This window comes from Shinella sp. H4-D48 (genome assembly GCF_022637395.1).
GTDB lineage: Bacteria > Pseudomonadota > Alphaproteobacteria > Rhizobiales > Rhizobiaceae > Shinella > Shinella sedimenti.
This window is the reverse complement of record NZ_CP093337.1, coordinates 480001-535719: the sequence shown is the minus strand read 5'-3', so window position 1 is coordinate 535719 and position 55719 is coordinate 480001. Positions and strand designations below refer to the sequence as shown.

Sequence of the window (55719 nt, the reverse complement as noted above, 5' to 3'; positions counted from 1 at the left end):
CATGACCCGAACAAGGAGCCGCCCTTCTTCTTCCAGAAGAACCCGGATACGCTGGTCGCGCCGGAACAGGGCTTTCCCTATCCCTCCGCCAGCAATGACGTTCATCATGAAATCGAACTTGTGATAGCGCTGAAAAGCGGCGGTAGCGACATTTCACCCGAGCACGCGCTGGATTGCGTCTACGGCTATGCCGTCGGCCTCGACATGACCCGCCGCGATCTGCAGGCGGAGGCCAAGAAGCACGGCCGGCCGTGGGAGGTCGCAAAGGCCTTCGAGCATTCGGCACCCTGCGGGCCCGTTCATCCCGTCAGCGTTATCGGCCATCCGGCCGACGGCTCCATTCGGCTCACGGTAAACGGTGCGCCGCGCCAGAACGGCAACCTCAACCAGATGATCTGGAAGACGCCTGACATGATTGCCTATCTCTCCCGTCTTTTCACCCTCCAGCCTGGTGACCTGATTTTTGCCGGCACGCCCGCCGGCGTGGGCGCCATCAGCAGGGGCGACATCATGGCCGCTCACATCGATGGACTGGACGACATCGTCGTTACGGTCATCTGACAAACGGCATCTCCTGCGACAGCACGCCACGCCCGAGACCTCCCGCCCGTTTGATCAACGTCAAAGAAGACGATCACGCGCGGCAGTACCTCTTGCGCATGAACGAGAGACGTTCGTCATCAAGGAGAATTCCAGTGCGTATCATGGCAAAGAGCATCGTCGGCACGGCAGCGGTCATCCTGGCCTTGGCGCTTCCGGCAGCGGCGGCGGATTTCGAAGTGCACATGCTCAACAAGGGGACCGCGGGCGCCATGGTGTTCGAGCCGGCCTTCGTGAAGGTCGCGCCGGGGGACACGGTCACTTTCATCCCGACCGACAAGGGGCACAATGTCGAAACGATCAAGGACATGATCCCTGAGGGGGCCCAAGCCTTCAAGAGCAAGATGAACGAGACCTACAAGGTCACCTTCGACAAGGCCGGCGCCTATGGCGTCAAGTGCACGCCGCATGTCGGCATGGGCATGGTGGGCCTCGTGGTCGTCGGCGACGCGCCAGCCAATCTCGACGCGATCAAGAACGGTAAGCTTCCGAAGAAGGCACGCGAGCGGCTTGATGCGGAGATCGCTGCGGCGGGTCTCTGAAAAAATCCTTTGCGGCGGGGGCTGGACCCGGTGCGGAGCAATCCGTGCCGGGTTTTCTATATAAGGACACAGCGTGTGGGTGAGAGAACTTTCACAATTCGAATGATGGGGATTTATATATTTAATTTTCTAATGCCCCGTGTGCCTGCTAACTTTCCGGCCGACACGTCAACAGGATAGCGCATGCTGAAATCCGTCCTGCTCTTCGCCTGGCTTTTTCTTGCAGCGCTTTGCCATCCCCTTTTCGCCGCCGGAAACGCCATGACCTCTGACCTTCACAAAGCTGCCGCTGCCAACGACGCCGCGGCAATCGCAGCGCTTCTGAAAGAGGGAGCGGAGATCGATGCACGCGATGAGAGCGGCGCAACCCCACTGCTCGTGGCGACGCACGGCAACAAGGTGGATGCCGCAAGAGCCCTCATCGAGGCTGGTGCCGATGTGAACGCCAAGGACGAGATCAGCGACAGCCCCTATCTGTATTCAGGCGCGCGCGGCCATCTTGATATTCTGAAGTTGACGCTCACCCATGGCGCCGACCTCAAGAGCATCAATCGCTATGGCGGCACCGCCCTCATCCCGGCCGCCGAACGCGGCCATATCGAGACGGTCGACACGCTTATCAAGGCCGGCGTTGATGTAGACCACGTCAACCGCCTCGGCTGGACGGCGCTTCTGGAGGCGATCATCCTCAGCGACGGCGGCCAGCGCCATGTCGATATCGTCGACCTGCTGATCAAGGCCGGGGCGAATGTTGATCTTGCCGACAATGACGGCGTGACGCCGCTCGCCCATGCCCGCAGCCGCGGCTATGGCGCCATCGTGGCGCTGCTGGAAAGAGCCGGCGCGACTTGACGGCTGCGTGAGACCGCTAAAGCGATATTCGCTGCAAGACTGAACACACTTGAAGCCAGGGGCCTGAAACGACAATGCAACGCAACTACTATTCCTCTCTCGGCGGCCATCCGCCGCAAAGCGACCTGCTGACCGGGCGCGCCGTGTTCACCGAAGCCTATGCGGTGATCCCGAAGGGCGTGATGCAGGACATCGTCACGAGCTACCTGCCCTTCTGGAACGACACGCGTCTCTGGGTCATTGCCCGCCCGCTTTCCGGCTTCGCCGAGACCTTCTCGCAATACATCATGGAAGTGGCACCGGGCGGCGGCAGCGACCGGCCGGAGCAGGATCCGGACGCCGAAGGCGTGCTCTTCGTCGTCGACGGCGCGGTGGAACTGACGCTGCCCTCCGGCAAGCATGTTCTCCAGCCGGGTGGCTACGCCTTTCTGCCGCCGGGCCTCAAATGGTCGCTGCACAACCGCTCGGGCGCACATGCCCGCTTCCACTGGATCCGCAAGGCCTATGAGGCCGTCGAAGGCCTGCCCCATCCCGAACCGCTTATCCTCAACGACAAGGACGTCACGCCCAACGCGATGCCCGGCACGAACGGCGGCTGGGCGACGACCCGCTTCGTCGACCCCGCCGACCTGCGCCACGACATGCATGTGACGATCGTCACGCTTCAGCCGGGTGCCGTCATCCCCTTTGCCGAAACGCATGTCATGGAGCATGGCCTCTATGTGCTGGAGGGCAAGGCTGTCTATCGCCTCAATCAGGACTGGGTGGAGGTCGAGGCCGGCGATTTCATGTGGCTGCGCGCCTTCTGCCCGCAGGCCTGCTATGCGGGCGGCCCCGGCCCGTTTCGTTATCTCCTCTACAAGGACGTCAACCGCCACATGGCGCTCCATCCCGGCGGCCTGCGCCGCTAACGTAGGCATCCGATCCCACCCGCGCCTCCCGGCGCGGGCTTTCATGACGTTGACGGCATGGCCTGCGGGTAGGATCGCGGATCGAGGCGCAGGTAAAGCAGGGCGGTTACAAGCACGCAGCCGAAATGCAGCGCCCAGCCGGCGGCAAACCCGCCCGTCCAGTCGTGCAGAACCGCCATCGCGTAAGGCCCGAGCGCTGCGATGAGAAAGCCGCCGCCCTGCATCAGTGCCGCCAGTGCACCGGCCTGTTCCGGCCGCGGCAGATGATCGAGTGCTGCAACGATGGCCAGCGCGAAACCGCCACCAAGGCCCGCACCGCACAGGCCAGCCCAGACCGCCGGCGCGGCGGCGGGAATGGCGGAAAGACCGGCAAACCCTGCGGCCTGCAAAGCGATGGTGAGAAAGAGCCACCGGCGGCGATCGACATTGCTTCGCGCCAGCACCGGGAGCCCCAGCGCGACAACGGCCTGACACAAAGCCATGACCGCGACGAGGCTGCTGCTGTCGCCACTCGTCCAGCCCTGCGCCTGATAATAGGGCGAGAGCCAGGCGATCATCGAGGTATAGCCCGCATTGATGAGGCCGAAAGCCGCCATCAGCAGCCAGGTGCGAGGCCGTCTCAACAAATGCTGCGTGAGCGCGGCGTCCGGCTTGCGCGAGCGCACGTCCGGCAGGATGCGCCAGGCTGCGGCAAGTGCGATCGCGACCGGCACTGCGAGCCAGGCGAGCGCCGTCTGCCAGCTGTAGCCTGCCTGCAGGAAGACCGGCATCAGCCGCGCCCCGAAGGCGCCGCCCGCCATGATCATCGCCGAGTAGAGACCCGTGACGACCGGCACGCTCGCCGGGAAGGACGCCTTGATGATGCCCGGAAAGGCCGCCTGTATGAAGGCGACGCCGATACCGCACAGCGCCGCCGTCAGGATAAGCGAGACGCCGTCCAGGGCGCCGAGACGCAACGCAGAGCCGGCAAGCAGAACGAAGAGCGCAACCAGCAGGCCACGGCGCGTCCCGATCTGCGCCTGAAGGCCCGGCGCGGCGAAAGCGCCAAGCCCCATGAGCAGCATCGGCAGCAGCGTGAGCATGGCAATGCCACCGTAGGCGAGACCGGTATCGGCAACGATATCGGCGAGCAGCGGCGCCGGCGCAGCGAGAAAGGGTCGCAGATTGAGGCCAATCAGAACCACCAGAACCAGCATGGGTATATCAAGCCCGGGGCGTGGCGGCGTCATGTCTGGTTTCTCGTACGGAAGGATACATCAGGGGAATGTTCCCGGCATATCGGACAGCGCTATCATTCGCTTGAATCATGCGCAAATTAGATGTTCAGATAGATATCATTCTTGATTGCGATGGAGATGCCATGCTTGATCCGCGCCTTCTCCGGGCCTTCGTGGCCATCGCCGATTCCGGCAGCTTCACGGCCGCAGCCGACCGGCTGCACATGACCCAGTCGACCATGAGTCAGCAGATCGCGCGTCTCGAGGAAGCCGTCGGCCGCCCGCTGGTTGATCGCGGCGCGCGGCCGGTGCGCCTCACCGTCACCGGCGAGCGCCTGCTGGGCCATGCCCGGCGCATCCTGACGCTGCAAACGGAAGCGCTGACGCTGGTGGCGGAGACATCTGGCACGACCTCCGTGCGCATCGGCATGCCTGATGATATCGCGACGCCCGAAATGGCGCGCGCTTTCGCCGCCTTTACAAGGCGTCACAAGGAGGCCCGCCTCGATGTCACGACGGGCTTGCGCTCGGATTTGACGCGGCGCTACCGCTCGGGTGAACTGGATATCGTTGTTTTGAAGGAGGACACGCCCAGTCCAGACAGCTGGGCAAGCTTCGTCGAACCCATCGCCTGGTTCACCGCAAGCGACGCGCCGTCCGAGCGATCCGATCCGGTGGCGCTTGTCACCTTCCCGCCGGGCGGGCTCTATCGTGATGCGATGTTCGAACGGTTGGAGCGCGAGCACCGGCGCTGGTACGTCGCCTTCACCTCCGCAAGCCTGCGCAACGTGCTGATGGCGGTTGAAGCCGGGCTTGGCCTCTCGCTTCTGCCGATTGATGCGACGAAGGGATGGCGCGTGGAACAGATCGCCGATATCGGACCGGAGCCGCCTGTCGTCGCCTCGCTCTATGCCTGGGAACGCACCGGAATCGTGGGCGAACTCGCTCACGAGGTCCTGGATATCCTTGAGCGGCATTTTCAACGCCCGTGATCCCGTAAAAGGCTAACGCAGCAGGCCCTGCCCGCCGTCGATCCACAAGGGCGTGCCGGTAATGTGGCGCGCCTTGGAAGAGGCAAGAAACAGGATGGAGTCCGCGACGTCATCCGCCGTCCCCGGTTTGCCGCGCGAAACGGGAATATCGCCTTCGGGCCAGACCACCGGAATGCCCGACGTTCCTGCCGCACGCTGATCCGTGTTGTCATCGATGCTCGTTTCGATGGCCCCGGGGCAGACGGCATTAACGCGGATACCGTCCTTGCCGAGCTCCAGCGCCAGCTGCTGTACCATGGCCAGCTGTGCCGCCTTGGTCGCGGAATAGGCAAGTGCTCCGGGCGTCGTGAAGGTGCGGGTGCCATTGATCGAGGAAACGACGATGATGGCACCCTCAGCTGCCTTCCTCAAATGCGGCACCGTCAGATGCAGCGTCAGGAAGGTGCCGCGCAGATTGATGGCAATGGTTTCGTCCCACTCGGCGGGTTTCAGATCGTCAATCGGCGCCCACACACCGTTCACGCCAGCATTGGCGACGACGATATCAAGGCCGCCGAAAGCATCGACAAGCGCCTCGACAGCACCGCGCATAGAGGCCTCGTCCCTCACGTCGGCAACGAGCGGCAGCACAGATCCGCCAAGCGAACGAATCTCGGCCGCGACGCTCTCGAGCTCTTCGGGCGTGCGCCCAAGCACGCCCACGCTGGCGCCATGGCGCGCGAACGCACGGGCAGATGCCCTGCCGATGCCGGATCCACCGCCGGTAACCAGGGCGACCTTGTCGGCAAAAAGCATCGGCTATTCCTTTCCGTAAAAACGTAACATGAGGCACAATGCCTCGCGGGCTGGTGGGTTCCCGGAATTATCGCGGAACCAAGCCGAACGGATCGCGTTAAGATCCGTCACCAACCATTTGGCAGGAGTGCACCGTGCGCCAGAAGAAAAAGCCGCTCGCCCGTAGACCCGAGGTTGATCGTGAGACGGACCCGCGCAAGGCGTATGCAAGGCGCAACGCGCTCGAACCACAAGTCATGATGCCGCATCGCTCCGACATACCGCTCGCTCGGCCGGAAAGGGACGAAGTCATCGTGCCCGCCATGGTGACCGGCAAGAGCCTCATCAGCGGGCGTCACTGAGAGGGCGTGCAGATGAAGGTGAAGGACGTCATGTCGGCGCAGATCGTCACCGTTTCGCCCAGCGACACGGCGCAGTCGGCTGCTCGGCTGATGCTTGAAACCGACGTGGGCGCTCTGCCCGTCGAAGTCCCGGGTGTTGGCGCCATCGTCGGCATCATCACGGATCGCGATATCGTCCTTTCGGTTCTCGCCCGCGGACTGTCCACCTCAACCACAATTGCAGAATTCATGACCGTCTCGCCCGAGGTTTGCGACGAACAGGACGATACGGCCGCCGTTGCCGATCGCATGCGCGAACGGGGCGTGCGCCGCCTCGTGGTGGTGAACGCAGACCACCGCGTGGTCGGCATCGTGAGCCTTGTCGATCTTTCATCGGACGAACCCAAGAAGGAGAAATGGCAATGACGATCTTCCCCATCGACCGACTGTGGGATGAAGCCGTCGTGCTCGAAGGCGACAGGCAGATGTTGCGCATTCAGAGCACACGCGACGCGTTGCTGTGCCTTAAGAACCATTGGCCCATCGACCGCACAGATGCCGTGTCGGCGGCCATGAGTGCGTGTGAACAGGGGTTGCAGAGCGATGAGGATCCGACACGCGCGCGGCAAGCCCTGATAGACGCGGCAAAAGAAGCCGGCTTCCGCGTCAATTCCTGGACGACATAAAGACGCAGCAAGGCGGAGGCATAATCCGCAGCAGACTGACGAGCATACATCATCCAAATCATTGCCATCCGAAGGGAAAAGTTCGTGAACGAAGAACGGCAGGAATGGATCAACAAACGCGCCTACAGCCTTTGGGAACAGCACGGTCGAGAGCATGGTCACGACCAGGAACATTGGGAACAGGCAACACGGGAACGTGACGAGCTAGAGCGGATCGCCCTCCCCCATCATCTCAAGAGGAGCGGATCGGGCGAAGTGGACGACGCGACCCGAAAAGCCATCAACGGCACCCGCAACACGACCGCTGCTCCGACAAGAAAATCCAGGCCCACCGCTGACCGCGGCAACACCGTCTAATTCATCCGTTATCGATGATAAAAAACACCGACTGCGGCAGGCTGCAGTCGGTGTTTTTATGTCCGGTCTAAATGTGAAATAAGGTCTCTCTTGCCTTCGAACGCTTAGGCGGGTTCGAAGGCGGCAACGCTGGCGCCATAGACCATAGCGGGGCATTCAGCGGGATGTTCCGCAAAGCCTTCCTCTGTCGCGCCAGTGTCCAGCACCCGCTTCCATTGCTGGATGCCGTTCACATCAGGCAGTTTGACCTCGCAGTCCCCGCCGGCGTTGAACACCAGGAAGAGCTGATCAGCGCGATCGCCATCCACGGACTTGCAAAGAAAGAGCCCGAGCGTCCGAAGTTCGGCATCCTGCCAAGTGGCATCGTCCATCTCCTCCCCGTCCGGCCGATACCAGCCAATCTCCACTGTTCCGTCTTCTGCGGGTTCGCCGGTCAGGAACCGCTCCTGCCGAAGGGCGGGATGAGCCTTGCGGAAGGCGATTGCACCCTTGCAGAATGCCAGGAATGGATCGTCCAAGCCGCTCCAGTCGGTCCAGCCGATCTCGTTGTCCTGGCAATAGGCATTGTTGTTGCCGCCCTGGCTGTTGCCGAGTTCATCGCCGCCAAGCAGCATCGGCACGCCCTGGCTGAGCATCAGCGTCGCAACCATGTTGCGCCGGCGACGGTCGCGGGCGGCTCGGATATCCTGATCGTCCGTCGGGCCTTCCGCGCCCATATTGTGCGAGTGGTTGTCGGAATGACCGTCGCGGTTGTCCTCGCCATTCGCATCATTGTGTTTTTGGTCGTAGGAAACCGTGTCCATAAGGGTGAAACCGTCATGGGCGCTGAGGAGATTGACCGACGACGTTGCGCCACGGTCGGAATGGTGGAACTGCTGGGCTGAACCGGTAAGGCGTGCAGCGACACCGGGCACGAGCCCGCCGTCCCCCTTCCAGAAACGACGGATGTCGTCGCGATACTTATCGTTCCATTCGCGGAACGGATGGGGAAAGCCGCCGACCTGATAGCCGCCGTCCCCGACGTCCCACGGTTCAGCGATCAGTTTCACGCCCGACAGGATAGGGTCCTGCCGGATCGCATCGAAGAACGTGCCTTCACGGTCGAATTCGATATGCCGCGTGCGGCCGAGCGTGCTGGCGAGGTCGAAGCGAAATCCGTCGACATGCATCACGCCAACCCAGTAGCGCAGGCTGTCCAGCACCATGCGCAACACCATCGGATGCGAGACGTTGACCGTATTGCCTGTCCCCGTCGTATCGTAGGAGTGACGCGGATCATCAGGCGAAAGGCGATAGTAGCTGAGATTGTCGAGGCCGCGGAAACTCAAGGTCGGCCCCCGCTCGGAACCCTCGGCCGTGTGATTGTAGACCACATCCATGATCACCTCGATGCCGGCGGCGTGGAAGCGTTTCACCATTGTCTTGAATTCGGTGACGGCGCCCGCCGAAAGGAAGCGCGGCTGAGGGGCAAAGAATCCGAGCGTCTGGTAGCCCCAATAATTGCGCAGGCCTTTTTCCAGGAGGAAACGGTCATCAGGGAAGTACTGGATCGGCAGCAGTTCGATGGCGGAGATGCCGAGATCGACAAGATGCTCAATGACAGGATCGCTTGCCATGCCGAGGAATGTGCCGCGCAGCTCGTCCGGTACGCCGGGATGGGTCATCGTCAGGCCGCGCACATGGGTTTCGTAAATGATGGTGTCGGTCCAGGGCCGACGAATGGCAGCGTCCCCTGCCCAGTCGAACTCAAGGTTCTGCACCACCCCCTTCACCATGAAGGGCGCGCTGTCGCGATCATCGAAGGACAAGTCCTCTTGCGGATCACCGACCTTGTAGCCGTAGAGCGCATCGTCCCACTGAAGTTCACCCGTCACCTGCTGGGCATAGGGATCGAGCAGCAGCTTGTTGGGGTTGAAGCGGTGCCCGGCCTTCGGCTCGTACGGCCCATGGGCCCGATATCCGTATAGCGTGCCGGGCTTAAGCCCTGCTATGTAACCGGACCATATATCGCCCTCGCGCTTCGGCAGCGCCAGACGCGCGGTCTCCTCTTTTCCGTCATCGCTGAAAAGGCAGAGTTCGATCTGTTCAGCATGGGCGGAAAAGACCGCGAAATGCGTGCCCTCGCCGGTAAAAGCGGCACCAAGCTCGGGCTTCATGAAATCGAGCTCGGAAAACGAATAACTCATGTCGTGTGTCCCCTTCATTCGGCCGGCGGCATCGCGGGGGGAGTCAGTTGCCGCCCAGCGCGAAGTCCCGAGGAAATTCAAAATGTGCTCGTGTGCGGCGCTGGAGGCAGTCGGAAGAGCGATGGTGCAACGCGAAAAGAGCCGGATTGTTCCGGAACATTTGACGCCGGCCCCGGTTGCATCCGTGCTCTGAACCGAAGAGGAAGGCAGCGATGACACCATCACCGACGCGACGAACATGGGGGCCGAGCATAACGGAGGATGGCAGCGTACGGTTTAGACTATGGGCCCCGGCGGAGGATACGGTCACATTGATTGCGGGCGAGCAGGAAATAGCCATGCATGCGCAAGCGGATGGGTGGCACGAGGTCGAAACCGACCTCGTTCGACCGGGATCAGCCTACCTCTACCGTCTCCAAGACAACACCGAAATAGCCGACCCGGCATCCCATGCACAGCTGGCGGAGATCGAAGGCCCTTCCCTCGTCGTGGACCACGAAAGCTACGTCTGGCGTACCTCTGGGTGGAAAGGACGGCCCTGGGAGGATGCTGTCATCTACGAACTTCATATCGGCACGTTCACGCCGCAGGGCACCTTTCGTTCAGCGATCGAACGCCTGCCGCATCTGCACGATATCGGCATCACGGCCATCGAGATCATGCCGGTCGCGCACTTCGCAGGCACACGCGGCTGGGGCTACGACGGTGTGCTCCATTACGCACCACACCCTGCATATGGCACACCCGACGACCTGAAGGCCCTGGTGGATGCGGCGCACGGCCACGGCATCATGGTTCTGCTGGATGTGGTCTATAATCACTTCGGTCCGGTCGGAAACATGTTGCACCGCATCGCTCCTCCCTTCTTCCACCCTGAACGACACACGCCCTGGGGCGCGGCGCTCGCTTTCGAAAGGGAAGCAGTACGCCGTTACTTCATCGACAACGCGTTGCACTGGCTGATCGACTATCGCTTCGACGGCCTGCGTTTCGACGCCACCGAAGAGATTATCGACGACAGTGAAAACCATGTCCTTCTCGAAATGGCGACCACCATCCGGCAGACCGTCACCGATCGACAGGTCCATCTGGTCGTCGAGGACCAGACGAAACGCAAGAGCCTGCTGAACCGCGACAGCGGCGATGCCGGTTACTATACGGCGGGCTGGAATGACGTGTTCCACCACACGCTGCACATCATCGCTACACGGGAAGAAAGCGGCCACTATGCCAGGTATAGTGAGGACACGGATGACGTGCTTCGTCGTGCGACGGCCCGGGGTTTCGTCGCGGAGGATCGGGAAGGCGACGGGACCGGTCCGCTGCCGCAAAAACCGCTGCCCCAACAGGTCAATATCAACTTCCTGCAAAACCACGACCAGATCGGCAACCGCGCTTTCGGCGAGCGCCTGCCCACGCTGACCGATCCCGTACTGCACCGGGTCATGAGTGCCCTTCTGTTTCTCGCGCCACCTGTTCCGATGCTCTTCATGGGTGAGGAATTCGGCGAAAGCCGCCCCTTCCTGTTCTTCGCGGATTTCGATGGCGAGCTTGCCGAAGCCACACGGGCGGGTCGCATCGACGAGGCCAAGAAATTCGGCGGCCTGCCGGAAGGCAAGACAGCAGACGACCTGCCGGACCCGAACGACGAGACGACATTCCTCGCCTCCAAGCTCGACTGGGAACATGCCGCGTCGCCAGAAGGGCGGCGACATTCCGAGTTCGTGCGCTCCCTCGTTCGGCTTCGACAGGACAAGATCAGACCACTGCTCATGGTGGGCGAGGCGCCTGAGCCGCGGATTCTCGCTGCAGAGGCGGGAATTCTTGCCATTGACTGGCGCTTTGCCGAACAGACCCTTTCCATTCGCGCAAACCTCACACACGGCACCGGGACCTGGCCACCGTTGTCCGGCGAGACGATTTTCGAGATTCCGGCGGTAAACGGTGCCGGTCCCTCCATTGCCATCTCGATCCGTCAGACATGAAAGGTCGTGGAACAAAATCAGCCGTTTATCTGTTTGTTTATGTCGGGAGTTCGATCGCGAGGCCGCAATGCACATCCACGAGATCATGAGTCGTCACATCCACCTTGTACGGCCGGAGGAAACCTTGCAGTCGGCAGCGGCCATCATGGCGGAGCGTGACGTCGCCTTTCTGCCCGTCGTCGATGCGAGCGGCCTCGTGGGCACGTTGACGGACCGCGACGTGATCCTGCGCGCTGTCGCCCCCGGTTTGAATGCGGAAACCACACTCGTCTCGGACATCATGACCACGGATATCACCTACTGTTTCGATGACGAGTCGGCGAGCACGGTGCTGGCCAACATGCTGGCGCTACACCTGCGCCGGATCGCCGTCCTCGACCGTCAGAACCGGTTGACCGGCGTCGTTTCGCGGTCGGATTTTGCTCGACACAACCTTTAAAAAGCGAACGGAACAAAGCGGTCCTGCACGCGTTTAACGCCGCCAATCTGGCGTTCACATCGGCGATCAAGGACAGAATGACCGGCCTTCTCTCGACCTATCGCCTCCAGTTTCGCAATGGCATGACCTTCGGCAAAGCCGCTCGGCTCGTGCCCTATCTCCATGCACTCGGCATCAGCCATCTTTACGCATCCCCCTTGATGACGGCTGTCAGCGGCTCGACACATGGCTATGACGCCACGCGGGTTGACGAAATCGATCCGACGCTCGGCAGTATCGAGGGCCTGCGGCAGCTGGCAGCCGAACTTCGTGCATACGGCATGGGTCTCATCCTCGACATCGTGCCGAACCACATGGCCGCAAGCCTGGAAAATCCATGGTGGCGAAGCGTCGTCGTCTGGGGATCAGAAAGCCCTTTTGCGCATCATTTCGACATCGACTGGTCTGAGAAGCTCACCCTCCCCTTCCTCGGCAACGACTTTTCAGAGGAACTGGCGAATGGAACGATATCGCTCGCGCTGGAGCCTGGCTTCGACGCCTTGGCAATTCGCTACCACGACAGTTATTACCCGCTTCATCCCGGCACCTACCGCGACGTGCTCGAAGCAACCGACGTATTCTTTACGGCCGCCACGCCTTCAACAGACCCGCAGGGTCGCGCGATCCTTTCTGCCGCCCTCGCATCTCATACGGCGCGTGCCGGTCTTGAGACGCAGTTGGCAGACATCACATCCGACCCTGCCCGCATCGCCGCAATTCACGATGCGCAGCCATGGCGGCTGGTGAACTGGAAGACGGCGAGCGAGAACCTCAGCTACAGGCGCTTCTTCGAGATCGCAGGCCTCGCTGGCCTGCGCGTCGAGGATGAGCGCGTCTTCACGGACAGCCACCGCCTGATCCTCGAACTCGTGCAAGACGGCACCATCGACGGGCTACGGATCGACCATATTGACGGCCTTGCGGATCCGCAGGGCTATCTTGAGCGCCTGCGCGCGGCAGTCGGGCCGGAGACCATCATCCTTGTCGAGAAAATCCTGGAAAGACAGGAGCAGCTGCCGTCCGACTGGCCGATCGCAGGCACGACGGGATACGAATTCATCGCAGCACTCGCCGACGCCTTTGCCGATGAAAAGGAAGAGGGCAGACTGACGGCAGCCTTCAACGCGTTAAAGGGCGACGACGATCGTCATGCCTATTCGGATGAGATGTACGCCTGCAAGCGGCAGATGCTGGCGGACAATTTCCGTGGGGAAGTGCGCCGCCTTGGCGGGTTTGCCAAGCGCGTGGCCGACTGCCTGAGCGCCGATTTCTCTCGCAGCGCGCTGACCGAGGCCATCTGCGCCGTTATCATCGCCCTCCCGGTTTATCGCACCTATCTCGCATCCGGGCAAAGTATCGACCGGCGCGATCATGAAATCCTGGCAACGGCGCGTTGCGAAGCGCAGGCGCGGGTGCGGCCGGAGGTGCGCGAGGCGATCGACCTCATCTGGGAACTGCTGACCGACGACAAGACCTGCGAGAAGATACCTGAATGCACCGAGTTCCGCACGCGTTTCCAGCAGTTGACCGGCCCCATCATGGCCAAGGCACTTGAGGACACCCTGTTCTACCGCGAAAATGCCTTCATCGCCCTCAACGAGGTTGGCGGCGATCCGGGGCATCCTCCGGGCGGACCGGCTGCCTTCCACACCGCGATGCAGGATCGCGCGCAAAACTGGCCTTTCGGCCTTTCAGCGACCTCCACGCATGATACGAAACGCGGCGAAGATGCGCGCGCCCGCCTCTACACTTTGAACGAGGCACCCGAAGCGTGGATTTCGGCGACGCAGCGCTGGCACGCTCTGTCAGGCCGGGCAAGACGAGAAGCACCGGCTGCCGATACGCAATGGCTGATCTACCAGGCTCTTGCCGGCGCGTGGCCGATCGGTGGATGCGGTGACCGTGCTGCAATGGACGCGCTGCCGGAACGCATGCAGGCCTATGTCGAGAAGGCGCTTCGTGAAGCGAAGAGACAGACGAACTGGAGCGAGCCGGATCTCGAGTACGAGGCCAGCGTCACCGGTTTTGTGGAGGATCTGCTATCGGATAAGGCATTTATCGACGATTTCACCCGGACGCTTTCGCCATTCATCGATGCCGGCCTGTCCAACGCCCTCGCCCAGACCCTGGTGAAGCTGACGGCGCCGGGCGTTCCCGACATATACCAGGGAAGCGAGCGCAGCGATTTCTCGCTGGTCGATCCAGACAACAGGGCAACCCTCGCGATAGAATCCCTGCGGATACCCGCTAAGCCCGCTCCGTCGCGAGCGCATTTTTCCAACTACAAGCAATGGCTGACGGCAAAGGTGATTGCCTGCCGGCGCCAGTCCGCAGAGGTCTTTAACGGCCCCTACCAAGCCCTCGCGCTCTCTAATGGCCGACATCAAGCCTTGGCATTCCTGCGGGGAGACACGGAGGCCTTTGCCATCACCGTGGTCCCGCGCCTTGTTTTCGGAAAGATCGGTGCGGAAACGCTGTGCCTTTCAGAGGCTGCGACCCACGACCTGTCGCTTACGATCCCGCACGCAATCGAAGGCCGCACGGTGCGCTCGGCCCTCGATGACAGGACTTTCACGCTGGGCAGTTCGTTACCGCTTTCGGAGATCTTCCGGACGGATCCGGTGGCGCTTCTGCTTTCGGCATAGCGCAACCGCTACCGGCCTTGTGACCGGCTCAGCCCTTTGCAAAAAGCTGGACGAGATCCACCGCACCGGTCTCTGGGGAACCAAGCCGGAGATGGCTTTCGATATGGCGCAGGTGAAGCGTCATCATCCACGCCGCCTTTTCGGCGTCCCTTGTGTGGAAAGATCCGACAATGGCCGCGTGGTCGTCGTCGCGACAGTTGCTGACACCGGGCGCCCCGAAGATCCCAATGATCAGCGACGTCCGCGTCACCAGCTCCTTCATCGTGCGCAGGAGAACGGCATTGCCGGCGATCTGCGCCATCAGGGTATGAAACTGACCGGACAGGCGGATGGCATCGTGCCGGTGCCGCTCCTTATGGGCGACATATTCCATTTCGAGATGCCGGTTGAGCTGGGCTATGTCTTCATCCGTCGCTCGCTGGACGGCGAGGCGGGCGATGTTGGGCTCTAGAGCCAGGCGCGCCTCGAAGACTTCGCGCGCCTGCTCGGCGGTCGGAGAGGCAACGAAGGCGCCGCGATTGGCGTGCAGTTCCACGACTTCGCGGCTTGCCAGCAGAAGCAGGCTGCGGCGAATGCGCATGCGTCCGACGCCGAACGCCTCGCACAGTGCGGACTCGGAAAGCTTCGTGCCCGGGGGCAATCTCTGCTCGATCACCGCTTCGAAAATGCGATCGACAATATCGCTCTCGTCCGCCTCGACCAGGTCGTCCCTGTCTACATTCACCACCGAATTCACCTCATGCGCCTCGGGATCGCATATCACTAAATAGGTCCGATTTGGTTCACCAACAAGCGCCCATTTCGTCGACACGGGCTCGTTGATTTGTTTACACCCACTTGACAAGATTGTTAACAATACGCTCAATGACTGGGCCAAGGCTGAGCATGACCGCCATTAGCGGCCCGCTTGCCGATAGAAAATAATCAATGGCCCAGAGGAAGAACATCATGCACAAGCGTACATTCCTGAAATTCTCCGCCCTCGCCGCAGCGACCGTCCTGTCGATGCCGCTGATGGCCCACGCCGAAGACGCCACCCTGAAGATCGGTTTCGTCGGCGTCACCTCCGGCCCGGCCGCGGCCTGGGGCATTTCCAACCAGCGCTCCATGGAAACGCGCGCAGCCTGGCTAAACGAACTTGGCGGCGTGAAGATCGGCGACAAGACCTACAATATCCAGATCGTGCCCTTCGATGACCAGAAGGACCCCAAGCGCGCCATCGCCGGCATGGAAAAGATGGCCCAGGACGGTGTGCACTATGTCGTCGGCCCGAACGTCGATGACGGCGCGGCCGCCGTTCGCCCGGTCGCCGAGCAGAACGGCATCATGTATTTCCCCTACGCCTTCCCCAAGGAGCTCTTCACCGCGCCGGCATCCAACGCGATCCTCGGCATGGTGGCAAACTACCAGTCTGGCCCGGCCATCTACAAATATCTCAAGGAAAACAAGGGTGTGAAGAAGGTGGCCTTCGTCGCGGCCAACGAGTCCGACCCGCTCAGCCAGCGTGAATCCGGCATCGCGGCCGCACAGGCGCTGGACCTCGAAGTGGTGTCCGGCAACGTGACGTATCAGGTGGACACCACAGACTTCACGCCGGTGCTGCTGCCCGTCATCCAGGCTTCGCCTGACCTGCTCGTTCTCTCGGGCGTTTCGCCCGCCAACGCGCCGCAGCTCATCCGCTCGGCCCGCGAGCTTGGCTATACCGGTTTCATTTCCACGGAAACTGGGCAGGATGCGACGGTTCTGCAGGAAGGTGCCGGCGAACTTGCCGAGGGCTTCATCTCGGTCGGCGGCGCATCCACACCGGAACTCGCCAGCGATACGATGAAGGAGTTCGTCGAACGCTACACCAAGATGTTCGGCGAATACAACGACGAGTCCAACACCAAGGTCTATGCGCTCGAATACATCATCGAAACGCTGAAGGCGAACCCTGCGGCAATCGACAATGTCGAGGAATACAAGAAGACCATTGACACGTTCGAAGCCGCCAACCCCTTCATGAAGGGGGATGCCAAGCTGAAATATGTCGGCATGACCTCTTTCGGCCAGAAGCGTCAGGTCTCCGTTCCGCTCGTCGTCAACGAGTATAAGGGCGGCAAGTTCGAAACGCTGTTCGTCGGCCAGGTCGACTGACCAGAGCCCAGGCATTTGCTGAACGGGGCCCGGAACGCACGCGCAGTCCGGCCGGGTCCCACCTTGCCTGAACCTTCCATTGGAGGCTCACGATGGAACAGATAATCGCCAACGGTCTCTATCTCGGGGCGCAATATGCGTTGATCGCCCTCGGACTGACCCTGATCTTCTCGCTGATGAACGTTCTGAACTTCGCCCACGGGCAGATGTACGTCTTCGGCGGCTTCGTTACGTATACGGTCGTGGTCCAGCTCGGTCTGCCCTTCGTCGTCGGCCTCTTCGCTTCAGCCCTCGTGCTGGCGATCATGGGTGCCGCCATCGAGAAGTTCCTTTTCGCGCCGGTCATACGACGCTCCAAGCGCGATGAGTCGACCATGCTGCTCGCGGCCGGCATCGCCTTTTTCCTTGATGCCGTCATCCTGCTCGCCTTTGGTGAAAAACAGCGCGGCGTGCCGAAGATCGTGAACGGCGTCTTCAACTGGGACATGCGCATCATCATGCCCTACGACCGCATCCTGATCGGCGTCCTCGCCATCCTGCTCATCGTCGTCTTCATCGGCTTCATGAACTATTCGCGAACCGGCCGCGCCATGCGCGCCCTGGCGCAGGACAAGATGGCTGCCCAGCTCATGGGCGTGAATGTCGCGCGCTATTCCATGATCGGCTTTGCGCTCGGCGCCATGCTCGCCGGTCTCGTCGGCGGCCTGCTCGTCACCATCACTGGCGTCAATCTCGGCATGGGCGGCCCCACTTCGGTCAAGGCCTTCCTGATGATCATGATCGGCGGCGCCGGCGTGATCTCGGGCGCGATCGCCGGCGGCTTCATCCTCGGCATGATGGAAAGCGTGGGCCTGACCGTGCTCTCGGCCTACGGCGACATCACCTATCTCGTCATCTTCGCCACGCTGATGGTGTTCCTGGCCGTCCGCCCGCAAGGGCTGATGGGCAAGCCGTGGGGTTAAGTTCATGAACGCGAAAAAACTCCTCGGCTTCGCCGCTTTCCTTCTCGCCGTCTTCGTGCTGGTGCCGCTCATCATCAAGGCGACCGGACGGTCGGATTTCTACTACACACTGACATCCGTGGCCCTTCTCTCCGTCGGCGCGGCCGGTGTCTGGCTGACCTTCTATATCGGCCGCATCAACATCGGCCAGGGTGCCTATGCGCTGGTGGGCGGTTACGTCTCGACCATCCTCGTCACGCAGGCCGGCGTCCCGTTCTGGCTGACCTTGCCGCTCGCGGGCCTGTTCTGCGCGGTGATATCGGTCCTGATCGGCCTGCCGATCCTGCGTCTGCGCGGCGTCTACTTCGCCATGGTGACGCTCGTGCTCACCGAAGTCGCGCGCCTCACTGCCCTGGCGCTGCCGATCACCAATGGCGCAAAGGGCATCACCTCCATCCCGTTACCGGGTGAGCTCTCGCTCTTCGGCATCACCCTCATCCCGGCCTTCGGCTCGCTCGCCAATCCGCGTTTCGGCTTCTACGTCATGGCCGTCGTGCTGATGGCCATCACCTATCTGGTCCTCTGGCGCATCGTGAACTCCAGGCTCGGCCACCTCTGCCGCAGCCTCCAGCAGAACGAGGAGCTCTCGGCGTCGATCGGGGTCAACACAGCCTATCTGCGGGTGCTCGCCTATGCGATCTCGTCGTTCTTCGGCGGCATCGCGGGCGCCATGTTCGCCTCCATCGCCCAGTCGATCTACCCGTCCTCCTTCGTGGTCGCAGACAGCGTGAACTTCATGCTCTACTGCTTCCTCGGCGGCCTCGGTTACGTCTTCGGCCCGATGCTCGGCACGCTGCTGCTCTATTTCGGCTGGGACCTGTTGTCGATTGCCCGTGAGTACCAGCTTCTCATCTACTCCGGCATCATGATCCTGCTCATGCTGGTCCTGCCGAACGGTGTCCTCAGCCTTCTCGACAAGAAGGAGGGCCGCGCATGAGCCCGATCCTGCAAATTCGCAACATCACCAAACGCTACGGCGGCCTGACGGCGGTCAACGACGTTTCCTTCGACGTCAGCAAGGGCGAAATCCTCTCGGTGATCGGTCCGAACGGCGCCGGCAAGTCGACGCTCTTCAAGCTGATTTCCTCCTTCGTGCCGGCAACATCCGGCGAGGTAATCTTCAACGGCGAGCGCATATCGAGCCTTGCCCCGCACAAAGTGGCCCGCATGGGCGTCGTGCGAACCTTCCAGGAAACGACGATCTTTCGCTCCATGACGGTGCGCGAAAACATCATCGTCTCCCATCACCTGCGCTCGAAAGCGAGCCTCCTCGGCTTCTTCCTCGGCACGAAGCAGGCGAAGGAAGACGAGCAAGCCTTCGCTGCCTCGGCCGACGATATCGTTGATTTCCTCGGCCTTCAGGCCATCCGCAACGAACTCGCCTCCAACCTGCCGCAGGGGCATCTGCGCGCACTCGGCATGGCCATCGGCCTTGCCACCGATCCAAAGGTCATTCTGCTGGATGAGCCCTTTGCTGGCATGAACCACGACGAGACCATGAAGATGGTCGCGCTCGTGCGGCGTCTGCGCGACGAGCGCGGCGTCACCGTGCTCCTGGTCGAGCATGACATGCCTGCGGTCATGAAGATCAGCGACCGGATCGTGTGCATCAACTTCGGCCAGAAGATCGCCGAAGGCACGCCCCAGGAAATCCGTGAGAACGAGCAGGTCATCGAGGCCTATCTCGGCTCCGAAGATGCGGCGATCGGGATGTAAGCCATGACGAACATATTGAGCATTGAGAACATCGAACTCTATTACGACCACATCTATGCGCTGAAAGGCGTGTCCATCGATGTGGCGGAAGGCGAGACCGTCGCGCTGATCGGCGCGAACGGTGCGGGCAAGTCCTCGATCCTTCGGGCGATCACGGGGCTTCGGCCACTCAAGTCCGGGCGGATCCTCTATCAGGGCGAGCGGCTCGACGGCACATCGGCATCGGATATCGTCCGCAGGGGCATTTCCATGGTGCCGGAAGGGCGCCGCGCCTTTCCGTTGATGTCGGTGAAGGACAATCTCCTGATGGGGGCGTTTACACGCACCGATAAAGCCGAAATCGAACAGACGCTGGAAAGCGTGCTGACGCGGTTTCCGCGGCTGCGCGAGCGTTATCACCAGCAGGCCAGCACCATGTCCGGCGGCGAACAGCAGATGATGGTGATCGGCCGCGCTCTGATGGCACGCCCGAAGCTGCTGCTTCTGGACGAACCGTCGCTCGGCATTGCCCCGAAGCTCGTGCAGGACATCGCACGCGCCATTGTCGCGATCAGCCGCGACGAGAAGGTCTCCATCCTTCTCGTTGAGCAGAACAGCCGCATGGCTTTGTCCATCTCCAACCGCGCCTATGCGCTTTCCACCGGGTCTATCGCGCTGTCGGGTAATTCCAAGGAACTGATGAACGACGACCGCATCAAGGCTGCCTACCTCGGAGGCGAACTCTGACATGAAAATCCTCGTCATCAATCCTAACACAACCGCCTCGATGACGGCGCATATCGGGAAGGCGGCGCGTGCCGCCGCCTCTCCCGGCACGCAGGTGACCGCAATCAATCCCGTCCATGGCCCTGTTTCGATCGAGGGCTATTTCGATGAGGCGATGAGCCTGGTTGGCCTGCTCGACGCGATCCGCCGCAATCCGGATTGCGACGCCGTCGTTATCGCCTGTTTCGACGATACGGGCCTCGATGCCGCCCGCTGCCTGACCGACAAGCCGGTGATCGGCATCGGCGAGGCCGCCTATCACTTCGCTTCGATGATCTCGAACAAGTTCACCGTCGTGACCACGCTGGCCCGCTCGGTGCCGGCGCTGGAACACAATCTCGCCCGCTACGGGCTCGATGCGCGCTGCGCCCGCGTGCGCTCCTCGGAAGTCGCCGTGCTGGAACTGGAACAGCCTGGCTCCAACGCCCGCCAGAAGATCAGTGCCGAGATCGGTCTTGCCATCGGCGAGGACCGCGCCGAAGCCATCGTGCTCGGCTGCGCGGGCATGGCGAGCCTTGCTGCGGATCTCGCCGCCGAACACGGGCTACCCGTTCTCGACGGCGTGTCCTGCGCAGTGAAGCTGGCCGAAGCGATGGCCGGCCTCAACATCCGCACCTCCCGCCTCGGCGGTTATGCCCCGCCGCCGCCTGCCAAACTTGTCGGTGCCTTCCCTGCCGTGGCCGGCTAAGGCATCAATCTGCCGACGCATCCCCGAAATCACCGAAGGCGGTCCATCCGCCATCGACCGGCAGAACGGCACCGGTAATGCCGGACGCTGCGGGCGACGCGAGAAAGGCCACGGCGGACGCCACTTCCTGCGCGGCTATCAATCGGCCGATTGGCGTGCGACGGCGCAACGTCGGCAGGTCGATGCGCCCCGCATCGGCGAGTTTGCGGACAAGCGCCGTTTCCACGAAGGCCGGTGCAACCGCATTGACCCGCACGCCCCTGCCCGCCCATTCGCAGGCCATGGCGCGCGTCATGGCAACGATGCCGGCCTTGGCGGCGCCGTAGGCGTTGCGTTTCGGCAATCCCGTCAGTCCCGCAATCGAGGACAGGTTGACGATGGCGCCCGATTGGCGCGCAACCATGCCTCGGCCAACCTCGCGCGACATCAGGAAGGTGCCAGCAAGATGCACGTCGAGCACTTTGCGGAAGGGATCGATCCCCTGTTCCAGCGTAGGCAGGTGGCTGTCGCCGATGCCGGCATTGTTGACCAGAACGTCGAAGGGCGCCGCGGACGCCGCCGCGATCGCCTGCGCCTCATCGGTGATGTCGCAGGCGAGACCGCGATGGCCTTCGCCAAGCTCCAAAGCCCGCGCTGAAGCCTTCTCGCCATCGAGATCGGCGATGGTGACGCGATAGCCGGCATTCGCCAGGGCCTGCACGATGGCAAGCCCGATCCCGTCGGCACCGCCGGTGACGAGTGCGTGTTTTACGTCACGCATAGCCAGGTCTCGGCACCAGACCCATGAGGGTTTGCGACAGACCGCCATCGACCACGATGTCCTGCCCGGACACATAGGACGCGCGAGGCGAGGCGAGGAACAGCGCAACGTCCGCCATGTCCTTCGGCTCGGCGATCCGCCCAAGCGGTACCATAGCCTCCCGCTTCGCCTTTACCTCTGCATCGCGATAGAACGGCTCGGAAAGGGGCGTGCGCACGAGGCCGGGGCTGACCGTGTTGGAGCGGATCCCCTTCGGACCCCATTCATAGGCAAGCTGGCGCGACAGCATCAGGATCGCCGCCTTGGAGGCCGAATAGGCGCCGCTTGACGGCTGGGGATGCGTGCCGGCGATGCTCGCCACATGGACGAGAGTACCGCTGCCGCGCTCAATCATACCCCTGCCGAAAGCTTGCGCGGCCGCGAGATAGCCATTGAGATTGACCGAGAGCATGGCCGACCAGTCGGCCTCGCTCACGCTTTCGAGCGGTCCTGGCCGCAGGATGCCGGCATTGTTGACGAGAATGTCGGCCCCGCCTTGCGCCTCCACCGCCGTTGCAGCGGCGGTGATCTCATCGCTCTTGGAGAGGTCGCAGGACAGCACGAAGGCACCGTTGCCGAGTTCGTCCGCCAGCGCCCGGGTACGCTCTTCCGTGCGATCGAGCAGGACGACACGCACACCCTCTGCGGCAAAGGCCCGCGCCAAGGCCTGGCCGATCCCGCCTCCCGCGCCCGTGATGACGACAGTCTTTCCATCCAGTCCAAGCCAGCTCATGCGGCTTCCTCCCTGTTCGTCGCATCGGGCCCGATGCCCGCAAGATAGCGGCCGGTGATCCAGCCAAAGGTCATGGCCGGACCGAGCGTGATGCCCGCGCCAGGATAGTTGCCGCCCATGATCGACGCCCGATCGTTGCCGACGGCGAAAAGGCCGGGGATGACGCCGCCCGAACGATCCAGCACTTCGCCGGGCACGGTGGTCTTCAGGCCGTCAAAGGTGCCGAGATCGCCCATCTCCAGCTTCACCGCATAGAACGGTCCCTGTTCGACGGGCGCCACGCAGGGGTTCGGCTTGTTTTCGGGATCTGCAAGATAGCGGTTGAACGACGTCTCGCCGCGATGGAACGCCTCATCGCGCCCCACTCTTGCACCGCGATTGAATTCCGCCACCGTTGCTTGGAGTGCGGCGGGCTCGATGCCGCAGGCCCGCGCGAGCTCAGCAAGCGTTCCGCCTTTCTTGAGATAGCCGCTACGCAGCCACAGAGAGAGCGGCATCGGCGCGGGCTTGGCATGGCCGAGGCCGTATTTGCGGATGGTGCGGTGATCGCAGATCAGCCAGGCGGCGGCTTCTCCGGCGGCGATCATCGCGGCACCCACGTCGTGGTAGCTCGCGCTCTCGTTAGTGAAGCGCTTGCCGTGGGAAAGCACGGCGATCATGCCCGGCTTGTAGCGGTCGAGCAGATGCGGAAAAACACCCTGTCCGGGTACCCGGCTTATCGGCATCCAGGCCGCCGGCTGCGGAAATTCCGCATCGAAGGCACCACCCGCCGCCTCGCCAAGGCGAATACCGTCACCGGTATTGCCCTCCGGCACCGGAGAATAATGCCCCGCCCTGCCGGACTTGAGATGGGCATAGACATCAGCCCGCCGGGCGAGATCCTGCGCGTAGCCGCCGCAGGCCAGCACCACACCCTGCCGGGCGGTGATGGTGCCAGGCTCTGCGCCACCGACCTCAGCCCCCGTCACGCGGGCGCCGTCCATGACGAGACGCAGCGCCGGCGTTTCCGTCAGGATCGGAATGCCGAGATCAAAGCAGCTCTTCGCCAGCCGGGCGGCGAGCGCGTTTCCGCTTGTTACCTGCACACCCCGCCCATAGCGCGCCACCTCGCCCGCATGGGCCGCAAGTCGCTTCAGAACATAGGCGAACGACGTCAGCGATTTCGTGGCATTGAAGAAGTGCTTGATATCCGCATTGGACGAATTGAACATCATGCCCATGAAGGTGATGGTCGAGAGCGGTGGACGCAGGCGTTTCAGGTTGTCACCGAGCGAACTCGTGTCGAAGGGTTCGGCAAGCACCGAGCGGCCGACATCGGCGCCGCCATCCACCGTCGGGTGGTAATCGGGATAGAGCGTCGGCACGAACTTGACGTCCGTCTGCGTCTCGAACCAGTCGAGCATCTTGGGGCCGGCATCGAGGAAGGCATCGACGGCCCTTTCATCGAACCAGTTTCCCGTCTCCGCCTTCATGTAGCGGCGTGCCGCCTCGCGCGTATCGGCAGGATTGTTGGCCTTGCCATGGCGATTGCCGGGTATCCAGAGAACGCCGCCGGAGAAAGCAGTGGTTCCGCCGAACACCGGTTCCTTCTCGATGACGATGACGGAAAGACCGTGTTTCTTCGCGACGATGGCCGTGGCGAGACCGCCAGCACCCGACCCTATGACCAGCACGTCGCAGACGCGCTCTTTCTCCTCAAGCCGCTCCATCGGATCCTCCCTGTCATGAATGGCAGGACATCTTGCTAAGCCGCGGGCCAAGCCGAACCAATGGACGCACCCGTGGAATTATTGCACAATTCGATTGTGAGAAACCGGGGAGAAGAAATGGCGAACGGGGCCGGGCGCAGCATTCCGCATTACTATCTCTATGGCGATCAAGGCGCAGACGTCGAACTCGACTTCCTGCATGTCGAGCCGATCCGCGACCGCAGCGGCCCGAACGATTGGAGAATTCGTCCGCATTCCCATCCCGATCACATGCAGGTTCTGCTGGTGAAAAGCGGGGGCGGCTCCATCCGCATGGAAGAACAGGTCCTGGAGATCCCCGCCCCGGGCATCCTCGTCGTGCCCGCCGGGATCGTGCACCAGATCGACTTCAACCCCGGCACCGACGGCTTTGTCGTTACCGCCGCGCTCGGCTGCCTCAAGGCCGCCTCGGCCTCCGATGCACGCCTGGCGCAGGCATCGGAACGACCGGCGGTCTATCCGCTGGAAGGGACCGGCGTCTCCATCCCAGCCGTCATGGAGACCTTCGAGTGGATGCACCGTGAGTTCATCTGGTCGGCGCCCGGGCGGCGCACGGCGATCATGGCGCAGTTCATGCGCGTCCTCGTCGTCGTGCTCAGGCTGAATGTGTCGCATGACGATCCTGGCATTGCCGCGCCTGACCGCGACTACGATCTTCTCGTTCGTTACCGTGCCCTGCTTGAGGATCATTTCCGCAATGAACGTTCGCTGGCCTTCTATGCCGGCGATCTCGCCGTCACCCAGGCGCGCCTGAACGCAGCCTGCAAGGCCAGGGCCGGCAAGACGGCCTCAGACCTCCTCTATGAGCGCATTGTCATCGAGGCGAAACGCTACCTCGTCTATACGGAAAGCAGCGTGGCGCAGGTGGCCCATCTCACGGGCTTCGACGATCCCGCCTATTTCAACCGCTTCTTCACCCAGCGCGTCGGCGTCTCGCCCGGGGCCTTCCGAAAACAGGCGCTGCATCACGATAGCTGACGACCCACCGGGTATCGTCCAATCTTTCCGACGCTCCGTCCATTTCCCAAATCGGTCCCTATGGTCAGTTTGCGCACCATGGGAGACCGACATGATCCATGAGTGGCGAAGCTACCGCCTGAAGCCGGGCGCGGCGGGCAATTACCTTGCACTGCTGGCCGACGAGGGACTGCCGCTGGTCACGCGGCACCTGCCGCTTGCCGGCTACTGGCTGGGCGAGACCGGTCCGCTCAACACCATTCACCATCTCTGGTCCTATGCCGACTGGGCCGAGCGCGAGGCCTGCCGCGCTTCGCTCGCCACCGAGGCGGCCTGGGTTGAAGGCTTCATTCCCAAGGCCTTCGCGCTGGTGGAGGAGCAGGAAAACCGCTTCCTTCAAACGGTCGCATCCTCCGCTGCCTTCGAGGCAATCGTTGCGGACAGGCGAAAGCCGCATCCGGGACGGGCGGCGGGCAAGCCGCTCTTTGCGCCGGACTGCGCCGCGCTCGTGTCCGGCGAGCCGATCGACGGCGCGGTTGCGACATGGACGGTGCTTTCCGGCCGGGCGGCGGGCACCTTCTCGCTTCTGCCTCGCAGCCCCGATCCCGTTCCGTCCATCCCTCTGGCGGGGGGCAGCAGCCATATCGTGCTGCGCCCGCTTGCCTTTTCACCGCTGTAATCTCGGGAGCGAACGCACCATGCGTCATCAGGTCGTCATCATCGGCGGCGGGCCTTCGGGCTTGCTGCTGTCACTTCTTCTGCGCCGCAAGGGTGTGGATGCCGTCGTATTGGAACAGCGCGCGCGCGCCTATGTGCTCGCGCGCATCCGGGCCGGTGTGCTGGAACAGGGGCTTTGCGACATGCTGCGCGAGGCGGGTGTCGGCAAGCGGCTTGATGCCGAGGGCTTCGTGCATGACGGCACGCTGCTTGCCGCACATGGCAAGCAGGTCCATATCGATTTCAAGGCCCTGACCGGCAGCTCGGTGACGATCTATGGCCAGACGGAAGTGACGCGCGACCTCTATGAGGAACTGGAGCGCACCGAAGCGCCGATCTACCACGAGGCCGAAGGCGTCGAGATTCACGGGGCCGATGGTGGCGCGCCCTATGTGACCTTCACCCATGGTGGAACGAGCCATCGCATCGACTGCGATTACATCGCCGGCTGCGACGGCTTCCACGGCGTCAGCCGCAGGACCATCCCCGAAACGACACGCCGCGAATATGAGCACGTCTACCCGTTCGGCTGGCTTGGCATTCTCTCGGAAACGAAACCGCTTCAACACGAGCTGGTCTATGCCGGCTCGGATCGTGGCTTCGCGCTGTGCTCCATGCGCAATGCCCGTCTCAGCCGCCACTATCTGCAGGTACCCTTGACCGACAAGACGGAGGACTGGGGCGACGAGGCCTTCTGGACGGAACTGCGCCGTCGACTGCCTGCAGAACTGGCGGACACCTTGGAAACCGGACCCTCGATCGAGAAATCCATCGCGCCGCTCAGAAGCTTCATTTCCGAGCCCATGAGCTGGGGACGGCTGTATCTGGCAGGCGATGCGGCTCATATCGTGCCACCGACGGGCGCAAAAGGCCTGAACCTTGCCGCCTCCGATGTCTATTACCTTTCGCGGGCGCTGATCGCCCACTATGCCGGCGACGATGGCCACCTGACGTCCTACTCCGCCACGGCACTCGCCCGCGTCTGGAAGGCCTCGCGGTTCTCCTGGTCCATGACGCGCATGCTGCACACCTTCCCGGACGAAGGGGAATTCCTTCGCCGCATGCAGGGGGCGGAAATCGAATATCTCGCGGGTTCGACGGCCGCGCAGACGGCGCTCGCCGAAAACTATGTCGGCCTGACCTACTGATCAGGCCAGCATCGATGCAAGCTCGACCTGCCTCTTCAACAGCGCCGGCAGATAGCGTTCGACAATGGCCGCCATCGGTTCCGCGGTGGCGGCAAGGCCTACATTGAGCGCAGCGATGGTTTTGCCGCGCGACGTGCGCAACGGCACGGCGATGGAGCGCAGCCCCGTCTCCACCTCCTGATCGATGGTCGCGAAGCCGAGACGGCGTACATCCGCCAAGGCCGCCATAAGCGCGGGCAACTCCGTCACCGTGCGCTCGGTTCGGGCCACGCGCGGGGAAGCCTCCAGCAGCGCCAGCGCCTCTTCTTCCGCACGCGCGGCCAGCAACACGCGGCCCATCGACGTGCAATAGGCCGGCAGTCTGGAACCGGGCATCAGCGCGATGGACATCACGCGCTGCTGGGCGGCGCGGGCCACATAGACGATTTCCCACTCGTCGAGGATCGATACCGACGTGCTCTGCCCGATTTCTTCCGACAGAAGGTCGAGCGTCGGCTGGACGATGCGCGGCAGCGGCATGGTGGCAAGACAGCCGGTGCCCAGCCGGAGGATGCGCGGGGTGACGGTGAAGAACTTGCCGTCATAGGCGGCATAGCCGAGTTCGGAAAGCGTCAGCAGACAGCGGCGCGTCGTCGCGCGGTCGAGCCCGGCGATATCGGCCGCCTCGGCAATGGAAAGCCGCGGACGCTCGGCGCTGAAGGCCTCGATCACCTTCAGACCCTTCGCGAGGCCTCCCATGATGTCCCGTTCCTTCACCGTCATCAACCATCACCATTTGTGCGATATTCGAACAAAAGTCACATAACGCACAAACTGATTGCCGTCGAATGCTTTTGCGCCTTAAGTCCAAACCCGGAAACGGCGGGCCCTGCGGGCTTGCGCTGTCGCATGGAGGTTTGGAACATGGACAAGACAATCGCGAGTGCGGCCGAGGCCGTCGCCGGGATCGGCGATGGCGCGACGGTCATGATCGGCGGCTTTGGCGGCTCGGGCGCGCCCATCGAGCTGATCCACGCCCTGATCAACAAGGGCCCCAAGGGGCTCACCGTCATCAACAACAATGCCGGCAATGGCCGCATCGGCATCGCCGCGATGATTGATGCCGGGCTGGTAAAGAAGATGATCTGCTCCTTCCCGCGCTCGTCTGACCCCCGCGCCTTCACGGAAGCCTACCTCGCCGGCAAGGTGGAACTGGAACTCGTGCCGCAAGGCACGCTCGCCGAGCGAATTCGCGCTGGCGGCGCGGGCATTCCCGCCTTCTACACACCGACGGGCTACGGCACGGAACTTGCTGAGGGCAAGGTCATCGCCGAATTCGATGGCCGCGCCTATGTGCAGGAGCGCTGGCTCAAGGCCGATTTCGCCATCGTGAAGGCGCATGTCGGCGATATCCACGGCAACCTCACCTACAACAAGGCTGCGCGCAACTTCAATCCGCTCATGTGCATGGCCGCGGCCAAGACCATTGCGCAGGTCTCTAAGATCGTTCCGCTCGGCGGCATCGACGCCGAGCATGTCGTGACACCGGGTATTTTCGTCGATGGCGTCCTCGAGATCGCCAATCCGCAACAGGAAGAAGTCCTCATCCGGTCGGGAGCCGTTTACGCATGACCGTCGAAACCACAGAAGACCTCAAGCTTTCCAACGCCCAGATCGCCTGGCGCGCCGCGCAGGACATCCAGGACGGTGCCTATGTCAATCTCGGCATCGGCTTCCCGGAAATGGTCGCGCGCTACCAGCCGCCCGGTCGGCAGGCCATCTTCCATACGGAAAACGGCATTCTTGATTTCGGCGAACCGCCGGCCGAGGGCGAAGAGGACTGGGACCTGATCAACGCCGGCAAGAAGGCCGTGACGCTGAAGCCCGGCGCCTCCTTTTTCCACCACGCCGACAGCTTCGCCATGGTGCGCGGCGGCCATCTGGATGTCGCCATTCTCGGCGCCTATCAGGTGGCCCAGAACGGTGATCTCGCAAACTGGCGCGTCGGTTCCAAGGGCGTTCCTGCCGTCGGCGGCGCGATGGACCTTGTGCATGGCGCAAAGCAGGTCTTCGTCATCACCGAACACGTCACCAAGGACGGCAAACCCAAGCTGGTGGAAGCCTGCACCTTCCCGTTGACCGGCGTCGGCTGCATCACGCGCGTCTACACCAGCCTTGCCGTGATCGACATCGTGGACGGCCGCTTTGTGCTGCGGGAAAAGTTGTCGGGCCTCTCCTTCGAGGATCTCCAGGCAAAGACCGGCGCAAAGCTGCACACCGATGGCCCCGTCGCCGATCTCGTCGCCCCGGAACTGTGAGGACACCAAAACCATGACCGAAGTCTTCATCTGCGATTATATCCGCACGCCCATCGGCCGTTTCGGCGGTGCCCTGTCCTCCGTGCGCGCCGACGATCTTGGCGCCCTCCCGCTCAAGGCCCTGCAGGAGCGCAACACGTCCGTCGACTGGGAGGCTGTCGACGACGTGGTGTTCGGCTGCGCCAACCAGGCGGGCGAAGACAACCGCAACGTCGCCCGCATGTCGCTGCTTCTGGCGGGACTGCCGGGCTCCATTACCGGCACGACCGTCAACCGCCTGTGCGGCTCGGGCATGGATGCCGTCATCATCGCCGCGCGCGCCATCAAGGCCGGCGAAGCCGAGCTTATGATTGCCGGCGGCGTGGAAAGCATGAGCCGCGCACCCTTCGTTATGCCCAAGGCCGACACGGCCTTTTCGCGCAAGGCGGAGATACACGACACCACCATCGGCTGGCGCTTCGTCAACCCTGTCATGAAGGCGCTCTATGGCGTCGATTCCATGCCGGAGACCGGCGACAACGTCGCCATCGACTATAAAGTCTCGCGCAAAGATCAGGACGCTTTTGCCGTCCGCAGCCAGGAGAAGGCCGCCGCTGCACAGGCCAATGGCCGTCTCGACAGCGAAATCGTGCCCGTCAGCATCCCCCAGAAGAAGGGCGATCCGCTGACCGTGGCACAGGACGAGCATCCGCGTGCCACCAGCCTGGAAGCGCTCGCCAAGCTGAAACCGGTAAACCGCATGGATGGCGCGACCGTCACCGCGGGCAATGCCTCCGGCGTCAATGACGGCGCAGCGGCGCTCATCATCGCCTCTGCAACGGCTGCGAAGAAATACGGTCTCACCCCGATTGCCCGCATCGTCGGGGGCGCGACGGCGGGTGTTCCGCCACGCATCATGGGTATCGGCCCGGCACCGGCCTCGCAGAAGCTGCTGAACCGCATCAACTGGACGACCGGCGATCTCGACGTCATTGAACTCAACGAAGCCTTTGCCTCCCAAGGCCTTGCAACGCTCCGCCAGCTCGGGATCGCCGATGACGATCCGCGCGCGAACCCGAACGGCGGAGCGATTGCGCTGGGGCATCCGCTCGGCATGTCCGGCGCACGCATCGCCGGTACCGCAGCCCTCGAACTCTCGATCACCGGCAAGTCGAAGGCGTTGGCAACGATGTGCATCGGTGTCGGCCAGGGTATCGCAATCGCTCTCGAGAGAGTCTGAGCCGTCGTTTCCAACAGCGTTTTATCGATAGCCGCACGCGGTTTCCGCGTGCGGCCTTTCCGTGTTGGCGTTCCCTCGCTGAAAGGCCTTGACTGCAAGCCGCGCAGGGTCAAAATGGAATAACAATCCATATTGGAACGAGTATGAGCACGCTTGAAAAATCCTTGAATATCATCGAGCTGCTGGCTGCCAAGCCGGGCGGCCTATCCGTTTCCTCCATCGCGGGTCAGGTCAACCAGCCTGCAAGCGGCGTGCACCGCACGCTCAATGAGCTGATACGGCTTGGCTATGTTCGCCAGGTGCAGGACCAGGGCGATTATGCGCTCACCATGAAGCTTGCGGCCCTCGGCGTGGGCTTCCTGGGCCGGACCGGTGTCGGCGACGTCGCACAGCCTATTCTCGACCGGCTTGCCCAGACCAGCGGCGAACTCATTCGTCTTTCCGTGATCGACGGCGACGACCTCATCTGGGTGGCCGTGGCGCAGGGTGCGACGGGCGGCCTGCGTTATGACCCGGGCCAGGAACAGGGCGTGGTGGTACACCTCGCCTCCAGCGCCGGCGGGCAGGCATGGCTATCGGCGATGAGCGACGAGGAAGCGCTGGAGCGGGTCTCGCGGCAGGGGCTGATCGATTCCTCCAAACCCACCGGACCGGGCGCGCCGAAAACGATCGCCGAGCTGCTGACCGTGCTGGCCGAAACCCGCAAGCGCGGCTACGCCGTGTCGATCGACAGCTATATTGTCGGCATGGCGGCCATGGCAGTGCCGGTCTTCGGCGGCGACCGGGTGATCAGCTGCCTGTCGATTGCCGGCCCTGCCGTGCGTATGACGCCGGATCGCATGAAGGAGCTTGCGCCGGATCTGGAACAGGCAGCGCGGGAAATCGGCATGTCCGCCACCGGCTCGCGCTATTTCCCCGGGCTGCACAAGCAAGCCTGACGCCTGCAAAGAGGAACGCCCCTCTCCTGCCGAAAGGGGCGCTTTTCGCTGGAATCAAATCCTCATTTCAGCGGCGAGTTTGCCGTCGGGAAGGCGATGGTGGACTGCATGTCCCTCGTCAGCCAGTCCGGTCCACCCTTTGGCGGCCACACACCCTGCGTAACGGAATCCGCACGCACCTGCCCGCGCTCGTTGACAGAGCTGAAGGGCCAGATATGCGTCATGCGCGGCTTACCATCGATGCCGTACATGCAGATCGTCAGTTTCGACAGTTCGGTGCGTGCCGGAACGGCCGCTTCCCACGCCCGGATCGTCGGCTCCAGGCCGCCGGTTTTCAGGACATAGGTGCGGAACTCGTAGGCCGGCCCGAAGCTGCCAGTCTCCACCGGCGGCAGGAATGGAAACGGGGCATAACCTTCCAACTCGAGCCCCGTCAGCCACTCGGCGGAACCGAAGGGATTGGACGCCCTGAGCGTGCGCTCGCGCTCCGCGTCGTAATCCGCCACCGTGTCGAAGCCGCGCAGGACGAGCACACGATTGAGCACGCCGATATCGGCATAGAAGATGCCAAGCAGCCTGCCGTTGCCTTCACCGGCAAAGGCTTCGATGGCGGGTGCAGCCTTCGCCGCAGCGCCCATCGTGGTCGAGAGTGTCGCGATTTCATAGCGTTGCATGTTGTTTCCTTTCATCCGTCATTGCGCCGGCGCTCTCGGCCAGCTTGCCGGCGGCGTGCTTGGCCACACGCCAGCCGAAAACCAGAGCCGGGCCGAGCGTCGTGCCCGGGCCGGGATAGGTGCCGCGGAAGATCGAAGCGAGATCGTTGCCGCAGGCATAGAGGCCGCTGATCGGCTCGCAATCTTCATCGAGCACCCGGCCGAATTCGTCGCCCGAAAGGCCCGCACTTGAGGCAAGGTCGGCGGGACGTACCGCCATGGCGTAATAGGGGCCCGCGCCAACCGGACCGAGGCAGGGGTTCTTGCTGCCCGACGCCGCATCGCCATTGAAGCGGTTCACGACGCTTGATCCGCGCCCGAATTCATCATCGACGCCTGATGCGGCAGCGCGGTTGTAGCTTTCAACCGTGGCGGCCAGCGCTGCAGGATCACACTGGATCTTGCTGGCCAGTTCCGTGAGCGTGCTCGCCTCGATGACGTAACCGGCCTTCACCATCGCCCTGAGGTTCCTGGCGCCGGGCAGGATCATGCCCATGCCATAGCGGCGCATGAATGCGGCGTCGCAGACGAGATGCGCCGGAATGGCGCCCGTGGCGATCTGGCCCATGGCGAAGTCATGGTAGGAATTGGCCTCGTTGACGAACCGCCGGCCCCGCACATCAACGGCGAACAATCCGGGCTTGGCGCGATCGAGAATGATGTGCGGCCAGACAGCAAGCGTTCCATCAGGCCGACGGTAGGACGAGCAGGGCATCCACAAGGCGGGGCTGTCGCCGCCATCTTCGAAGCGTGCGCCAATGGCCATCGCGACATCGGCACCGTCGCCGGTATTCGTGACCGGCCCAAGCGCATAGTCGCGCGTTCCCTGCGGAAACAGCCTCTCGCGGATCGCCTTGTTCCAGCACACGCCGCCCGTGGCCAGCACCACCCCCTTGCGCGCGCGAATGCGGCGAAGGCCTGCAGGTCCCTCCAAAACGGCGCCGACGACGCGCCCGTTCTCGACGACCAGTTCCTTCAGGCCACTTTCGAACAGGATCGGAACCTTCGCCTTGCGCAGGCTGTAGAGCAACCGGGCAACCAGCGCGTTACCCATGAGGAGCCGCGTGCCGCGCCTGTAGCGTAGCCGGTCGAGCATGTAGCCGCCAACGATGGCGATGGCGCTGCGGAGATTGGCGATCGATGCGAAGGGCGCGAGCAGGGCGCCAACCTCGGCGCGTCCTACCATCATGCCCCCCAGCCCCATGAATTCGCCGCGCGGCGGACGCACCCGCTCGAAATCCTCCCGGCTGAGTAGACGCCCGTCAAAATTGATCGGGCCAAGCGCCCGGCCGCCATAGGCGGCACCGGGACCGTCGAGATAATCGGGGTGAGCCGCAGCGGCGGCAAACTTCACATCGGTCTTGCGGTCGAGCTCCTCGATGGCAGCGCGGCCGGACGTGAGGAAGGCTTCGCGCAGCCGCGCACCGCCACGATTTGCGACGACGGACTCCAGAAAGGCCCGGGCGTCCTCCACCCTGTCGGGCACCCCGGCCAGCTCCGAAAGATGCGTGCCGGGCACCCATGTCGTGCCGCCGGATGTCGAGGTGGTGCCACCCACCTGCGCGGTCTTCTCCGCAAGGACCACATCAAGCCCTTCCAGCTGCGCGACGAGAGCCGCCGTCATCCCACCTGCCCCGGCGCCGCAGACGAGGAGATCGACCTCCTCAAGATCATCAGGATTGCGATCGGACGGCATCTTGCTCTCCTTCATGTCTTTCGCCCTGCACCGCATCGCCCGCGGCGATGGTCTCGGCAGCCAGGAATCCGAATGTCATGGCCGGCCCAAGGGTGATGCCACCGCTCGGATAATAACCGCCCATGACGCTGTTCATGTCGTTGCCGACCGCATAGAGCCCGGGCACCGGGCGCTGTGCTCCATCCAGCACGCGCGCCTTCGCATCGGTCTCGATGCCGGCGAAGGTGCCGAGGCTGCCGGGCACGACCTTCACGGCGTAGAACGGTGTCTTGACGATGGGCGCGAGGCAGGGGTTCGGCCGATGATCGGGATCGCCCTGGGCCCGCTGGTATGGCGTCGTGCCGCGATGAAATTCCGGATCTTCGCCGCGCGCCGCGTTGCGGTTGAACGCATCGACCGTTGCGGCAAGCCCGGCAGGGTCGATCCCGCAACGTTTCGCGAGATCCACGATGGTTGGCGCCTCTATGAGATAGCCGTTGCGCAGCCAGCGGCCGAAGGGGATCGGAGCAGGCTTGACGGCGCCCAGGCCGTAGCGGCGAAGAAAATGGCGGTCGCAGATCAGCCAAGAGACGGCCGGCGTTTGCGGCGCCGTGGCGGCGATCATCTCGCGCACATAGTCGTGATAGGGCCCGCCCTCATCGACGAACCGCCGGCCCGACGCCATAACGGCGATGATGCCGGGTTTGCCGCGCTCGACAAGATGCGGAAAGCGCCCCAGGCTGCCATCGAGCCGCGGCACCAGCGAGACCGGCGCGTAGGCTGCGGCATCGACCATGCTAGGCGATACGCGGCCACCCGCACTTTCCGCGAGCCGCAAACCATCACCGCTATTGGTGACAGGTGCCGCCGAGTAATGCGGCGTACCGGCCTGCACATGCGGCAGAAGGGCCTGGAGGCGATCAGCATCGTTCGGAAAGCCGCCCGTTGCCAGAATGACCCCGCGCCGGGCAACGACATGGACGGGGCCGTCAGCCGTTTTCAAAACGGCACCGGTTACACTGGGACCGTCACGAAGCAGGTCATGGGCCGCAGCATTGGGCCACAGCCGAACGCGCCGGTCGGCGGCGGAACGCAGGAGACGGCCGACGAGTGCATTGCCGTTGACGAGCTGCATGGCGCGGCGATGAAAGACGAGATCGCGCGCGTGCTTGAGCATGCGGCCGGTAACATAGGCGAAGGCCCGCAGAGAACGGGTCGCCGTCAGGAACATGCGCATGTCCACGCCCGAGCCAATGCCCATGCCGAGCAGCGTGGTCTCGGGAATGGGCTGACGCAGACGTCCGATGAGCCCGCCAAGTGCTCTTCCATCATAGGGCGCGGCGACGACGGAACGCCACCCCTTGGCGGCACCTGGCAGATTGCCGTGGAAATCCGGCATGCCGCTGCCCGGCAGGAAGTGGACGGCCGTGTTCTTCTCGAAGAAATCCAGCATGCGCGGCGCCTCCTCAAGATAGGCGTCGATTATGCCAGCATCGTATCGGTTGCCGAGAATATGGCGCAGGTAGGTCCGTGGTCCTTCCGGGTCCTCTCCTTTGCCCGCCGCAACGGCATGCGGCGCATTGGGCACCCAAAGCCAGCCGCCGGAGAAGGCAGAGGTTCCCCCGAAGGCCGCGGCCTTCTCGGCTACGATCACATCAAGGCCGTGATGCGCGGCAGCCACGGCAGCCGCGAGGCCTCCCGCACCGGAGCCGATCACCAGCACATCGCATTGCGCATGGCGTGGTGTCTCGGCACGAGGCCCGGCCTCATCGGCACGCCGGTGATCATCGGACCGCGCGTCCATTGCCTGCATTCTTGCCTCCTCAAAGGCGCAACGACCCGCCCGCCCTTTCGGGGCGGCGGCATCCTGACGTGTCTGGAAGGTGTCGCTGGCCGTCGTTCACGCGCCTCGGCGCTTCCGACGACCAGCTATACACAAAATGGAATTATATTCAAAATAATAATTTCATTCCAAATTAAAGTCCGGCAATAACTGCCTTCGCGGCGGCGAGCGCTTGCACAGCCCGCGCACGCGGTGAAAGGCTGGCATTGAAACCGGCATTCGCAATCTCAATGCTGACCGGCACCGTCTCAGGCAGCGCCCGGACGAATGCCCGAAGATCGATGCCGCCTTGCCCCGGCAGCAGGCGACCGCCCCGCGCGATCTCTATGAGCCCGGCGTCGCTCGGATTGTATTCGGCCGGTGCGTCACAGAGCTGGAAATAGTGAATCGTTTCCGGCTGGATGAGCGCGAGGTCTTCGATACGTCCGCCCGTGCGATCCCAATGCAAGGCGTCGGCTAGCACGCCGCCATTCGCCTGACCGGCCGCCTTGACGATCGCCACGGCCTCCGCGGCATTGCGCACGCCGGTCCAGGGCATGAATTCAAGGTCGGCGGTCAGGTCGTAGCCCGCCGCAAGCTCGGCAAAGGCTGCGAAGGTCTGCGCAAGGCGCGCATGATCCGTATCGTCGCCCGCCACCAGAATGTTGGCAGCCCCTAGCGCGGCCGCGCAATCCAGGAAAGCCCTGAAGTCCGTGGCCTTCGTTTCCGGCTTCAGCCGTGCGATCTCGACATCACCGACCCGCATGCCGGTTTCGGCCAGCGCGGCGCGGGCCTCGGCAAGCACCGCCTTGTCCGTCATGATGGGGTAGGGCCCTTCCCCGCTCGCTGCGGCCGGCAAAAGGCGCAATCCGACGCTGGAATATCCCGTTTCGGCAGCGATGCGGATCGCCTCGGCAGGCGCCACATCCGGCAGGGTCAGAAAGGCAAGTGCATATTGTCTGTCCATGACGGCCTCACCTCGCGCTCAGGTAGTCGACCATCAGGTCGCGGACTTCGACGAACATGTCGACGCCGGTAATCGCGCGGCAGCCGATCGACCGCGCGCGCTCGACCAGTGGCGAGACCGCCGGCTTGGTAATGACTTCGCCGATGAACATGTCCGGCGTCAGCTTGTCGCCGTCGAAGGGCAACGGATCGCCCTCCTTCATGCCGGATGGCGTGGCGTTCACGACCACGTCGAAGCCGGTCGGATCGGCACTTCCGGCAAACACCGTCGCCATGCCGAGCGAGGAGAGACGCGCGATGAGCGCCTCACGTCTGACTTCGTCCGTTTCATGGATGGCAAGCTCGGAAACGCCTGCCAGCACCAGCGCATGCGCAATGGCGCTGCCCGCGCCGCCTGCGCCGGCCAGAACGGCGCGCTTGCCTTCCAGCACGCAACCGGCCTTCTGCAGCGCCGAGACATGGCCGATACCGTCGAACATGTCGCCTTCCCAGCCCGTTTGCGTGCGCCGGAGCGTATTTACGACGCCGAGGAACGCGGCACGTTCCGACAGCCGGTCGGCCATGTGCACGGCGGCTATCTTGTGCGGCACGGTGACGATCACACCGTCGAGATTCTTCAGAGTTTTCAGCCCTGCCCAGAGCACGTCGAGATCCTGCGGGGCGACATGGCCCGGAATGCACAGCGCGTTATGACCGCGTGCCTGCAGCATCTCGCTGACGCCCGCCGGCGACTTCACCTGCGCGATCGGATCGCCGATCACGAAATGGAGGCGCGATGCGCCGTCGAGTTCCAGATTCATGATCCCTCCCATAAAACTGAATGATATTCTATTATGGAATATACATCCATTATTATCAGGTCCAGAGGAAATCGCAGGATTCGCAGCGCGGGGCGGGCTACACGCCTGCCGCCGCAATCTCCGCCGCGGCGGTTCGGATGGCCTGCATCAACAGGGAGAGCGGAAGCGACGGCGGCGTCTCGGCACGCATCGTCAAACCCACGGGACCGCGCGTTTCCACGGTCTCCAGCGGCAGGGCGGCGAGCACGCCATCGGCGATATCGCCCGCCACCACGCCTTCCGAAATGATCCAGACCGCGTCGCTCATGCGCAGATAGGCGCGGCCGAAGGCATCGGAAACCGTCTCGATCTGCACGGGCGGCGCGGGCATGCCGTGCGCGATCATGAACTGCTCGACGATAGGACGGATAACGGAATTACGCGTCGGCATCAGCACCGGATAGGAACCGAGCCGATCGAAGGCGTTGGCACGCGCATCGAGGAGCGGATGGCCGGCCCGAACAACGAACAGGACCCGCTCCGAATAGAGATGCTCGAAGGAGAAGCCGGTCATCTTCTCCGGAGCAGCAAGACGACCGACAACAAGATCGAGATCGCCGACCCGCAATTGCTCGAGAAGAACGGCGTTCTCACCCGTCACGATCTTGACCGGACCAACGGTTCCCCCGGCAAGAAAGCGGTTCATCGCCTGCGGCATGATGCGCGCAGAGACCGTCGGCAGCGCGCCGATGCGCACGGGAGGGCCGGACAGGGCAGCTTCCTGCGAAACGGAATCCACGGCCTGCCGCAACGCCGTCAAGGTCGCGCCGGCATGACGCATGAAGATTTCGCCGTAGCGGGTGGTGCGGATGCCGCGCCCGTCGCGCTCGAAGAGCGCAACGCCCAGAATGCCTTCCAACTCGCGGATCGTCTTCGTCACCGCCGGCTGGCTGACATGCAGAAGCTCCGCCGCGCGGTTGACGCTTTTCTGACGGGCCACCTCCAGAAAGGCCTGCAGATGGCGAAACTTGATCCGGGCGTCGATTGGTGAAACCATAACTCTCAGGTTATATTTATAGCCGAAAATCTCATTTTACTTAACCGTTTTATAATTGCTAGACCTCAGATCAAGAGGAGCGCCACCATGAAGTTTCTGCACGTCGGCGATGCCGCGATCCACTACCGCACCGCGGGCATCGCGCAGGGCAAGCCCGTCATTGCCTTTATCAACTCGCTTGGCACCGATTTCCGCATCTGGGATGCGGTCATGGATGCGTTGGGCGACGCCTATGGCTATGTGCTGCACGACAAGCGCGGCCATGGGCTTTCCGGCACCGGCACCCCACCCTATTCGATCGACCGCCATGCCGACGATCTCATTGCGCTTCTCGACCATTTGAAGATCGAAAAGACGATCGTCTGGGGCCTTTCCGTCGGCGGCCTCGTCGCGCAGGCGGTGCACGACAAGCGCCCCGGCCTTGTTGCAGCGCTGGTCCTGTCCAACACCGCCCACAAGATCGGCACGCCCGACATGTGGAACACGCGCATCGATACCATCCTGGCCAACGGCCTTGAGGGCATGATCGACCCGATCATGGAACGCTGGTTCACGCCGCCATTCCGCACAGCCGACAAAGCGCTATATGCCGGCTGCCGCACCATGCTGGCACGTCAGCCGGTGGACGGCTATTGCGGAACCTGCGCGGCCATTCGGGATGCCGACTATACCGAGGCCGCAGGACGGATCGCCGTTCCCACTCTCTGCGTCGTGGGCGATCAGGACGGCTCCACGCCGCCCGAACTGGTCAGATCGCTTTCCGGCCTGATTGCCCACAGCGCCTTTGTCGAAATTCCCGGCTGCGGCCACATTCCTTGTGTCGAGCAGCCGGTCGCTTACAGCGCCGCCGTCCGCGCTTTCCTGACATCCCTGCCGGAGCATCGAGCATGACCGACACTACCCAGCTGTCCGAACGCTACACCAAGGGCATGGTCACCCGGCGTGCCGTGCTGGGGGATGCGCATGTGGACCGCGCGGGCGCCAATGCAACGCCCTTCGACCAGCCGTTCCAGACGCTGATAACCGAAGCCGCCTGGGGCACCGTCTGGTCAGGTAGCCAGTGGACCAAGCGTGAGCGCTCGATGGTGACTATCGCGCTTCTGGCTGCACTCGGGCAGGATGAGGAAGTTGCCATGCATGTGCGCGCCACGGCCAATACCGGCGCCACGGAGGAAGACATTCGCGAGGCGCTGATGCATGTCGCGATCTATGCCGGCGTGCCGGCGGCCAACCATGCTTTCAAGATCGCCAAGCAGGCGCTCGCCGGCATGCGCGCCGAAAACACCGAGAAGGAGGGAGTGAAATGAGCAATCAACCGCCCGAGACAGGGCCTTTCTTCGCACGGGACCGCGACATTCATCCGCCGGCCTACACGCCCTGGTACAAGACCTCCATCCTGCGTTCACCGCAGCGCGCGCTCATCTCTCTTGAGGGTACGAAGAGCGAAATCACCGGGCCGGTCTTCGGCCACGGCATGCTCAACCCGCTCGATAACGACCTTATCCTGAACTATGCGAAGCCGGGCGAAATGCCGATCGGCCCACGCATCCTCGTGCACGGCCGCGTGCTCGACGAGCGTGGCGCCGGTGTGCCGGGTGCCCTGGTCGAATTCTGGCAGGCCAATGCCGGCGGTCGCTACCGCCACAAGAAGGAAACCTATCTGGCGGCGGTCGACCCGAACTTCGGCGGCGTCGGGCGCACCATCACGGATGACAGCGGTTACTACTGGTTCAAGACGATCCAACCCGGCCCCTATCCCTGGCCGAACGGCGTCAACGACTGGCGCCCGGCGCACATCCACTTCTCGATCTTCGGCCACGGCTTCCAGCAGCGCCTGATCACCCAGATGTATTTCGAGGGCGACCCGCTGATCTGGCGTTGTCCCATCGTCAAGACGGTACCGGACGAGGATGCGATCCGCCGTCTCGTCGCCCCGCTCGACATGAACGCGACCATTCCCATGGACATGCGCGCCTACAAGTTCGACATCGTGCTGCGAGGCCGCCGCTCCACCTTCTTCGAGAACCGTCCGGAGGGCAACTGACATGGTTCAACCGCTTGGCTATCTCAAGGAAAGCGCCTCGCAGACCGCAGGTCCTTACGTCCATATCGGATGCACGCCGAACTTTGTCGGCATTCACGGCGTCTTCGAAAAGGATCTCGGTTCCGGCGCGCTCTATAATAATGAGACACGCGGAACCCGTGTCACCATTCGCGGCACCGTCTATGATGGCGGCGGTTACGCGCTGAAGGACGCGCTGGTGGAGATCTGGCAGGCAGACGATGCCGGCTTCTACAACAGCCCGAGCGAAACGCGCGGTGAGGCGGATCCGAACTTCCTTGGCTGGGGCCGTTCGCCCGGCGACATGGACACCGGCGAATTCGTGTTCGAGACCATCAAGCCCGGCCGCGTTCCCTTCAAGGACGGCCGCTGGATGGCGCCGCACATCACCTTCTGGATCGTCGCCCGAGGCATCAATATCGGACTGCATACGCGCATGTACTTTCCCGAGGAGGAAACGGCCAATGCGGAAGATCCGGTTCTCGCACGCATCGAGCACAAGGACCGCATCCCGACGCTGATCGCGAAGAAGGAGGGCGACAACACCTACCGCTTCGACATTCGCCTGCGGGGCGACGGCGAAACCGTGTTCTTCGACATCTAGACCATTTCCGGTAAGCACCGGCTCACCGGAAATGTCCTCCCTTTTTGTCTTTGCCGCATTGGCCGACGCCGAAGCGATCCTGCTTCGACCGTAAATGCTCTAAAGGTCTTCATGAGCCTCACACCGTTCGAGCACCCTTTCCTCTCCGGCCTGATGGGCGACGCCGAGATTGCGCCACTCTTCTCGGCTGAGGCGGATATCGCCGCCATGCTGCGCTTCGAGACGGCGTTGGCGCATGCGGAAGCGGAACACGACATCATTCCTGCGGATGCGGCAGCATCCATCGCCTCCGCCCTGTCGGACTTCAAGCCCGACATGGAAGCTCTGGCGAACGGGGTGGCAAACGACGGCGTCGTCATTCCAGAGCTCGTGCGGCAGTTGCGTCGTACGGTCGGCGGTACGGCGTCCAAAAACGTCCATTTCGGCGCGACAAGCCAGGATGTCATCGACACCAGCCTCATGCTCAGGCTGAAGACCGCAACGGGCATTCTCGCAAAGAGGCTGGCATCTACGATCGCTGGCCTCGACACCGTTCGGAGGCGTGATGGCCAGAACGCGCTGATGGGCCACACCCGCATGCAGGCGGCGATCCCCATCACCGTTTCCGACCGGGTTCGAAGCTGGCGCGAGCCGCTTGATCGCTCAGCACAGCGGCTGGCGCTGTTTAGCGCCGAAGGCTTTGCCGTACAGTTCGGCGGGGCTGCCGGCACCCTCGAAAAGCTTGGCGACAAGGGCGCGGATGTGAGGGCGGCACTAGCCCGCAGGCTCGATCTTGCCGACCGGCCGCAATGGCACAGCCAGCGCGATGGTCTGGCGGAGTTCGCAGGTATCCTTTCGCTCATTTCGGGAAGCCTTGGAAAATTCGGACAAGACGTGGCACTCCTGGCAGAAGTCGGCGGCGAGATCCGCCTATCGGGCGGTGGCGGTTCGTCCGCCATGCCGCACAAGCAAAATCCGGTCGCGGCCGAACTTCTTGTCTCGCTCGCGCGCTTCAACGCCGTGCAGCTTTCCGCCATGCATCACTCGATGGTGCACGAACAGGAGCGGTCCGGCGCTGCCTGGACACTGGAATGGCTCGTACTGCCGCAGATGTTGGCGGCGACGGGCGTTGCGCTTTCGACGGCAATCCGGCTTCTCGGCCAGATAGAGCGGCTGGGCCGCGAAGGACATGATTGAAACGGCGGCTTAAGCCCCAGGACGAGGATGCTCTACCCTGACGTAGCGCAGCACCATATCGGCGACATGGCTGGACAGCGTCTCCTGACCATCAGGCATAAACAGCGCGTCGCCGAAAATGAAGGAAAAGGTGGCCGCATTCGACACGTTGAAGAAGGACAGGGCGCTGATTTGCCAGTGCAGCTCCAGCGGATTGAGCCCCTCGCGGAACAGGCCGGCCTCCTGCCCGCGCTTCAGCACGGCTTCCAGCGACTCGATCGCCAGACGGTTCAGTCCCCTGATGTTTTCCGAAAGCTGCATGTGCCGGCCGTGGTGAATATTCTCGATCATCACCATGCGAATGAAGGACGGGTTGCGGCGATGATGGTCGAACGTGTAGCGACACAGCTTCACCAGCGCCGCGACGGGATCGAGCCCATCGAGTTCAAGCTCGCTCTCACCGCCGCGCACTTCCGCGTAAGCTTCTTCCAGGACGCGCTGGTACAGGCCTTCCTTGTCGCCGAAGTAATAGTAGATCATGCGCTTGGATGTGCGCGTTCGTGCCGCGATCTCGTCGATGCGCGCACCCGAAAGACCGTTCTGCGAGAATTCCTCCATCGCAACCGCGAGGATATCGCGACGCACGCCCTCGGGATCCCGCTTGGCCTGCCGCACCTGTTTTTCTTCTTTCGTCGCAGCGCCCTGTTTCATCATCATCCATTGCCGGCCAAGCCCGCGCATGTCACATTATTAACTGAATCGTACATAACGCCGGAAAGGAAGGCAATATGGCCCCCGTCGACACAGCCAGAGCACGCGCGGCAATGAAGACCTCGATCGCCACCGTCTCCATCAGCGGCGAATTTCCCGAAAAACTGGCGGCCATCGCCAAGGCGGGCTTCACGGGCGTTGAAATTTTCGAGAACGACTTCCTGACCTATGATGCCTCGCCGCGCGAAGTGTCGAGGATGGCCGCCGATCACGGGCTCGACATCACGCTTTTCCAGCCGTTCCGCGACTTTGAGGGCATGCCGGAGCCGCACCGTGCCCGCGCTTTCGATCGTGCTCAGCGCAAGTTCGACATCATGGGCGAACTCGGCACCGATCTCATCCTGATCTGCTCGAATGTCTCGCCAATCTCGCTGGGCGGCATCGACCGCGCCGCGGCGGACTTTTACGAACTCGGCGAACTGGCCGCGCGACACGGCGTGCGTGTCGGCTATGAGGCGCTGGCCTGGGGCCGCCATGTCAGCGACCACCGCGACGCATGGGAAGTGGTGCGCCGCGCCGATCACGCCAATGTCGGCATCATCCTCGACAGCTTCCATACCCTCTCGCGCAAGATCGACCCCAACTCGATCCGCTCCATCCCCGGCGACAAGATCTTCATCGTGCAGCTGGCCGACGCACCGCTGTTCGACATGGACCTGCTCTATTGGAGCCGCCACTTCCGCAACATGCCGGGCGAAGGCGACCTACCGGTCGTCGACTTCATGCGCGCGGTTGCCGCCACCGGCTATAACGGCCCGCTCTCGCTCGAAATCTTCAACGACCAGTTCCGCGGCGGCTCGGCCCGCGCGCTCGCCGAGGACGGCCATCGTTCTCTTGTCTACATCATGGATCAGGTTCGGCGGCTGGAGCCTGATATCGCCATCACGGCACCCGACATGCCCGACCGCATTCACACGCAGGGCGTCGAGTTCGTCGAGTTCACCACGGCAGCGGAAGACAAGGACGATCTCGGCGCCCTGCTTTCCACACTCGGCTTTTCCCGCTCGGCCCGTCACCGCAACCGCGACGTGGATCTCTACACACAGGGCGACATCCGCATCGTGATCAATACCGACACGCAGAGCGACAGCTTCGCCAGCGCCTCCTATTCCGTGCATGGCACCAATGCCTATGCCTTCGGAATCAAGGTCGAGAATGCCGCCGATGCGCTGAAGCGTGCGGCTGCGCTCGGCGCGCCGACCTTCGCGGAGCCACGCCAGCCCGGTGAGGCCGCCGTACCGGCCATTCAGGGCGTCGGCAACGGAGTGGTCTATTTTCTCGATGACACGCCGGCGCTGTCAGGCATCTGGGACAACGAGTTCGTTGCGATCGACGAGAAATCCGAGGCAGCCGGCGCCGGCCTCACCCGCATCGACCATCTGGCCCAGACGACCCGCTACGACGAGATGCTGACCTGGCTTCTGTTCTACACGTCGATCTTCTCGACGCGGCGCACGCCGATGGTCGATGTGGTCGATCCGGGCGGTCTCGTGCGCAGCCAGGCGATCGAAAGCGTCCCCGAGCCGGCGTTCCGGCTGACAATGAACGGCGCCGACAGCCGCAAGACCTTTGCCGGCAAGTTCCTGGCGGAAGGCTTCGGCACGAGCATCCAGCACATCGCGCTGGCGACGGACGACATTTTCGCAACGGCAAAGCAACTCGAAGCCCGCGGCTTCCAGGCCCTGCCGATTTCGCGCAACTACTATGACGACCTGGAAGCCCGCTTCGGCCTCGAGCCCGAATTCTCCGACGCGCTGCGGGCGGCCAGCATCCTCTACGACCGCGACGACAACGGCGAATATTTCCAGATCTACAGCCGCACCTTCGGCGAGGGCTTCTTCTTCGAGGTCGTGGAACGGCGTGGCGCCTATGCCGGCTACGGCGCGATGAATGCGCCGTTCCGCATCGCAGCCCAACGGCGCCTCCTGCGCCCTGACGGCATGCCGAAGAGCTGAGCAATGCGCGAGCCTGCGCGCAGGATCGGAAGCAGGCCCGGTTTTTTCTGAGCCTGCTCCTGTTCCAGATCCGACGCCCCGGTTCGCGTCAGCCCAGCGCGGAGAGATCGACCGCGACAGTCCTGCCGCTTTGCGCGGCCGCACGGATGGCATCGAGAACGATAAGGTTTGCGGTGGCGTCACGTGCGGACACCAGCGGCGCACCGCCTTCGCGGACCAGCGTGGCGAAGTGCGCGATCTGCGCCTCGTAGGGGTCTGCGGCCTCGACCGCCAGGACGGATGGCGTGAGCTTGCGCGTCCAGTCCGGTTCGCCATCGGGCTCCCATACGGTCAGGTCGGGCAGGGAAAGCCCCGCGCGGCTGCCGGAATAGTGATGAGCGCTAACGGGATGAGCCGGGAAACGCACAAGGTTCTCGCCTGCGCTCAGGTCCCAGGCCCAGGGACCAGTCGCCGCGTCGGAAATGCACAGCGTGGCAAGCCCGCCGCGCGCGAAGGTCAGCGCCACCGCGGCCGTATCCTCTACCGCAAAGCCGCGCCGCGCGTTACTGGCGATCGCCTGCACGGTGGCAATCTCGCCGAAGAAATGGCGCATCAGGTCGATCTCGTGAACGAGGTTGATGAGAAGCGGCCCGCCAGCCCCGGGCGCGCGCCGCCATCCCGCCTCGAAATAGGAGGCGGGCTTTGCCAGCGCGCAGGTGACGGTCGCCATGACGAGATCGCCGATCCGGCCGGCATGGATCGCGGCATGGGCGGCACGGATGATCGGATTGTGGCGGCGGTGATGGCCGACGAGAAGCGGCACTCCGGTTTCCTCCGCCACCGCGATAAGCTGCAGGGCCGAGGCAAGGCTTTCGGCAACGGGTTTTTCCAGGAGCACAGGAATGCCGGCCCGCATGAGGGCTTCCGATACCGGAAGATGCGTTTCATTCGGCGTTGCGACGATGGCAGCCTGTGCCAGTCCGGCATCGATGAGCGCGGCGACATCGGGCAGGCACGGCACACCATGGGCCTCTGCAAGCGCGCGCCCGGTGGGTGCCGGGTCGACAATCGCCGAAAGCTGCACACCGTCCATACGCACCAATGTATCGATATGCGTTTTGCCGATAACGCCCGCACCGATCACGGCGATGCCGATCTTCTTTATCATAAGGTCCTCCCTGGCCACTCCAAAAACGTAACAGAACAAAAATAAATTGGAATTCAAGTTTAATATTGAACGTCATTCCATTTTTTGCAATGATCAAGATCGATAGGGGAGTAGGAGACCGCATGCAGCACCCTGGAACAGAACGGGTTACCGGACTCTGCCACGTCGGATATATTGGAGAGCGGACGTGAGCCGCATCCTCCTGACCGGCGGGACCGGCTTCGTCGGGGTGCGCGCTGCAGCAGCGCTTGCCGCCGCAGGCCACTCCGTGCGCATCTTCGATCTCGCACCCCGCCCCGAACGGCTTCCGCCGGGACTCGATGTCGAAATCGTCTCGGGCGATATAACCGATACCGCCTCCGTTATCGAGGCAGCGCATGGCTGTGATGGAATTGTCCATCTCGCCGGGCTTATGACGGTGGACTGCGCCCGCGACCCGGTGCTTGGCGCGCGCGTCAATCTCATCGGCAGCCTCAATGTATTCGAGGCCGCAAAACCCAACCGTCTTCCGGTCGCCTATCTCTCGACGGCCGGCGTGTTCGGGCCGGAAGATGCAATCCATCCGCAGCCCATGACCATCTATGGCGCGACCAAGCTTGCGGTGGAAGGAGCTGCCCGTGCGTTCTTCCTCGACCATGGCGTGCCGAGCCTCGGCTTGCGTCCCTACATCGTTTACGGGCCGGGCATCAGCGCGGGCATCGCCGCCGGCCCGTCCATCGCCCTTGCGGCTGCTGCGAACGGCAAACCGGCGCAGATCCGCTTTTCCGGCCGTGTTGGGTTCGTCTTCGTCGATGATGTCGCCCGCCTGCTTGCCACAGCGATGACGGTGCCGCTGGCGGGTGCGACCGCGCTGACGATGGCCGGCGATACCGCCGAGATGGAAGACTTCGTGACCGAACTGTCGATACAGACCGGCTGGTCGGACATCACCATTGATGGACCACCGTTGCGCATCCCCGCCGATCTCGCCTCGGACCCGGTCCCGGCCTTGCTTGGTGCCCAGCCGATCACCGATATCAAGACCGGCATCCGCTTGTCGCTTGCCGAAATCACCGGCACAGCCGATGCGGAATCATCCAATGTTTAACCCCCATTGTCCATTTCCCCGCTACCGTTCGCATGGTCTTGTCAATCATCAAGCCGACAGCCCGCCGGACAAGACGAACCGTCGCGCGCGGACATAGGGTGACAGGAGGAAGACAAATCGCGGCCTGCCGGGGAGGAGACCTGGAGACTGCGTTTCGAAAACGAGCCATTCGGGTGCGCTTTCGGATTTCGGCATATGATCATTCAAGGGAGGAACACGATGATCAAGAAACTGCTTTCCGCAACCGCAATGGTGCTGGCGCTTGGCGCGGCACCCGCGCTGGCAGATCTCAAGGTCGGCTCGATCGTCGAGCTGTCCGGCCCCGGCGCTGCCGCTGGAACGAATTTCCGTGACGGCGTGAATATGGGCTTCGAGGAAATCAATGCCGAAGGCGGCATCCTCAAGGAACCCGTCAAGGTTATCGAATATGACAGCCAGACCGATCCGCAAGTTTCCCGCGCTATGGTCCAGAAGGCGATCGACGATGAAGTCTACGCCATCATGGGCACCGTCTTCTCGTCTTCGACCGTCGTGAACATGATCGTCGCCAAGCAGTATGGCATTCCGCAGTTCACCGGTTCCGAAGCCCCGTCGATCACCGCCAAGGGCAACCCCTATATCTTCCGCACGGCTTTCGGCTCGCAGAAGGGCGTTCCGAAAATGGTGAAGTACATGGTCGAGAAAATGGGTGTGAAGAAGGTCGGCGTCGCCTGGGCGAATACCGAATTCGGCAAGGGCGGCCATCAGGCCTTTATCGATGAAGCAGCCAAGGCCGGCCTCGAGATCGTCGTGGACGTTCCTTCCGAACAGGCCCAGGCCGATTTCTCCGCCGACGTGCTGAAGCTCAAGAATTCCAATGCCGATGCCTTCTTCGTCTACTACACCGAAGAGGAAAGCGCGCGCTTCCTGCGCGAGGCCCGCAAGCAGGGCATCGATAAGCCGCTGATCGGCGAAACCACCCTGATCGGTCACAAGGTGATCGAGCTTGCCGGCGATGCCGCAAATGGCGCCATGGGCCATGTCGGTCTGACACCGGATGCAGATGTGCCCGCCCTGAAGGACATGGTCGAGCGCTTCAAGACCAAGTTCAAATACACGCCGGACCACAACGCCATCAAGGGCTACACCGCCGCCTGGACGCTGAAATACGTCACCGAAATGGTCGGCTCGCCGGACAGCAAGGCCATCGCCGAGAAAATGCATGGCCTTACCCTCAAGGCCTCCGAATATCCTGGCGTCCTGATGGATGTGAGCTGGGACGAAACGGGTGAAATGTCGCGCGAGAGCTTCTTTGTGAAGGTCGAGAACGGCAATCAGGTCGTCGAGGCCATCCTGCCCGCCAACTGACCGGTCCCATCGCCGGTGGCGCATTGCGCCACCGGCGTGCCCATCCAACATCGCCAAGCCGACCACCAGCCCTTGAGGACTTCATCATGGCCGAGCTTCTCCAAATCCTGATCTCCGGCCTTGCCGCAGGCTCCATCTACGCGCTTGCCGCCGTCGGCTTCACGCTGCTCTGGCAGGCGTCGCAGACGATCAACTTCGCCCAGGGCGAGTTCGTCATGCTACCGGCTTTCTTCGTCCTTATCGGCATGACCGTGCTCGGCCTGCCGATGTGGACGTCCGTCATCCTCGCGTTGGTGCTGTCTCTCCTCATTCTCGGCGTCGCCTTCAAGCGGCTGATCGTCGAGCCCATGCTGCCGCACGGCACGCTGCCGCTGGTCATCGCCACCATCGCGCTCGGCCTTCTGATGAAGGAAAGCGTGAAGGAGTTCTACGGCGCGACCGCCCAGCCCTTCCCCGCCATCTTCCCGCAGGATGTCTACCACATCGCGGGCGCCAGCGTTTCCGTGCAGGATATCGGCAATCTCGTCGTCTCCATGCTTGCCATCGGTGGCCTGCAGCTCTTCCTCAGCCGCACCCGAACGGGCCGCTGCATGCAGGCGAGCGCGCAGAATCCGGCCGTTGCGGAAATCCTCGGCGTCAACGTCAAGCGCATGGTGCTCTACACGTTCCTGATCAACGCGACGCTCGCCACCATCGCCTCCGTTCTGATCTCGCCTATCTATCTGGCGAAATTTTCGAACGGTGAAACGCTCGGCCTCGTCGCCTTTATTGCGGCTATCGTGGGCGGCTTCAACCAGATCCGCGGCGCCCTTGTCGGCGGCCTGCTGATCGGTGTCATCGACAATCTCTCGGCGGTCTACATCTCCGCCCAGTATCGCTCGGCCATGCCGCTCATCCTGCTCATCGTCATCATCCTGCTGCGCCCGCAGGGCCTGCTCGGCACCTCGGAAGGGAGAACTGTATGACCCGCCTTCGCCCCCTTCTTCTCCTCGCCGGCGTCGCGGCACTCATCCTGGCCCCGATCGGCCAGGGCAACTACATCGTCTATACGCTCTGCTCGTGGCTCCTGTTTTCCATCGCCGCGATGGGGCTGAACCTGACGCTCGGCTATGCCGGCCAGGTCAGCCTGGCACAGGCCGGCTTCATGGGCATCGGCGCCTATATCACCGCGCTGATGACGCTTGCCGGCATGCACTGGGGCGTGGCGGTCATCGCGTCGATCCTCTCCAGCTTCGCCGTCGGCCTGCTGCTCGGCTATCCGGCCCTGCGCGTCCAGCATCACTTCCTCGCCTTCGTAACCCTTGCCTTCAATACCTTGCTGTTCCTGGTGCTGCGCAATGAGGAAGACATTACCGGCGGCTCCTTCGGCCTCAGCGGCATGGAGCGCCCGTCCTTCTTCGGCTTATCGACGGACAGCAACCTCGCCTTTTACTATTTCTCACTGGTCTGCTTCCTGATAGCCGCCTTTTCGATGTGGTGGATCCTGCGCTCGCCCTGGGGTCGCGCCTTCAAGGCCTTGCGCGAGAACCCGATCCGCGCCGAAAGCCTCGGCCTGAAGGTCCGCCGCCAGACGCTGCTCGCCTTTGCCATCGGCTCGGCCTTCGGCGGTCTCGCCGGTGCGCTCCAGTCGCCGCTGGTGCAGTTCATCGAACCGTCGAGCTTCGCCCTCATGCATTCGCTGAAGCTGCTGCTCATGGTCGTCGTCGGTGGTGCGGGCTTCTTCTTCGGACCAATGCTGGGGGCCGCGGTTGTCATCCTGCTGCCGGAAGTGCTGCGCTTCACCGAGGGTTACTACCTCATCATCTACGCCTTCCTCGTGATCGTTCTCATGGTCTATTCGCCAAACGGCCTGATCGGCCTTGGGCATAAGCTGTTCGAGACGTTCAAGCCGAAACATGAAGCCCGTCGCGATCTCAAGCAGGGAGTCCAGCTGTGAACATGCACACCAAGCACCACGACGGCCCCATCCTCTCGGTCCGCAATATCTCCAAGCAGTTTGGCGGCATCCGCGCCGTCAACGGCGTGAGTTTCGATGTCCAGCGCGGCGAGATCCTCGGACTGATCGGCCCGAACGGCTCCGGCAAGTCCACGCTGTTCAACTGCATCCTCGGCCAGCTGCGCCCGACGGAAGGCCACTGCGAGATCAACGGCCAGTCGACCGATGGCGTGCGTCCGGCCGACCTTTCCCTCATGGGTGTCGGACGCACCTTCCAGCAGCTTTCGGTTTTCCCGAAAATGTCGGTGCTCGACAATGTCATCCTTGCCGGCCAGGAGCATGAGGGATCGATGCTCTTACGCCTCTTCGGCAAATCGGATGCTGGGCTCACGGAGAAAGCCGAGCAGCTGATCGAGTTCTTCCGCCTGACGCCCTACCGCGATACGGAGGCGGGTTCGCTGTCCTATGGCCAGCAGAAGCTCGTGGATGCCGCGATGGCCTTCATGGCCGGGCCCGGCATCGTGCTGCTCGACGAACCGGCGGGCGGCGTGAACCTCACCATGCTTGGCCATCTCAAGGAACGGCTCATCACCTATAACCGCGAGCATGGCACGACCTTCGTCGTCATCGAGCACAATATGGAGTTCGTGATGTCGCTGTGCACGCGCATCATCGTGCTGGCGCAGGGCGAGATCATTGCCGAGGGGAGCCCGGACGAGATCCGGTCGAACCAGATGGTCATCGACGCTTATCTCGGAGGCTGACATGCTGGAGCTGAAGAACATCACCGGCGGCTACGGCCGGATCACCATTCTCAACGGTACGTCCTTCACCATTCCCAAGGCGTCGATCACCACCGTGATCGGCCCCAACGGCGCAGGCAAGTCCACCGTGTTCAAGGCCATTTTCGGCCTGCTGAACATCCAGTCGGGAGAAATCCGGCTTGACGGAGAGACGGTGACGCGAAAGTCGCCAGCCGAGATGATCGCCCGGGGTGTCACCTACGTGCCGCAGGGCCGCAATGTCGTGCCGCAGCTTTCCGTATTGCACAATCTCGAGCTCGGCGGCATCACGTCCAAGGACCAAACCAAGGTGAAACGGCGCATGGAGGAGGTCATGGACCAGTTCCCGATGCTGCGCGAGCGGAAGGATCAGAAGGCCATCGAGCTGTCCGGTGGCCAGCAGAAGCAGCTGGAAATCGCCCGTGCGCTGCTTCTGGACCCCAAGCTGATCCTGATCGACGAGCCCTCCATCGGCCTCTCGCCCAATCTCGTCCAGGAGGTGTTCCAGACACTCCTCCGCCTGCGGGACCAAGGCGTGACAATCCTCATGGTCGAACAGAACGCCAAGGCTGCGCTCGCCATGTCTGACTATGGCCTGGTGCTGGAACTTGGCCAGACACGCATGTTCGACAAGGCCGATGCGCTCTTGAAGGATCCCCGGGTCGGCCAGCTTTTCCTCGGCGGCCACATCGAGGAGGCCGCCTGACGCTCCTCCGCAGGCGCAATGCGTGAAAGGCCCGGCAGAACCACCTGCCGGGCCTTGTCGTATATTATGCGGACTTTCCGGCGACTTGGCCCGTTGAAAAAGTCCAATTTGAAGGAAACCGGCACATCGCCCAGTCCCTACTCTTTGCGCCCACGGCGCCGTGAATTTCGTTACGTGATGATTCAGACAGAGAAGGACAGTTTCCCCGCAGCATCAACAGAGGTTGCCGTCGTTGCCAGCGAGTCCCAATTCTGCTCTTGCGGACCATGCTGTTTGGTAGAGGAGTGATGCGGTGTGGGCGGTTGCGGCTTTGTTGATCTTGATCTGGTGTCCTGCGCCTTCATTTGTGAAGAGGGAGGCTGGGGAGGCGACGGCGAGGCGGTTTGTTGCGTCTGCGGAGGTGTTGATGCCGACCTGGTCTGGAATGGCGACGGCAAAGGCGGCGGGGCTCCAGCTGCCGGCCTTGAACACGAGGATGCGGTTTTCGTCGAGGACATGGGCGAGCCAGCCTTCGCGCGGCGCATAGAAGGCCCAGGCGCCGTCCTGCCATGCCGCCACGCTTGTTTCCTTTGCGCTCCAGTCTCCTGTGGCGCCCGGGGGCACGATGTAGCGGTCGCCGCCGGCGGGGTTTTCGGGCGGGTTTGCGACGGCACGGCTGAGCACCGCCAGATGCAGCATGGCGTCCAGCGCGCGGATGGCCTCGTTATGGGTGACGTGCTTCTGCGCCTGGGAAGGCAGGATATAGGGGAGGCTGAGGTTGTCGGTCTTGTCCATGTCGTCCATTCCTGTTTCAGGGAGAACGATTATGGGGCCGCTGCCGAACACGGGGACGATACCGCGCTGTTTTCGTTACGGGGGAAGAAACGGTTGTCTTGCCTGACGAAGACATGCGGTGGCTCTCGCCTGCCCCAAACGAGAAAGCCCCGCGGCTTACGCCTGCGGGGCTTTTTGATTTGGTTGCGGGGGCAGGATTTGAACCTGCGGCCTTCAGGTTATGAGCCTGACGAGCTACCGGGCTGCTCCACCCCGCGTTACCCGGTTTTTGCCGTAAGGCAAAATACCGACCGATTTTTGCCGAAGGCAAAGATCGTATTTCCGGTCCGGTTTTTGCCGGAGGCAAAATACCGTTTGTTACGCTGACCTCGTATCCGAGGTTTGGAAAGCATAAAGGCCGCTTGAAGCGGCCCTTTGGTTTCGGCAGGGCCGAATGTGTGTCGAGAAGATTGTTGTCGGTATTTGTCTTGCGACAAAACCTGCTGGTATTTCGCTTCCGCAAAAACCAGAGGTATTTCGCTTCCGCAAAAACCAGATGACATTGCCTTTAGCAGACCTGGCAGCGACCTACTCTCCCGCGTCTTAAGACGAAGTACCATTGGCGCTGGGGCGTTTCACGGCCGTGTTCGGAATGGGAACGGGTGCGGCCACCCCGCCATAACCACCAGGTCGGCTAAGGGCAATGTGATGAGAAGCTGGTAGAGGAAGGAAACTTCCTCGTTTGTCTTAAGTTTTGAACACGTCTTCAGCAACAACCGGACGAACACTGCGTGTTCGCCGGGCCTGTCGCAAAGGCTTTTGCCTTTGCTCTGTCAGGACAAACGCTTCGCGTTTGCCTTGAGATGAGCATGAACAATGAGAACGATCAAGCCAATCGAGCTATTAGTACCGGTAAGCTTCACACATTGCTGCGCTTCCACACCCGGCCTATCAACGTGGTCGTCTTCCACGGCTCTCAAGGGAATACTCGTTTTCAGGTTGGTTTCCCGCTTAGATGCCTTCAGCGGTTATCCATTCCATATATAGCTACCCTGCTATGCCCTTGGCAGGACAACAGGTCCACCAGAGATATGTCCATCCCGGTCCTCTCGTACTAGGGACAGATCCTGTCAATATTCCTACACCCACGGCAGATAGGGACCGAACTGTCTCACGACGTTCTGAACCCAGCTCACGTACCGCTTTAATTGGCGAACAGCCAAACCCTTGGGACCTGCTCCAGCCCCAGGATGCGATGAGCCGACATCGAGGTGCCAAACAACCCCGTCGATATGGACTCTTGGGGGTCATCAGCCTGTTATCCCCGGCGTACCTTTTATCCGTTGAGCGATGGCCCTTCCACGCGGGACCACCGGATCACTATGACCGACTTTCGTCTCTGCTCGACTTGTCAGTCTCGCAGTCAGGCTGGCTTATGCCATTGCACTCGACGACCGATTTCCGACCGGTCTGAGCCAACCATCGCGCGCCTCCGTTACTCTTTCGGAGGCGACCGCCCCAGTCAAACTACCCACCATACACGGTCCTGGACCCGGATAACGGGCCGCAGTTAGACATCCATGACGATAAGGGTGGTATTTCAAGGATGGCTCCACAGAAACTGGCGTCCCTGCTTCAAAGCCTACCACCTATCCTACACATGCCGACACGAATGCCAGTGTAAAGCTATAGTAAAGGTGCACGGGGTCTTTCCGTCTAACCGCAGGAACCCCGCATCTTCACGGGGAATTCAATTTCACTGAGTCTCTGCTGGAGACAGCGGGGAAGTCGTTACGCCATTCGTGCAGGTCGGAACTTACCCGACAAGGAATTTCGCTACCTTAGGACCGTTATAGTTACGGCCGCCGTTTACTGGGGCTTCGATTCAAAGCTTGCACCTCTCCTCTTAACCTTCCAGCACCGGGCAGGCGTCAGACCCTATACGTCGTCTTGCGACTTCGCAGAGCCCTGTGTTTTTGATAAACAGTCGCTACCCCCTGGTCTGTGCCACCCCAAAACACTTGCGTGCCTTGGGGTCACGCTTCTTCCGAAGTTACGCGTGCAATTTGCCGAGTTCCTTCAGCAGAGTTCTCTCAAGCGCCTTGGTATACTCTACCTGACCACCTGTGTCGGTTTCGGGTACGGTCTATACGGTGGAGCTATTTCCTGGAACCGCTTCCCTGCACACCCAATCCAATAAGAATGTACAAGTTACGCAATCCGTCACTACCACCAGGCCCACGAATATTAACGTGGTTCCCATCGACTACGCGTGTCCGCCTCGTCTTAGGGGCCGGCTAACCCTGCTCAGATTAACTTTAAGCAGGAACCCTTGGTCTTTCGGCGAGGGAGTCTCTCACTCCCTTTATCGTTACTCATGTCAACATTCGCACTTCCGATACCTCCAGGAGCCCTCACGGGTCTCCCTTCACAGGCTTACGGAACGCTCCGCTACCACTTGCAGTAAACTGCAAATCCTCAGCTTCGGTGCATGGCTTTAGCCCCGTTACATTTTCGGCGCAAAGACCCTTATTTAGACCAGTGAGCTGTTACGCTTTCTTTAAATGATGGCTGCTTCTAAGCCAACATCCTGGTTGTTTTGGGATCCTCACATCCTTTCCCACTTAGCCATGACTTGGGGACCTTAGCTGGAGGTCAGGGTTGTTGCCCTTTTCACGACGGACGTTAGCACCCGCCGTGTGTCTGCCGACTAGTACTCCTCGGTATTCGGAGTTTGGTTAGGATCAGTAAGACGGTGAGTCCCCATAGCCCATCCAGTGCTCTACCCCCGAGGGTATTCGGTCGACGCTCTACCTAAATAGATTTCGCGGAGAACCAGCTATCTCCGAGTTTGATTGGCCTTTCACCCCTAGCCACAAGTCATCCCAATCTATTGCAACAGATGCGGGTTCGGTCCTCCAGTTGGTGTTACCCAACCTTCAACCTGCTCATGGCTAGATCACTCGGTTTCGGG

At 62.5% G+C, this 55719-nt stretch carries 54 protein-coding genes, 1 tRNA gene and 2 rRNA genes (2 of these 57 cut by a window edge); 37 read left to right on the top strand and 20 right to left on the bottom strand.

From position 1 onward, the window contains the following. The 4 genes from MNR02_RS02555 to MNR02_RS02540 all read left to right on the top strand — a co-directional run. Window positions 1–561, top strand: partial view of a fumarylacetoacetate hydrolase family protein gene (locus tag MNR02_RS02555; protein WP_241947976.1) — the 3' portion only. 147 nt of this gene lie to the left of the window's left edge; the window shows 561 of its 708 coding nt (coding positions 148–708); the start codon falls outside the window, past its left edge; it ends in the stop codon at window positions 559–561. 134 nt (window positions 562–695) lie between these two features. Further along, window positions 696–1142 (top strand): pseudoazurin, encoded by a 447-nt coding sequence (locus tag MNR02_RS02550; protein WP_241947975.1) that lies wholly within the window; start codon window positions 696–698, stop codon window positions 1140–1142. A gap of 183 nt (window positions 1143–1325) precedes the next feature. Continuing rightward, on the top strand, window positions 1326–1994 hold the full coding sequence (locus MNR02_RS02545; RefSeq protein ID WP_241947974.1) for an ankyrin repeat domain-containing protein: 669 nt from the start codon (window positions 1326–1328) through the stop codon (window positions 1992–1994). A gap of 74 nt (window positions 1995–2068) precedes the next feature. After that, complete coding sequence (locus tag MNR02_RS02540; protein WP_241947973.1) at window positions 2069–2905, top strand: bifunctional allantoicase/(S)-ureidoglycine aminohydrolase; 837 nt, start codon at window positions 2069–2071, stop codon at window positions 2903–2905. A gap of 41 nt (window positions 2906–2946) precedes the next feature. Here MNR02_RS02540 and MNR02_RS02535 read toward each other — a convergent pair whose 3' ends face one another. Next, window positions 2947–4134 carry a cyanate transporter gene (locus tag MNR02_RS02535; protein ID WP_241947972.1) on the bottom strand — a complete coding sequence of 396 codons (1188 nt, stop codon included), beginning with the start codon at window positions 4132–4134 and terminating at the stop codon, window positions 2947–2949. 131 nt (window positions 4135–4265) lie between these two features. Between MNR02_RS02535 and MNR02_RS02530 the strand changes: the two genes are divergently transcribed. Then, complete coding sequence (locus MNR02_RS02530; RefSeq protein WP_241947971.1) at window positions 4266–5114, top strand: LysR family transcriptional regulator; 849 nt, start codon at window positions 4266–4268, stop codon at window positions 5112–5114. A gap of 12 nt (window positions 5115–5126) precedes the next feature. Here the strand turns inward: MNR02_RS02530 and MNR02_RS02525 are convergent, their stop codons facing one another. Beyond that, complete coding sequence (locus MNR02_RS02525; RefSeq protein WP_241947970.1) at window positions 5127–5909, bottom strand: SDR family NAD(P)-dependent oxidoreductase; 783 nt, start codon at window positions 5907–5909, stop codon at window positions 5127–5129. Window positions 5910–6043: 134 nt separating this feature from the next. Here MNR02_RS02525 and MNR02_RS02520 point away from each other — a divergent pair, with 134 nt between their 5' ends. The 4 genes from MNR02_RS02520 (at window position 6044) to MNR02_RS02505 (ending at window position 7272) form a co-directional block, all read left to right on the top strand. Then, window positions 6044–6250 carry a hypothetical protein gene (locus tag MNR02_RS02520; RefSeq protein WP_241601641.1) on the top strand — a complete coding sequence of 69 codons (207 nt, stop codon included), beginning with the start codon at window positions 6044–6046 and terminating at the stop codon, window positions 6248–6250. A 12-nt stretch (window positions 6251–6262) separates the two neighbouring features. Then, entirely contained in the window at window positions 6263–6655 is a 393-nt protein-coding gene (locus tag MNR02_RS02515; protein ID WP_241947969.1) for a CBS domain-containing protein, read from the top strand. After that, on the top strand, window positions 6652–6915 hold the full coding sequence (locus tag MNR02_RS02510) for a DUF982 domain-containing protein (protein ID WP_241947968.1): 264 nt from the start codon (window positions 6652–6654) through the stop codon (window positions 6913–6915). The genes MNR02_RS02515 and MNR02_RS02510 overlap by 4 nt, the downstream gene beginning before the upstream one ends. Window positions 6916–6999: 84 nt before the next feature. Beyond that, entirely contained in the window at window positions 7000–7272 is a 273-nt protein-coding gene (locus tag MNR02_RS02505; protein ID WP_241947967.1) for a DUF2934 domain-containing protein, read from the top strand. A gap of 104 nt (window positions 7273–7376) precedes the next feature. Here the strand turns inward: MNR02_RS02505 and glgX are convergent, their stop codons facing one another. Next, the gene (gene glgX, locus MNR02_RS02500) at window positions 7377–9458 is read right to left on the bottom strand and encodes a glycogen debranching protein GlgX (RefSeq protein WP_241947966.1); all 2082 of its coding nucleotides are present in this window, start codon (window positions 9456–9458) and stop codon (window positions 7377–7379) included. Between the two features lie 212 nt (window positions 9459–9670). On the opposite strand from glgX, the gene treZ reads away from it, so the two are divergent. The 3 genes from treZ (at window position 9671) to treY (ending at window position 14566) form a co-directional block, all read left to right on the top strand. Further along, window positions 9671–11443 (top strand): malto-oligosyltrehalose trehalohydrolase, encoded by a 1773-nt coding sequence (treZ, locus tag MNR02_RS02495; protein WP_371746691.1) that lies wholly within the window; start codon window positions 9671–9673, stop codon window positions 11441–11443. Between the two features lie 124 nt (window positions 11444–11567). Continuing rightward, window positions 11568–11882 (top strand): CBS domain-containing protein, encoded by a 315-nt coding sequence (locus MNR02_RS02490; RefSeq protein WP_241601634.1) that lies wholly within the window; start codon window positions 11568–11570, stop codon window positions 11880–11882. Between the two features lie 77 nt (window positions 11883–11959). Beyond that, window positions 11960–14566, top strand: a complete 2607-nt coding sequence (gene treY, locus MNR02_RS02485) for a malto-oligosyltrehalose synthase (protein ID WP_241947965.1) — start codon at window positions 11960–11962, stop codon at window positions 14564–14566. Between the two features lie 28 nt (window positions 14567–14594). Here treY and MNR02_RS02480 read toward each other — a convergent pair whose 3' ends face one another. Further along, a complete protein-coding gene (locus MNR02_RS02480; RefSeq protein WP_241947964.1) occupies window positions 14595–15290 on the bottom strand; it encodes a GntR family transcriptional regulator in 696 nt (231 codons plus the stop codon). A 224-nt stretch (window positions 15291–15514) separates the two neighbouring features. On the opposite strand from MNR02_RS02480, the gene MNR02_RS02475 reads away from it, so the two are divergent. The 6 genes from MNR02_RS02475 (at window position 15515) to MNR02_RS02450 (ending at window position 20872) form a co-directional block, all read left to right on the top strand. After that, window positions 15515–16702, top strand: coding sequence for an ABC transporter substrate-binding protein (locus MNR02_RS02475; protein ID WP_241947963.1), 1188 nt, complete (start codon window positions 15515–15517; stop codon window positions 16700–16702). 92 nt (window positions 16703–16794) lie between these two features. Continuing rightward, window positions 16795–17664, top strand: coding sequence for a branched-chain amino acid ABC transporter permease (locus MNR02_RS02470; protein WP_241601630.1), 870 nt, complete (start codon window positions 16795–16797; stop codon window positions 17662–17664). Between the two features lie 4 nt (window positions 17665–17668). Beyond that, complete coding sequence (locus MNR02_RS02465) at window positions 17669–18640, top strand: branched-chain amino acid ABC transporter permease (RefSeq protein ID WP_241947962.1); 972 nt, start codon at window positions 17669–17671, stop codon at window positions 18638–18640. Further along, window positions 18637–19419: an ABC transporter ATP-binding protein gene (locus MNR02_RS02460; RefSeq protein WP_241601628.1), complete on the top strand. Its 783-nt coding sequence runs from the start codon at window positions 18637–18639 to the stop codon at window positions 19417–19419. Before MNR02_RS02465 ends, MNR02_RS02460 begins: the two co-directional genes overlap by 4 nt. A 3-nt stretch (window positions 19420–19422) precedes the next feature. Continuing rightward, a complete protein-coding gene (locus MNR02_RS02455) occupies window positions 19423–20145 on the top strand; it encodes an ABC transporter ATP-binding protein (RefSeq protein WP_241947961.1) in 723 nt (240 codons plus the stop codon). 1 nt (window position 20146) lies between these two features. Next, entirely contained in the window at window positions 20147–20872 is a 726-nt protein-coding gene (locus MNR02_RS02450; protein ID WP_241947960.1) for an aspartate/glutamate racemase family protein, read from the top strand. 4 nt (window positions 20873–20876) lie between these two features. Here the strand turns inward: MNR02_RS02450 and MNR02_RS02445 are convergent, their stop codons facing one another. From MNR02_RS02445 to MNR02_RS02435, 3 genes are read right to left on the bottom strand one after another with little or no spacing between them, the layout of a single operon-like run. After that, a complete protein-coding gene (locus MNR02_RS02445) occupies window positions 20877–21632 on the bottom strand; it encodes an SDR family NAD(P)-dependent oxidoreductase (RefSeq protein WP_241947959.1) in 756 nt (251 codons plus the stop codon). Further along, the gene (locus tag MNR02_RS02440; RefSeq protein WP_241947958.1) at window positions 21625–22404 is read right to left on the bottom strand and encodes an SDR family NAD(P)-dependent oxidoreductase; all 780 of its coding nucleotides are present in this window, start codon (window positions 22402–22404) and stop codon (window positions 21625–21627) included. Before MNR02_RS02440 ends, MNR02_RS02445 begins: the two co-directional genes overlap by 8 nt. Continuing rightward, window positions 22401–24113 (bottom strand): FAD-dependent oxidoreductase, encoded by a 1713-nt coding sequence (locus MNR02_RS02435; RefSeq protein WP_241947957.1) that lies wholly within the window; start codon window positions 24111–24113, stop codon window positions 22401–22403. The genes MNR02_RS02440 and MNR02_RS02435 overlap by 4 nt, the downstream gene beginning before the upstream one ends. 117 nt (window positions 24114–24230) lie before the next feature. Here MNR02_RS02435 and MNR02_RS02430 point away from each other — a divergent pair, with 117 nt between their 5' ends. From MNR02_RS02430 to pobA, 3 genes are all read left to right on the top strand, one after another. Next, window positions 24231–25130, top strand: coding sequence for a helix-turn-helix domain-containing protein (locus MNR02_RS02430; RefSeq protein ID WP_241601622.1), 900 nt, complete (start codon window positions 24231–24233; stop codon window positions 25128–25130). Between the two features lie 91 nt (window positions 25131–25221). After that, on the top strand, window positions 25222–25788 hold the full coding sequence (locus MNR02_RS02425; RefSeq protein ID WP_241947956.1) for an NIPSNAP family protein: 567 nt from the start codon (window positions 25222–25224) through the stop codon (window positions 25786–25788). Between the two features lie 19 nt (window positions 25789–25807). Beyond that, window positions 25808–26974: a 4-hydroxybenzoate 3-monooxygenase gene (gene pobA, locus MNR02_RS02420; RefSeq protein WP_241947955.1), complete on the top strand. Its 1167-nt coding sequence runs from the start codon at window positions 25808–25810 to the stop codon at window positions 26972–26974. Here the strand turns inward: pobA and MNR02_RS02415 are convergent, their stop codons facing one another. After that, window positions 26975–27736: an IclR family transcriptional regulator C-terminal domain-containing protein gene (locus MNR02_RS02415; protein ID WP_241947954.1), complete on the bottom strand. Its 762-nt coding sequence runs from the start codon at window positions 27734–27736 to the stop codon at window positions 26975–26977. A gap of 141 nt (window positions 27737–27877) precedes the next feature. On the opposite strand from MNR02_RS02415, the gene MNR02_RS02410 reads away from it, so the two are divergent. The 4 genes from MNR02_RS02410 (at window position 27878) to MNR02_RS02395 (ending at window position 31428) form a co-directional block, all read left to right on the top strand. Beyond that, window positions 27878–28585, top strand: coding sequence for a 3-oxoacid CoA-transferase subunit A (locus MNR02_RS02410; protein ID WP_241947953.1), 708 nt, complete (start codon window positions 27878–27880; stop codon window positions 28583–28585). Further along, a complete protein-coding gene (locus MNR02_RS02405) occupies window positions 28582–29271 on the top strand; it encodes a CoA transferase subunit B (RefSeq protein ID WP_241601617.1) in 690 nt (229 codons plus the stop codon). The genes MNR02_RS02410 and MNR02_RS02405 overlap by 4 nt, the downstream gene beginning before the upstream one ends. A 13-nt stretch (window positions 29272–29284) precedes the next feature. Continuing rightward, a complete protein-coding gene (gene pcaF / locus MNR02_RS02400) occupies window positions 29285–30490 on the top strand; it encodes a 3-oxoadipyl-CoA thiolase (RefSeq protein WP_241947952.1) in 1206 nt (401 codons plus the stop codon). A gap of 143 nt (window positions 30491–30633) precedes the next feature. After that, a complete protein-coding gene (locus MNR02_RS02395; protein WP_241947951.1) occupies window positions 30634–31428 on the top strand; it encodes an IclR family transcriptional regulator in 795 nt (264 codons plus the stop codon). Between the two features lie 62 nt (window positions 31429–31490). Here the strand turns inward: MNR02_RS02395 and MNR02_RS02390 are convergent, their stop codons facing one another. The 6 genes from MNR02_RS02390 to pcaQ all read right to left on the bottom strand — a co-directional run bounded on the left by MNR02_RS02390 (window position 31491) and on the right by pcaQ (window position 38440). Beyond that, window positions 31491–32102 (bottom strand): NIPSNAP family protein, encoded by a 612-nt coding sequence (locus tag MNR02_RS02390; protein WP_241947950.1) that lies wholly within the window; start codon window positions 32100–32102, stop codon window positions 31491–31493. Further along, the gene (locus MNR02_RS02385) at window positions 32089–33837 is read right to left on the bottom strand and encodes an FAD-binding protein (RefSeq protein WP_241947949.1); all 1749 of its coding nucleotides are present in this window, start codon (window positions 33835–33837) and stop codon (window positions 32089–32091) included. The genes MNR02_RS02390 and MNR02_RS02385 overlap by 14 nt, the downstream gene beginning before the upstream one ends. Beyond that, complete coding sequence (locus tag MNR02_RS02380; protein WP_241947948.1) at window positions 33815–35629, bottom strand: FAD-dependent oxidoreductase; 1815 nt, start codon at window positions 35627–35629, stop codon at window positions 33815–33817. The genes MNR02_RS02385 and MNR02_RS02380 overlap by 23 nt, the downstream gene beginning before the upstream one ends. Window positions 35630–35792: 163 nt before the next feature. Then, complete coding sequence (locus MNR02_RS02375; protein WP_241947947.1) at window positions 35793–36605, bottom strand: sugar phosphate isomerase/epimerase; 813 nt, start codon at window positions 36603–36605, stop codon at window positions 35793–35795. Between the two features lie 7 nt (window positions 36606–36612). Beyond that, window positions 36613–37404, bottom strand: coding sequence for a shikimate dehydrogenase (locus MNR02_RS02370; protein ID WP_241947946.1), 792 nt, complete (start codon window positions 37402–37404; stop codon window positions 36613–36615). Between the two features lie 97 nt (window positions 37405–37501). Beyond that, window positions 37502–38440, bottom strand: a complete 939-nt coding sequence (gene pcaQ, locus MNR02_RS02365; RefSeq protein ID WP_241947945.1) for a pca operon transcription factor PcaQ — start codon at window positions 38438–38440, stop codon at window positions 37502–37504. Between the two features lie 87 nt (window positions 38441–38527). On the opposite strand from pcaQ, the gene pcaD reads away from it, so the two are divergent. The 5 genes from pcaD (at window position 38528) to MNR02_RS02340 (ending at window position 42282) form a co-directional block, all read left to right on the top strand. Continuing rightward, window positions 38528–39331, top strand: coding sequence for a 3-oxoadipate enol-lactonase (gene pcaD / locus MNR02_RS02360; protein WP_241947944.1), 804 nt, complete (start codon window positions 38528–38530; stop codon window positions 39329–39331). Beyond that, window positions 39328–39747: a 4-carboxymuconolactone decarboxylase gene (pcaC, locus tag MNR02_RS02355; protein ID WP_241947943.1), complete on the top strand. Its 420-nt coding sequence runs from the start codon at window positions 39328–39330 to the stop codon at window positions 39745–39747. Before pcaD ends, pcaC begins: the two co-directional genes overlap by 4 nt. Further along, complete coding sequence (gene pcaH / locus MNR02_RS02350; RefSeq protein WP_241601606.1) at window positions 39744–40484, top strand: protocatechuate 3,4-dioxygenase subunit beta; 741 nt, start codon at window positions 39744–39746, stop codon at window positions 40482–40484. Before pcaC ends, pcaH begins: the two co-directional genes overlap by 4 nt. A gap of 1 nt (window position 40485) precedes the next feature. Continuing rightward, on the top strand, window positions 40486–41106 hold the full coding sequence (pcaG, locus tag MNR02_RS02345) for a protocatechuate 3,4-dioxygenase subunit alpha (protein ID WP_241947942.1): 621 nt from the start codon (window positions 40486–40488) through the stop codon (window positions 41104–41106). A gap of 111 nt (window positions 41107–41217) precedes the next feature. After that, window positions 41218–42282 (top strand): 3-carboxy-cis,cis-muconate cycloisomerase, encoded by a 1065-nt coding sequence (locus MNR02_RS02340; RefSeq protein ID WP_241947941.1) that lies wholly within the window; start codon window positions 41218–41220, stop codon window positions 42280–42282. A gap of 9 nt (window positions 42283–42291) precedes the next feature. On the opposite strand, the gene MNR02_RS02335 is transcribed toward MNR02_RS02340, so the two are convergent. After that, the gene (locus tag MNR02_RS02335) at window positions 42292–42975 is read right to left on the bottom strand and encodes a TetR/AcrR family transcriptional regulator (RefSeq protein WP_241948806.1); all 684 of its coding nucleotides are present in this window, start codon (window positions 42973–42975) and stop codon (window positions 42292–42294) included. A 110-nt stretch (window positions 42976–43085) separates the two neighbouring features. Here MNR02_RS02335 and MNR02_RS02330 point away from each other — a divergent pair, with 110 nt between their 5' ends. Then, the gene (locus tag MNR02_RS02330) at window positions 43086–44987 is read left to right on the top strand and encodes a bifunctional sugar phosphate isomerase/epimerase/4-hydroxyphenylpyruvate dioxygenase family protein (RefSeq protein WP_241948805.1); all 1902 of its coding nucleotides are present in this window, start codon (window positions 43086–43088) and stop codon (window positions 44985–44987) included. Between the two features lie 88 nt (window positions 44988–45075). Here MNR02_RS02330 and MNR02_RS02325 read toward each other — a convergent pair whose 3' ends face one another. Beyond that, window positions 45076–46134, bottom strand: coding sequence for a Gfo/Idh/MocA family protein (locus MNR02_RS02325; RefSeq protein ID WP_241947940.1), 1059 nt, complete (start codon window positions 46132–46134; stop codon window positions 45076–45078). A gap of 187 nt (window positions 46135–46321) precedes the next feature. On the opposite strand from MNR02_RS02325, the gene MNR02_RS02320 reads away from it, so the two are divergent. The 6 genes from MNR02_RS02320 to MNR02_RS02295 all read left to right on the top strand — a co-directional run bounded on the left by MNR02_RS02320 (window position 46322) and on the right by MNR02_RS02295 (window position 51992). Next, complete coding sequence (locus MNR02_RS02320; protein WP_241947939.1) at window positions 46322–47221, top strand: NAD(P)-dependent oxidoreductase; 900 nt, start codon at window positions 46322–46324, stop codon at window positions 47219–47221. 219 nt (window positions 47222–47440) lie between these two features. Continuing rightward, window positions 47441–48568 carry an ABC transporter substrate-binding protein gene (locus MNR02_RS02315; RefSeq protein ID WP_241947938.1) on the top strand — a complete coding sequence of 376 codons (1128 nt, stop codon included), beginning with the start codon at window positions 47441–47443 and terminating at the stop codon, window positions 48566–48568. 86 nt (window positions 48569–48654) lie between these two features. Further along, window positions 48655–49533, top strand: a complete 879-nt coding sequence (locus MNR02_RS02310; protein WP_241947937.1) for a branched-chain amino acid ABC transporter permease — start codon at window positions 48655–48657, stop codon at window positions 49531–49533. Continuing rightward, a complete protein-coding gene (locus MNR02_RS02305) occupies window positions 49530–50504 on the top strand; it encodes a branched-chain amino acid ABC transporter permease (protein WP_241947936.1) in 975 nt (324 codons plus the stop codon). The genes MNR02_RS02310 and MNR02_RS02305 overlap by 4 nt, the downstream gene beginning before the upstream one ends. Before the next feature lie 2 nt (window positions 50505–50506). Then, a complete protein-coding gene (locus MNR02_RS02300; protein WP_241948804.1) occupies window positions 50507–51268 on the top strand; it encodes an ABC transporter ATP-binding protein in 762 nt (253 codons plus the stop codon). A 1-nt stretch (window position 51269) separates the two neighbouring features. Further along, window positions 51270–51992 (top strand): ABC transporter ATP-binding protein, encoded by a 723-nt coding sequence (locus MNR02_RS02295; protein WP_241947935.1) that lies wholly within the window; start codon window positions 51270–51272, stop codon window positions 51990–51992. Between the two features lie 213 nt (window positions 51993–52205). On the opposite strand, the gene MNR02_RS02290 is transcribed toward MNR02_RS02295, so the two are convergent. From MNR02_RS02290 to MNR02_RS02275, 4 genes are all read right to left on the bottom strand, one after another. Then, on the bottom strand, window positions 52206–52766 hold the full coding sequence (locus MNR02_RS02290; RefSeq protein ID WP_241947934.1) for a DUF2793 domain-containing protein: 561 nt from the start codon (window positions 52764–52766) through the stop codon (window positions 52206–52208). 180 nt (window positions 52767–52946) lie between these two features. After that, window positions 52947–53023 (bottom strand) — tRNA-Met (locus tag MNR02_RS02285). Window positions 53024–53320: 297 nt separating this feature from the next. Continuing rightward, a 5S ribosomal RNA gene (rrf, locus tag MNR02_RS02280) occupies window positions 53321–53435 on the bottom strand. Between the two features lie 192 nt (window positions 53436–53627). After that, window positions 53628–55719: ribosomal RNA gene (locus MNR02_RS02275) — 23S ribosomal RNA — on the bottom strand (it continues 707 nt past the right edge of the window).

Bases quoted from the DNA above. Each gene is read 5' to 3' on its own strand.
- MNR02_RS02290 (WP_241947934.1), bottom strand. From the start codon at position 52,766: ATGGACAAGACCGACAACCTCAGCCTCCCCTATATCCTGCCTTCCCAG.
- MNR02_RS02330 (WP_241948805.1), top strand. From the start codon at position 43,086: ATGAAGACCTCGATCGCCACCGTCTCCATCAGCGGCGAATTTCCCGAA.
- MNR02_RS02375 (WP_241947947.1), bottom strand. From the start codon at position 36,605: ATGGACAGACAATATGCACTTGCCTTTCTGACCCTGCCGGATGTGGCG.
- MNR02_RS02425 (WP_241947956.1), top strand. From the start codon at position 25,222: ATGATCCATGAGTGGCGAAGCTACCGCCTGAAGCCGGGCGCGGCGGGC.
- glgX (WP_241947966.1), bottom strand. From the start codon at position 9,458: ATGAGTTATTCGTTTTCCGAGCTCGATTTCATGAAGCCCGAGCTTGGT.
- MNR02_RS02465 (WP_241947962.1), top strand. From the start codon at position 17,669: ATGAACGCGAAAAAACTCCTCGGCTTCGCCGCTTTCCTTCTCGCCGTC.
- MNR02_RS02435 (WP_241947957.1), bottom strand. From the start codon at position 24,113: ATGGAGCGGCTTGAGGAGAAAGAGCGCGTCTGCGACGTGCTGGTCATA.
- MNR02_RS02310 (WP_241947937.1), top strand. From the start codon at position 48,655: ATGGCCGAGCTTCTCCAAATCCTGATCTCCGGCCTTGCCGCAGGCTCC.
- treZ (WP_371746691.1), top strand. From the start codon at position 9,671: ATGACACCATCACCGACGCGACGAACATGGGGGCCGAGCATAACGGAG.
- MNR02_RS02405 (WP_241601617.1), top strand. From the start codon at position 28,582: ATGACCGTCGAAACCACAGAAGACCTCAAGCTTTCCAACGCCCAGATC.
- MNR02_RS02300 (WP_241948804.1), top strand. From the start codon at position 50,507: ATGCACACCAAGCACCACGACGGCCCCATCCTCTCGGTCCGCAATATC.
- MNR02_RS02390 (WP_241947950.1), bottom strand. From the start codon at position 32,102: ATGCAACGCTATGAAATCGCGACACTCTCGACCACGATGGGCGCTGCG.
- MNR02_RS02410 (WP_241947953.1), top strand. From the start codon at position 27,878: ATGGACAAGACAATCGCGAGTGCGGCCGAGGCCGTCGCCGGGATCGGC.
- MNR02_RS02535 (WP_241947972.1), bottom strand. From the start codon at position 4,134: ATGACGCCGCCACGCCCCGGGCTTGATATACCCATGCTGGTTCTGGTG.
- MNR02_RS02450 (WP_241947960.1), top strand. From the start codon at position 20,147: ATGAAAATCCTCGTCATCAATCCTAACACAACCGCCTCGATGACGGCG.
- MNR02_RS02395 (WP_241947951.1), top strand. From the start codon at position 30,634: ATGAGCACGCTTGAAAAATCCTTGAATATCATCGAGCTGCTGGCTGCC.
- MNR02_RS02305 (WP_241947936.1), top strand. From the start codon at position 49,530: ATGACCCGCCTTCGCCCCCTTCTTCTCCTCGCCGGCGTCGCGGCACTC.
- pcaG (WP_241947942.1), top strand. From the start codon at position 40,486: ATGGTTCAACCGCTTGGCTATCTCAAGGAAAGCGCCTCGCAGACCGCA.
- MNR02_RS02530 (WP_241947971.1), top strand. From the start codon at position 4,266: ATGCTTGATCCGCGCCTTCTCCGGGCCTTCGTGGCCATCGCCGATTCC.
- MNR02_RS02380 (WP_241947948.1), bottom strand. From the start codon at position 35,629: ATGCAGGCAATGGACGCGCGGTCCGATGATCACCGGCGTGCCGATGAG.
- treY (WP_241947965.1), top strand. From the start codon at position 11,960: ATGACCGGCCTTCTCTCGACCTATCGCCTCCAGTTTCGCAATGGCATG.
- pcaF (WP_241947952.1), top strand. From the start codon at position 29,285: ATGACCGAAGTCTTCATCTGCGATTATATCCGCACGCCCATCGGCCGT.
- MNR02_RS02430 (WP_241601622.1), top strand. From the start codon at position 24,231: ATGGCGAACGGGGCCGGGCGCAGCATTCCGCATTACTATCTCTATGGC.
- pcaC (WP_241947943.1), top strand. From the start codon at position 39,328: ATGACCGACACTACCCAGCTGTCCGAACGCTACACCAAGGGCATGGTC.
- MNR02_RS02525 (WP_241947970.1), bottom strand. From the start codon at position 5,909: ATGCTTTTTGCCGACAAGGTCGCCCTGGTTACCGGCGGTGGATCCGGC.
- MNR02_RS02460 (WP_241601628.1), top strand. From the start codon at position 18,637: ATGAGCCCGATCCTGCAAATTCGCAACATCACCAAACGCTACGGCGGC.
- MNR02_RS02455 (WP_241947961.1), top strand. From the start codon at position 19,423: ATGACGAACATATTGAGCATTGAGAACATCGAACTCTATTACGACCAC.
- MNR02_RS02440 (WP_241947958.1), bottom strand. From the start codon at position 22,404: ATGAGCTGGCTTGGACTGGATGGAAAGACTGTCGTCATCACGGGCGCG.
- MNR02_RS02415 (WP_241947954.1), bottom strand. From the start codon at position 27,736: ATGACGGTGAAGGAACGGGACATCATGGGAGGCCTCGCGAAGGGTCTG.
- MNR02_RS02470 (WP_241601630.1), top strand. From the start codon at position 16,795: ATGGAACAGATAATCGCCAACGGTCTCTATCTCGGGGCGCAATATGCG.
- MNR02_RS02510 (WP_241947968.1), top strand. From the start codon at position 6,652: ATGACGATCTTCCCCATCGACCGACTGTGGGATGAAGCCGTCGTGCTC.
- pobA (WP_241947955.1), top strand. From the start codon at position 25,808: ATGCGTCATCAGGTCGTCATCATCGGCGGCGGGCCTTCGGGCTTGCTG.
- pcaQ (WP_241947945.1), bottom strand. From the start codon at position 38,440: ATGGTTTCACCAATCGACGCCCGGATCAAGTTTCGCCATCTGCAGGCC.
- MNR02_RS02335 (WP_241948806.1), bottom strand. From the start codon at position 42,975: ATGATGAAACAGGGCGCTGCGACGAAAGAAGAAAAACAGGTGCGGCAG.
- MNR02_RS02385 (WP_241947949.1), bottom strand. From the start codon at position 33,837: ATGCCGTCCGATCGCAATCCTGATGATCTTGAGGAGGTCGATCTCCTC.
- pcaH (WP_241601606.1), top strand. From the start codon at position 39,744: ATGAGCAATCAACCGCCCGAGACAGGGCCTTTCTTCGCACGGGACCGC.
- MNR02_RS02475 (WP_241947963.1), top strand. From the start codon at position 15,515: ATGCACAAGCGTACATTCCTGAAATTCTCCGCCCTCGCCGCAGCGACC.
- MNR02_RS02325 (WP_241947940.1), bottom strand. From the start codon at position 46,134: ATGATAAAGAAGATCGGCATCGCCGTGATCGGTGCGGGCGTTATCGGC.
- MNR02_RS02315 (WP_241947938.1), top strand. From the start codon at position 47,441: ATGATCAAGAAACTGCTTTCCGCAACCGCAATGGTGCTGGCGCTTGGC.
- MNR02_RS02295 (WP_241947935.1), top strand. From the start codon at position 51,270: ATGCTGGAGCTGAAGAACATCACCGGCGGCTACGGCCGGATCACCATT.
- MNR02_RS02370 (WP_241947946.1), bottom strand. From the start codon at position 37,404: ATGAATCTGGAACTCGACGGCGCATCGCGCCTCCATTTCGTGATCGGC.
- MNR02_RS02540 (WP_241947973.1), top strand. From the start codon at position 2,069: ATGCAACGCAACTACTATTCCTCTCTCGGCGGCCATCCGCCGCAAAGC.
- MNR02_RS02445 (WP_241947959.1), bottom strand. From the start codon at position 21,632: ATGCGTGACGTAAAACACGCACTCGTCACCGGCGGTGCCGACGGGATC.
- pcaD (WP_241947944.1), top strand. From the start codon at position 38,528: ATGAAGTTTCTGCACGTCGGCGATGCCGCGATCCACTACCGCACCGCG.
- MNR02_RS02515 (WP_241947969.1), top strand. From the start codon at position 6,263: ATGAAGGTGAAGGACGTCATGTCGGCGCAGATCGTCACCGTTTCGCCC.
- MNR02_RS02340 (WP_241947941.1), top strand. From the start codon at position 41,218: ATGAGCCTCACACCGTTCGAGCACCCTTTCCTCTCCGGCCTGATGGGC.
- MNR02_RS02545 (WP_241947974.1), top strand. From the start codon at position 1,326: ATGCTGAAATCCGTCCTGCTCTTCGCCTGGCTTTTTCTTGCAGCGCTT.